At 59.6% G+C, this 41,282-nt stretch carries 37 protein-coding genes, 2 tRNA genes, 1 pseudogene and 1 riboswitch (1 of these 41 cut by a window edge); of the genes and pseudogenes, 17 read left to right on the forward strand and 23 right to left on the reverse strand.

The genetic code is table 11. The features are described 5' to 3' along the window. The 3 genes from qatC to V7714_RS17725 form a co-directional block, all read left to right on the forward strand. Window positions 1–1,151, forward strand: the 3' portion of a protein-coding gene (gene qatC, locus V7714_RS17715) for a Qat anti-phage system QueC-like protein QatC (protein ID WP_335710905.1). 112 nt of this gene lie to the left of the window's left edge; the window shows 1,151 of its 1,263 coding nt (coding positions 113–1,263); its start codon lies off the left edge, out of view; its stop codon occupies window positions 1,149–1,151. Then, a complete protein-coding gene (qatD, locus tag V7714_RS17720; protein ID WP_335710906.1) occupies window positions 1,151–1,888 on the forward strand; it encodes a Qat anti-phage system TatD family nuclease QatD in 738 nt (245 codons plus the stop codon). Before qatC ends, qatD begins: the two co-directional genes overlap by 1 nt. Before the next feature lie 80 nt (window positions 1,889–1,968). Then, window positions 1,969–2,247: a hypothetical protein gene (locus tag V7714_RS17725; RefSeq protein ID WP_335710907.1), complete on the forward strand. Its 279-nt coding sequence runs from the start codon at window positions 1,969–1,971 to the stop codon at window positions 2,245–2,247. A 333-nt stretch (window positions 2,248–2,580) separates the two neighbouring features. Here V7714_RS17725 and V7714_RS17730 read toward each other — a convergent pair whose 3' ends face one another. Beyond that, the gene (locus V7714_RS17730; RefSeq protein ID WP_335710908.1) at window positions 2,581–3,852 is read right to left on the reverse strand and encodes a hypothetical protein; all 1,272 of its coding nucleotides are present in this window, start codon (window positions 3,850–3,852) and stop codon (window positions 2,581–2,583) included. 463 nt (window positions 3,853–4,315) lie between these two features. Between V7714_RS17730 and V7714_RS17735 the strand changes: the two genes are divergently transcribed. The 5 genes and pseudogenes from V7714_RS17735 to V7714_RS17755 all read left to right on the forward strand — a co-directional run bounded on the left by V7714_RS17735 (window position 4,316) and on the right by V7714_RS17755 (window position 10,356). After that, window positions 4,316–5,236 (forward strand): hypothetical protein, encoded by a 921-nt coding sequence (locus V7714_RS17735; RefSeq protein WP_335710909.1) that lies wholly within the window; start codon window positions 4,316–4,318, stop codon window positions 5,234–5,236. Between the two features lie 207 nt (window positions 5,237–5,443). Continuing rightward, a complete protein-coding gene (locus tag V7714_RS17740; RefSeq protein ID WP_335710910.1) occupies window positions 5,444–5,953 on the forward strand; it encodes a hypothetical protein in 510 nt (169 codons plus the stop codon). Between the two features lie 158 nt (window positions 5,954–6,111). Then, the gene (locus V7714_RS17745) at window positions 6,112–7,134 is read left to right on the forward strand and encodes a hypothetical protein (RefSeq protein WP_335710911.1); all 1,023 of its coding nucleotides are present in this window, start codon (window positions 6,112–6,114) and stop codon (window positions 7,132–7,134) included. Window positions 7,135–8,223: 1,089 nt separating this feature from the next. Continuing rightward, window positions 8,224–9,489 (forward strand): annotated as a pseudogene (locus V7714_RS17750) (YifB family Mg chelatase-like AAA ATPase); the annotation flags it as partial. A 24-nt stretch (window positions 9,490–9,513) separates the two neighbouring features. Next, window positions 9,514–10,356, forward strand: a complete 843-nt coding sequence (locus V7714_RS17755; protein ID WP_335710912.1) for a class I SAM-dependent methyltransferase — start codon at window positions 9,514–9,516, stop codon at window positions 10,354–10,356. On the opposite strand, the gene V7714_RS17760 is transcribed toward V7714_RS17755, so the two are convergent. Then, window positions 10,353–10,985 carry a TetR/AcrR family transcriptional regulator gene (locus tag V7714_RS17760; RefSeq protein ID WP_335710913.1) on the reverse strand — a complete coding sequence of 211 codons (633 nt, stop codon included), beginning with the start codon at window positions 10,983–10,985 and terminating at the stop codon, window positions 10,353–10,355. The genes V7714_RS17755 and V7714_RS17760 overlap by 4 nt on opposite strands. A gap of 152 nt (window positions 10,986–11,137) precedes the next feature. Here V7714_RS17760 and V7714_RS17765 point away from each other — a divergent pair, with 152 nt between their 5' ends. Next, window positions 11,138–11,893 carry a MipA/OmpV family protein gene (locus V7714_RS17765; RefSeq protein ID WP_335710914.1) on the forward strand — a complete coding sequence of 252 codons (756 nt, stop codon included), beginning with the start codon at window positions 11,138–11,140 and terminating at the stop codon, window positions 11,891–11,893. A 26-nt stretch (window positions 11,894–11,919) separates the two neighbouring features. Here the strand turns inward: V7714_RS17765 and V7714_RS17770 are convergent, their stop codons facing one another. The 8 genes from V7714_RS17770 to V7714_RS17805 form a co-directional block, all read right to left on the reverse strand. Continuing rightward, on the reverse strand, window positions 11,920–12,363 hold the full coding sequence (locus V7714_RS17770) for a hypothetical protein (protein WP_335710915.1): 444 nt from the start codon (window positions 12,361–12,363) through the stop codon (window positions 11,920–11,922). Further along, complete coding sequence (locus tag V7714_RS17775; RefSeq protein WP_335710916.1) at window positions 12,357–12,938, reverse strand: peptidoglycan recognition protein family protein; 582 nt, start codon at window positions 12,936–12,938, stop codon at window positions 12,357–12,359. The genes V7714_RS17770 and V7714_RS17775 overlap by 7 nt, the downstream gene beginning before the upstream one ends. 152 nt (window positions 12,939–13,090) lie before the next feature. Further along, complete coding sequence (locus V7714_RS17780; RefSeq protein ID WP_335710917.1) at window positions 13,091–14,164, reverse strand: ferritin-like domain-containing protein; 1,074 nt, start codon at window positions 14,162–14,164, stop codon at window positions 13,091–13,093. 11 nt (window positions 14,165–14,175) lie between these two features. Continuing rightward, window positions 14,176–15,777 (reverse strand): GMC family oxidoreductase, encoded by a 1,602-nt coding sequence (locus V7714_RS17785; RefSeq protein WP_335710918.1) that lies wholly within the window; start codon window positions 15,775–15,777, stop codon window positions 14,176–14,178. Beyond that, window positions 15,767–16,246, reverse strand: coding sequence for a hypothetical protein (locus tag V7714_RS17790; RefSeq protein ID WP_335710919.1), 480 nt, complete (start codon window positions 16,244–16,246; stop codon window positions 15,767–15,769). The genes V7714_RS17785 and V7714_RS17790 overlap by 11 nt, the downstream gene beginning before the upstream one ends. Before the next feature lie 268 nt (window positions 16,247–16,514). Next, a complete protein-coding gene (locus tag V7714_RS17795; protein WP_335710920.1) occupies window positions 16,515–17,360 on the reverse strand; it encodes a S1/P1 nuclease in 846 nt (281 codons plus the stop codon). A 283-nt stretch (window positions 17,361–17,643) separates the two neighbouring features. After that, the gene (locus V7714_RS17800; protein WP_335710921.1) at window positions 17,644–18,243 is read right to left on the reverse strand and encodes a hypothetical protein; all 600 of its coding nucleotides are present in this window, start codon (window positions 18,241–18,243) and stop codon (window positions 17,644–17,646) included. A 166-nt stretch (window positions 18,244–18,409) separates the two neighbouring features. Next, window positions 18,410–19,003 carry an outer membrane beta-barrel protein gene (locus V7714_RS17805; protein ID WP_335710922.1) on the reverse strand — a complete coding sequence of 198 codons (594 nt, stop codon included), beginning with the start codon at window positions 19,001–19,003 and terminating at the stop codon, window positions 18,410–18,412. Between the two features lie 126 nt (window positions 19,004–19,129). Between V7714_RS17805 and V7714_RS17810 the strand changes: the two genes are divergently transcribed. The 4 genes from V7714_RS17810 to V7714_RS17825 all read left to right on the forward strand — a co-directional run bounded on the left by V7714_RS17810 (window position 19,130) and on the right by V7714_RS17825 (window position 22,367). After that, a tRNA-Gly gene (locus tag V7714_RS17810) sits at window positions 19,130–19,203 on the forward strand. A 196-nt stretch (window positions 19,204–19,399) separates the two neighbouring features. Then, window positions 19,400–20,686 carry an acetyl-CoA C-acetyltransferase gene (locus V7714_RS17815; protein ID WP_335710923.1) on the forward strand — a complete coding sequence of 429 codons (1,287 nt, stop codon included), beginning with the start codon at window positions 19,400–19,402 and terminating at the stop codon, window positions 20,684–20,686. Beyond that, the gene (locus V7714_RS17820) at window positions 20,683–21,321 is read left to right on the forward strand and encodes a ParA family protein (RefSeq protein WP_335710924.1); all 639 of its coding nucleotides are present in this window, start codon (window positions 20,683–20,685) and stop codon (window positions 21,319–21,321) included. Before V7714_RS17815 ends, V7714_RS17820 begins: the two co-directional genes overlap by 4 nt. Then, window positions 21,318–22,367 carry a CobW family GTP-binding protein gene (locus tag V7714_RS17825; protein WP_335710925.1) on the forward strand — a complete coding sequence of 350 codons (1,050 nt, stop codon included), beginning with the start codon at window positions 21,318–21,320 and terminating at the stop codon, window positions 22,365–22,367. The genes V7714_RS17820 and V7714_RS17825 overlap by 4 nt, the downstream gene beginning before the upstream one ends. A gap of 137 nt (window positions 22,368–22,504) precedes the next feature. On the opposite strand, the gene ribB is transcribed toward V7714_RS17825, so the two are convergent. From ribB to rpmH, 9 genes are all read right to left on the reverse strand, one after another. Further along, window positions 22,505–23,170 (reverse strand): 3,4-dihydroxy-2-butanone-4-phosphate synthase, encoded by a 666-nt coding sequence (gene ribB / locus V7714_RS17830; protein WP_335710926.1) that lies wholly within the window; start codon window positions 23,168–23,170, stop codon window positions 22,505–22,507. A 120-nt stretch (window positions 23,171–23,290) separates the two neighbouring features. Then, window positions 23,291–23,461: riboswitch (FMN riboswitch) on the reverse strand. Between the two features lie 263 nt (window positions 23,462–23,724). Then, window positions 23,725–25,107, reverse strand: a complete 1,383-nt coding sequence (locus V7714_RS17835; RefSeq protein WP_335710927.1) for an NAD(P)(+) transhydrogenase (Re/Si-specific) subunit beta — start codon at window positions 25,105–25,107, stop codon at window positions 23,725–23,727. Window positions 25,108–25,117: 10 nt separating this feature from the next. Further along, on the reverse strand, window positions 25,118–25,414 hold the full coding sequence (locus tag V7714_RS17840) for a proton-translocating transhydrogenase family protein (RefSeq protein ID WP_308446996.1): 297 nt from the start codon (window positions 25,412–25,414) through the stop codon (window positions 25,118–25,120). 115 nt (window positions 25,415–25,529) lie between these two features. Beyond that, complete coding sequence (locus V7714_RS17845; protein ID WP_335710928.1) at window positions 25,530–26,657, reverse strand: Re/Si-specific NAD(P)(+) transhydrogenase subunit alpha; 1,128 nt, start codon at window positions 26,655–26,657, stop codon at window positions 25,530–25,532. A 476-nt stretch (window positions 26,658–27,133) separates the two neighbouring features. After that, window positions 27,134–28,483: a tRNA uridine-5-carboxymethylaminomethyl(34) synthesis GTPase MnmE gene (mnmE, locus tag V7714_RS17850; protein WP_335710929.1), complete on the reverse strand. Its 1,350-nt coding sequence runs from the start codon at window positions 28,481–28,483 to the stop codon at window positions 27,134–27,136. Window positions 28,484–28,561: 78 nt separating this feature from the next. Further along, window positions 28,562–30,298 (reverse strand): membrane protein insertase YidC, encoded by a 1,737-nt coding sequence (gene yidC, locus V7714_RS17855; protein WP_335710930.1) that lies wholly within the window; start codon window positions 30,296–30,298, stop codon window positions 28,562–28,564. Between the two features lie 22 nt (window positions 30,299–30,320). Further along, on the reverse strand, window positions 30,321–30,530 hold the full coding sequence (yidD, locus tag V7714_RS17860; RefSeq protein WP_284195541.1) for a membrane protein insertion efficiency factor YidD: 210 nt from the start codon (window positions 30,528–30,530) through the stop codon (window positions 30,321–30,323). After that, window positions 30,515–30,868, reverse strand: coding sequence for a ribonuclease P protein component (gene rnpA, locus V7714_RS17865; RefSeq protein ID WP_442891408.1), 354 nt, complete (start codon window positions 30,866–30,868; stop codon window positions 30,515–30,517). Before rnpA ends, yidD begins: the two co-directional genes overlap by 16 nt. 9 nt (window positions 30,869–30,877) lie before the next feature. Further along, window positions 30,878–31,012 (reverse strand): 50S ribosomal protein L34, encoded by a 135-nt coding sequence (gene rpmH, locus V7714_RS17870; protein WP_072426848.1) that lies wholly within the window; start codon window positions 31,010–31,012, stop codon window positions 30,878–30,880. 253 nt (window positions 31,013–31,265) lie between these two features. On the opposite strand from rpmH, the gene dnaA reads away from it, so the two are divergent. The 4 genes from dnaA to V7714_RS17890 all read left to right on the forward strand — a co-directional run bounded on the left by dnaA (window position 31,266) and on the right by V7714_RS17890 (window position 37,096). Beyond that, entirely contained in the window at window positions 31,266–32,666 is a 1,401-nt protein-coding gene (gene dnaA / locus V7714_RS17875) for a chromosomal replication initiator protein DnaA (RefSeq protein ID WP_335710932.1), read from the forward strand. A gap of 203 nt (window positions 32,667–32,869) precedes the next feature. Further along, on the forward strand, window positions 32,870–33,976 hold the full coding sequence (gene dnaN, locus V7714_RS17880; RefSeq protein WP_335710933.1) for a DNA polymerase III subunit beta: 1,107 nt from the start codon (window positions 32,870–32,872) through the stop codon (window positions 33,974–33,976). 130 nt (window positions 33,977–34,106) lie between these two features. Next, entirely contained in the window at window positions 34,107–36,503 is a 2,397-nt protein-coding gene (gene gyrB / locus V7714_RS17885) for a DNA topoisomerase (ATP-hydrolyzing) subunit B (protein WP_335710934.1), read from the forward strand. Window positions 36,504–36,679: 176 nt separating this feature from the next. Continuing rightward, on the forward strand, window positions 36,680–37,096 hold the full coding sequence (locus tag V7714_RS17890; RefSeq protein ID WP_335710935.1) for a hypothetical protein: 417 nt from the start codon (window positions 36,680–36,682) through the stop codon (window positions 37,094–37,096). Between the two features lie 1,605 nt (window positions 37,097–38,701). On the opposite strand, the gene V7714_RS17895 is transcribed toward V7714_RS17890, so the two are convergent. The 4 genes from V7714_RS17895 to V7714_RS17910 all read right to left on the reverse strand — a co-directional run. Beyond that, the gene (locus V7714_RS17895) at window positions 38,702–39,043 is read right to left on the reverse strand and encodes a DUF5713 family protein (RefSeq protein WP_335710936.1); all 342 of its coding nucleotides are present in this window, start codon (window positions 39,041–39,043) and stop codon (window positions 38,702–38,704) included. A 39-nt stretch (window positions 39,044–39,082) separates the two neighbouring features. Then, window positions 39,083–40,438 (reverse strand): hypothetical protein, encoded by a 1,356-nt coding sequence (locus tag V7714_RS17900; RefSeq protein ID WP_335710937.1) that lies wholly within the window; start codon window positions 40,436–40,438, stop codon window positions 39,083–39,085. 77 nt (window positions 40,439–40,515) lie between these two features. After that, a tRNA-Glu gene (locus tag V7714_RS17905) sits at window positions 40,516–40,593 on the reverse strand. A gap of 45 nt (window positions 40,594–40,638) precedes the next feature. After that, a partial coding sequence (locus V7714_RS17910) for a hypothetical protein (RefSeq protein ID WP_335710938.1) occupies window positions 40,639–41,282 on the reverse strand: 644 nt, incomplete at its 5' end.

The raw sequence follows: 41,282 nt of genomic DNA on the forward strand, positions 1-41,282 counted from the left end.
AAGGATGGCGAGGTTCGTTGAAGCGGCGCGGGTTCGCCCCGAGCGCTCAGGTCTGGGACTTCGTTCAGTTCTGCCTAGCAGTTTGTGCAGCCGACTTGGCCTGTCTTCGAAGTACGAGTGCGGATGGCTGGACGCGAGTAGTTGAGCTCACTGTCGGCCTGCATGAGCCACTGCGCTGGCTGCCCTTCCAAGAAAAGCTTGAAGCACTTCTCAAGGTTCTCACTGGCGACTACTGGAAGCTCCATTTCGTAGCTGGCGGAGCAGCGCCACCGGATGGCAGGCCCGTCGCGACTGCGCACGACTGCGTGTCCCTGCTATCAGGCGGCCTCGATAGCCTCATCGGAGGGATAGACCTCGTTGCACAAGGGCGCCACCCGATGTTTGTGTCGCAGCTGGCACATGAGGACTCGCAGCGTCAGAGGAATTACGCAGCGCAGCTTGGCGGTGTGGGGTCTCACTGGCAGTGGAGTCATGGCATCAGCTTTAGCGGCCAGCGTGAGACTTCAACGCGCGCTCGGTCTCTGGCTTTTTACGCGTTCGCGGTGTTGGCTGCCTCGCGGGTCGCCAGCAATCCTGTCCAAGTGTTTGTTCCAGAGAATGGATTCATTTGCATCAATCCGCCTTTGGTGCCAGGACGCGTCTCTAGTTTGAGCACCCGGACCACGCACCCGCAGTTCATAGCAATGTTGCAGAGCGTGTTGAACGGATTAGATATGCCTGTTCGGCTTGAGCTTCCCTATCAGTTCAAAACCAAGGGCCAGATGCTCAACGAATGTCTCAACCAGCCTCTGCTTCAGCAGTTGGCAGCGGACTCCACGAGTTGCGGCCGTTTTCGCACCTACAACCGAAAGCACTGCGGCCGGTGTGTTCCTTGCATGATTCGCAAAGCCGCATTTATCGCCTGGGACCCTGCGCGCGATACAACCGAGTATGTACACCGCTCGTTGGCCGACGCGAACAAGGCTAGCGGACCTGACGACGCGATGGCTGCAGCCCTTGCCGTACTCACGGCCCGGCAGAAGGGCTTGGACCGATTCCTGGGGGCCTCTCTGGCATTTGCCGAGCCCGCTGCCAGGTTGGCATACAGAAACGTACTTGCTAATGGTCTGAATGAGCTTGAAACTTTGCTACAGAGGGATGGCGTACTGTGATGGATTTCCACTGCCACCTTGACCTCTATCCGAACGCTCGCGAGGTATTCAAGGAAGCTGCGCAAAAGAATGAATTCACATGGCTGGTGACTACCAGCCCAAAGGCCTTTGTTGCGACTGCGCGTGTGCTTACCGGCGCAGCGAATGTACTTGTCACCCCAGGACTTCATCCAGAGATTGCGCACGAGCGTGCTGGCGAGCTCGACCTTCTGTTGACGCAAATGGGCGATGTCGCAGCCGTTGGCGAAGTGGGCCTTGATGGCTCGTCTCGCTACCGCAAGAGCTACGATGTTCAACGCGGCGTATTTGAGGCCATCATTGAGCGTAGCTCGTCACTGGGCGGTCGAATACTCAGCATTCATTCACGCCAAGCTGTAAATGACGTATTAGCTGTTTTGGATCGCCATTCTGGATTTGGGACCGCAGTCATGCACTGGTTCACAGGGACTGTGAAGGAGTTGCGAGCAGCGGAAGAGCGAGGGTGCTGGTTCAGCATCGGGCCAGCAGCATTTGCATCGAGTAGTGGCCGGGGTTTGGCGGCGAAGCTACCGCTGCACTTTGTTGTTCCCGAAAGTGATGGACCGTTTGCGCAGGTGGATGGCAAACCAGTTCCACCCTGGAGCGCTGACCTCACCGCCTGGCACCTTGGACAAGCATGGGGTGTTTCCACGCAGGAAGCAGCAAATTTGCTGAGCGAAAACTCTCACCGTCTCTTGGCTTTAATGAAGCAGTGCTAATTTGCAGGGCTTTGTTGCATTGTTATGGCTCGCCGATTTTGACCGCCAACGAAGACGGGGTTGACCGAGAAGCGGTCAGAATGACTACTGAGAAGGATGGCAAGCTGGCTCTGGCCGGTTTGAACCGCTTGACCAAGGCTGAGCTTGAAGTGGCCGTCCGAGCCAAGATGAGGTCAAGCTACCTCTCCAGCCTGGATTGGCGGGATGTCCCTGCCAACGGCACATCCGCAGGCTACAAAGGCAGCTTCTTCAACATCATGTTGGAGTTCCCTCGTGAGGCTAGTGAGCCCGAGCGCGTGACGGTAGCCCTTGAGTACCAGCCTACAAGCAAAGTGCTTCGTGTTGTGACGATGACATAGCCCTTGCAAGCCCTCCGCCGTTGGAAGCAGAAGTTGGTGGTCTTCAGAGACGTCCTCACGATGGGTGTATACCTACCCTGTACCAACTTCAGCTTTGGGTCGGCAGCAGGCGTTAAGTCTTGCGCCTTGAGTTTCTGCTTTGGCCGAAGGCAGCCAGAATCGTTAATTTACCCCCGTAAACATGGCGATTCGTATCAGGTGGCAGAGCTGTATGCAATTGAGCGGTCAAGTGCTATGCAATTGGCTGGCTAAGTTCATGCAATTCCACAACAATCCTCTCACCTGTCGGCACAGCCATTATGGCCGTGCCAACAGGCAATTTACCGGCGAGTATTACGCCATCCGATTAATCTTGGATCCGATCTTGCTAAGCGCGGTCACCAGACGGTTTCTCGGTGCGCAATCGTTGTAGTGTACTGAGATCAGTTCAATCACGCTGCTGATGGCGTGTAGCTTCATCGCCTTGTCACTCAAAGAGCGAGGGGTATGACCAGAGTATGTCTTGCGGAACTGACCTTTAGGTACGTCCAAGTCCGGGTATTCCAGCCTCATCCATGATTCAAGCACATCCTGACACTGCCCGATCCATCGCTTTGCCACCTTCGGAAGCTGTGCGTTGTTCAAATCCGCTAGATGGGCACCGAGTTGAACATGCACTTCGTGCGGCAATGCCTGCGCTGGACGCCATAGGGATCTCACACCGGCGCGATATGCACCATAGGCGGCGGCGCCACGCCAAACGATGCCTTCTGGCCAAGGCGTCGGTCGAATCCGAACGGGCTTCCCGCTTGCTCGCTTAGCAGGGCTGATGAAATCGGAGCCGTAGTGCCCCGAGTCATACGCATATTGCTCGATTTTGAGCTTGGCAGATGCCTGCAGGAACACGCTCTGAAGATGTTTAAATAGCACCTCATCGGGGGTGAAGAGGTAGGGAGCGGAGTGACCCGAAGCCCATGGACCTTCCCAGTCAGGCTTGAGCATTTTCAAGCCTGCTTGTTCAACCCATTGTGCCCGCTCCGCTGTGATGTACTTTGGATTGGGCTCGTCCATGTATACCCATGCGCCACTCTCTGGGTGGCGCCAGATTGATGCACGCTCTCTTCCTGGCAACTCACCGAACATACTAAGTATCGCGTTCGTCTGTTTGGAGGCTTGCGCAGGCCGTAAATCCGTTTCCCACATGAACACGAGGGCACGGGCAGTCTCAAGCAGCACCTCCTGTGCCCTGTGTTGTTGCCCATGGATGTCCACGACCCGCTCAAGGTGATCGGGGGCATCAAGGCTGAACCTACTCAAATAGAGGTCATGCAGTAGCTCTCTCGGCCTACCCATTTGTTCCAACGTCATGGGCATCGGAATACATAACGTTTCACGGCCGGTACCAACGCCGGGGTCACGCCAGTACGCGGTGATGTAAAGAACTGGTGCAGTCGAGCTAAGGTGTTTCTGGGCGTGACGGTAGTTTTGGAAGCCAGACTGGCTGGCGGCTTCGTCCAGGGCTTGGGTATGCGTAATACCGCTGGCTTTGGCGATCGCTTTTGCTAGGCGTTTGATCCCGGCAATGGTCGAGGGAGATGTAGAGGAAAGGGGGACGATAGATTGCATGGGATCTCCAACCGCGCCGCTGCGTCGCCCGACTACCGCCGCCACGGTCAAAGGTCGCCATGGATAGAGAGGTTTGCTACGAGACAGTGCCGTTTCCAGCTTTTCAACGTCGGGCAGAAGGCGCCTGTCCATGCGCCAGTAGTGATGATATGGCAAATGGACGGGGTGTGCCACAATGACTTGCGCTATCAGGTGAGCGCTAAGGCTCGGAGAAACTGGCGCTTGGAAATCTATGCGACAAACAACCGCTCGTCAGCGCATCGTTTATTACCTCCCCAAAAAGGTTGTTTCCTAAAGGGTTTTCTGGATAATGAAGGCGGGGCCTTGTCCGCCTGAGTTTCGAGCGACTCAACCAAGACTGCTGTGCAAACGCCAACTTCTTCGTGCCAATTACCATGCGAGATCGCCTGGGCGTGGGTTACGTAAGCGCTCGAGTGACCTACGCTGACACAGGAGAAGTCGCATGTCTTTCGCTTTTTCAAATCTCGCTTATTCCGTTCGCCAGAGCAGCATAGCTGCTGGCGTACCGGTGTCGCTGAGCCATTCGCAACAGTTGATTGCCGCTGCACTTGGCTATCGAACCCTTGCTAGTTACCAAGCTGCGCAGACTGACGCTAAGGAATCCAGTGTCTTCACTGATATCCGTCATGTTGTGCTGGACGACGACGCTATTACGCTGCGAGCAAGTGAACTCAAAGTTATCCCTAACGTTCGCCAACTATGTGAATTCATTCAGTTAGCCTTTGATGAACGAGAGCCCCACATACGGGTTCATACCTCGCAATCCGACTTCGAGGACTATTTGCGGGAGATCGTAGACCAGGTAGTCATTGATAACGATGACGTGAACAGCGCAATGGCTAATGCTAACTACGATGGCATCGAAGGAGTCGACTTCGATTTCGAGGTCGAGTTTGAGCAACTGCCTGTTGGCGAGAGGCTAACAGCTGACCTGTCTGGGCGGATTGGTCTAGGCGTCGATACGGAGCGTCCCTACTCGGGCGATACCGTGAACTTTGACGGTATCTTGAGTATGGAGTGCCTAGGCTTTCGGTGCCTCGGATCGATAGAGTTCGAAGTCACAAGTGCTGAGCTTGATTACAATTGGGGTGACGACGATGACGAGGAACGCGTTCCACCCATTCGCAGTACGTCCCAAGCGTACGCAGAGCTGCTAGGTATCGAGTTGAGCGAGGTTGGTAACCTCGCTGATATTGAACCTGAGCCACTAGAAGGACATAGCGGTGAAATGATCTATGGTTTCATCCTAGATTTCACTGGATTTGCTTCGCCCCAAGTTGCGCAGAAAATTTTAAGGCGCCATTCATCGCTGCGTATCGAAGTCGGAGCTGACTTCTTTGAAGACATCCGTGATCACGACTAGCTCCGCTGCGAGCCCATCGAGGCGCATCACCATGAAGGTGATGCGCCTCTTTCAGCGCGTTCCCTAGTTGGAGATACTAGAATCGGATATAGTCGGCGTGATTACATACTTTTGCAGGTTGCATACCCTGCGCAGCATCATGTACGGTCATTTTCTGCAGCTCTTCGTGATCAATGGATATATCCCAGCATCCGTAAAAGGCGCCGTATGAGTTTCTCCCGTGTATTGCCTTTCCGCTATTTGGTGCTTCTGACCATTTCAATCAGTAGCATCATAGTTGCAGTATTCCTTCGTGGCTGCAGGGGAAATGCTTTCCGTGAAAAGGGCACCATATTGATGGGCTACAAATGGCGTGCTGCGGCTGAGCACTTCTTCTCTGGTCTCGGCGTACCTTTGTTCACCGGGTTCATATTTATTTTTAGCACTATCACGTTATGCTGCGCGAGCTACTGGATCTGCCAGCGGATAGGTAGACCACTCGCAAGGCATCCTAGTGAGATCATGACTTTGCAAGATTTAGGCAAAACTGTTGCCTGTTTTTCGATCGTCTACATTATTGCTGCATTTGTATGGGAACTAAGCCAGGCTAGTTCCAGAAACGGTACCGTTCAGCTTGAACAGCTATCAGCTGATCTCCTGGGCGCCCTATTTGCTTGGTGTCTCGCATCAACAGCGTATGGCCAACGAGAGCTTGTCAGTGATCGGAACACGCACTGAAGAACGCTCTTCTATTTAGCGGACTGTACGAGCGGCTAGTACAAGCAGTGATCTTGCGAGGCTCTGCCAAATTGAATTGAGACGCCAAACGCAGACCCGTTGCCGTGGCCTTCCTGGAAAAAATGAAGGTATACCTATTGAATTGAGTAGCCCAGCATATGCCCCTTGTTGCGATCGACAATGAAACCGGATTGCGTATCATCAGCGTTAGGTTTGATCAATCTGACTGGTTAGACCTCAAGGCCAAGAACGGCGAATCCCACCATATCCAGCATCCTTGCTGTCGTGCCCGCACTATCCTCAAGACTTCCGTATTGGGCACGAATTTCTTCGCCCACCGGCCGAACGAAGCTTGCTGGCGAGGTGGCCGGATTCCTGCTCACATGTTGTTCGCCAGGGCAATTATTGCAAGAGCGGTGATCGACGCAGGTTGGGAGGTCGACGTCGAATGCTACGGTCTTAACGCGGGCGATGTTAAGTGGGAAGTTGATGTTGTCGCCGAGTCTCCACATGGCGTGCCTGCGCAGAAGATAGCTTTCGTCATCGATGGTAAAGGCCTCTTCTATACCGCCGACGGTAAGGCGAGCGCGCTGCGGGAAGCCGGGTTTAGCGAGGTCGTATTCCTGACCTTCAACTCCCAGGTGCCTAACTTGCGACATAGCATCGTCGCCCACCTCGAGTTCCGGAAAGAAGAGCTAGCGATTTACGCCGAACTGCCGATCTTCCATTTCAAAGGGAAGTGGCGCCCGAATCATTCAGCAATCCAGCCACCATTGGATCTAGCGGTCTTCGCACAGAAGGTGCTCGCTGGTGAGGTGAAATGGCGGGTGCCTAACAATCTGCAACCACCGCACTGGTCATGCATACCTCTCGCGCAAGCACCTGTACCTACTAGGCAGTCGCCGCGCTCCGCAGTGCCCATGGCGTCACACAGTTCTTCCGGAGCGTCGCCGTTGTTCGAGGATGTTGAGCGCCGGAGTGACATGGCTGTGAGGGCACTTGCTAAGTACCGGGGTGTTTGGCCGCAGCAGGATTGGAGCGATTTGCTGTCAGCTGCACAGCGAGCGAGAAGTCAGGATGTGCCCATCGACACCTTCATCAGTGAGTATGCTGCGTCGAAGCGTCGCGATCGACAGACTTGCCTGCGCTTCCTTCGGGATTGCGGGCTCGTAGACAAATAGCAGATCAGACCCTGCAGCATCGGCATGCAGGCCTCTCAACAACGCCGTTTCATGTCGGTTGGCTTCAGTCAAATTTTTGGAAAGGCGACTCCTAGAGCGCTTTCTGAGGGATTTAATCTGTTGCTCATGACTAACTGCTTTCTAGGAGCGCTGCCATGCATGCAACGATGCAAATCCATTCTCTGAACATCACGATTGAGTTCCATGTAGACCGCGCGCAAGCGCCCATTCTTGTCCCCGGACCCATGGGGATGCAGTTCTTGCAGGAGGGTTCGAAGCGGTTGCCTTGCATCATATGTGCCCCAAGTGACATCCCGCTTGGCAGCTATACGATCAATGTATCACCAACGGAGATCTATCAAGTTTACCTGCGCTTGCCAAGGCAAGCCGGTGACTGCACATGGCAATACATCGGGGAGGCCTGGCGCTTGCCATAGGTCGCCTCTGGTCTGTACCACGCCGCCTGCCGCCCGGTTCGCCGGGCTGATGGCGCGGACTTCGATCCTCTTGGTTTGCAGAAGTGTTCCGAGTAGGACCAAAGCTCTCAAATCCACCGAGACTTTGGCACAATACGCGACGCCTTTAGCCAGCACGACACTGCGCAATTGCTCAGATCGCTTGCTACGAGGCAGCGCGCAGTGCTCCTGATACATGGTCCGAAGGTTGATGACGGCGGTATTGAATCGCCCCGACCTATGTGGCGGCTATTGGGTTTAAGTCAGCCTCGAGAACTTCTTCCAGTTACTGGATCGCCGCGCCGAAGCCTGCTACGGTCAAACAATCGGCGGTCTCGCTGACTCGGCTTATATTTTGAAGACGTGCCCCTAGTCATCAGGCGGCTAATGTTAGCGGTTGCGGGGAGAAATTCGAGCTTACGTTGCGCTCAACATCTCGCAAGCATGAGCGGTCGCAAATAATGAGGAAAATGAAGGGAAATTCCCTTGTCGATCAAGAATAGAAGGCTGAGCTGCTCACAAGGGCCAAATCCAGGCGCGCTGGATGGTCTGCGTAAAGGCTTGCTAGCTCGAGTTATTCTCCATGTCAGTCGCAATTAACATGGAAAGTCGCAAATATTTTGGAAATCGACACAAGGAAAGTGGCCGGTTCGACCTGCCCATTGCGCTGGGTATTTTGGCGGCCAGCGGGCAGATACCGGCAGACAAACTGGCTGAGTATGAGTTTGCCGGCGAACTGGCGCTAACGGGCGAGTTACGGCCGGTGCGCGGTGCACTGGCGATGTCGCTGGCGGCCAGCACGGCGGGGCGGCGTTTTGTGTTGCCGCAGGCCAATGCCGATGAAGCGGCTTTGATAGGTGATAGCACGGTGTTTGGCGCGGCCAGCCTGCTGGCCGTGTGCGCTCACCTGGGCGGCCATACCCTGCTGCCACGCCACCCTGTACCGGCCCATCTGCAGCTGGCGCACTATCCTGATCTCGCCGATGTCAAAGGCCAACAGCCCGCCAAGCGGGCTTTGGAGATTGCGGCGGCCGGGGGGCATTCGCTGCTGATGGTGGGGCCGCCTGGCACCGGCAAATCCATGCTGGCTTCACGCCTGCCTGGCCTCTTGCCACCCATGGACGAGGCCTCGGCGCTGGAAGCGGCGGCGCTGCAGTCGCTGGGGTCGCAGGGCTTCCAGGCAGAGCGGTTTGGTCAACGCCCTTACAGGGCACCGCACCATACGGCCTCGGCCGTGGCCCTGGTTGGCGGGGGGTCTGACCCTCGCCCTGGCGAGATTTCCCTGTCGCACAATGGCGTGTTGTTCCTGGATGAGCTGCCAGAGTTCGACCGCAAGGTGCTGGAGGTGCTGCGCGAGCCACTGGAAAACCGCCGTATTGTGATCTCCCGGGCCGCCCGGCAGGCGGAGTTCCCTGCTGCCTTTCAACTGGTCGCCGCTATGAACCCTTGCCCTTGTGGCTATCGGGGTCATCCATCCGGGCGTTGCCGCTGCACGCCAGACCAGGTGAGCCGTTATGCCGGCAAGCTGTCCGGCCCGTTCCTGGATCGTATCGACCTGATCATCGAAGTCCCCGCCGTCAGCCAATCGGAACTGAGCGCGCCAGCCGCTGGCGAGGACAGTGCGCGGGTGCGCGAGCGGGTTGGGCGGGCGCATGCGAGGCAGCACGCCCGCCAGGGTAGAGACAATGCCCGGCTGGGTAGCCGCGAGCTGGACGCCGTGGCCAAGCTCGATGGCGAAGGCCAGCAGTTGCTGAACCTGGCCATGCAAAGGCTGGATCTCTCCGCCCGCGCCTACCACCGCATACTGCGGGTGGCCCGCACCATTGCCGATCTGGCCGGCTGCGAGCTGATTGCGGCCGGCCACCTGGCCGAGGCGATCCAGTATCGCCGGGCCATCTAGGGGGTGACTGCCATGATTGACCCCATGCAAACCACCCTGCCTGCGCTCTCCCCCGAGCTGCTGGCCGCCGCCTTGGGCGCAGCCGCCGGGCAGGCGGTGCCGCTGTATCAGCCACGGATGTGGATACCGCAGTTCCCCGATTATCAGCAGGATGCCTGGTCGGTGCGGCAGGTGCCCATGCTGACCATGAAGGGTTACTGGGGCAGCCCCTACTTGGTCGCCAACACCACCATGCTGATGCGCCATGGCCGCGAGAGCTGGATGTCGGTGACACCGTCCGAGCTGGAAAGCCAGGAGCTGGGTTGCCGGCTGGCCCGGGGCCATACCGTGGTACTGGGTTTCGGCATGGGCATCGCGGCCTGCAACGCTGCGCTCAACCCAGCGGTGAGCAAGGTCACTGTCGTCGAATACGACCCGATTGTGCTTGATCTGGCGGAAACGGCCGGCATCATCGCCCAACTACCGGCCGATATTGCAGCCAAGATCACCCTGCTGCAGGGCGATGCCCACCACTGGCAACCAGACGAGGCGGTCGATACCCTGCTGGCCGATTACTGGTTCCCCTTCTATGACCCCGAGCGGCTGGCCGAGATGCGCGCTGTGCAAACACGTGTGGCGGCGAAGCAGGTGTTTTTCTGGGGGCAGGAGCTGAACCTGGCCTGGCTGATACACCAACGTCATGGCGAAGTCTGCGTGCTGGACGATGCTGCCCTGGCCGAGCTGATTACTACCGATACCGGCCTGCCCTTGCTATGGCCGCGTGGCGAAGACTACGGGACGGCCATCGTCGCCGCCGCTCGGCACTGGTTGCCCCTGGCCGTAAGGCAAGGCATGCGCTGGCCGTTGCCGACCAGAACCAGCGCTTAGTTGGGCGCATACCGGCACAGCATCATCTGCACCGCCTCCTCCAGCTGGTCGGCCAGATAACTTGCGTCCAGCGCCGGCAGGCCCAGTTGCAGCCGGATCAGTGATTCCCCCTGCAGCATGGCCAGAAACAGGTCGGCGGCCAGCCGTGGCTGGGGAATGCGCAGCACACCGGCGGCATCCACCTGCGCCAGGTATTGGGCCACCATGCTGATGGCCTTGTCTGGACCTTCCTGAAAAAACGCCATGCTGGCCTCGGGTTGTTGGCCCAGCGTGGCTTCCATCATGCGGAAATGCGCCCGCACGCTTTCGTGCCGCACCAGACCCAGAAACTGTCGGGCGATGCTGCGCAGGCTTTCGGCAGGCTGGCGCGGATCCAGCTGCTGGGTGGGCGCCTGCTCGAATGCGCCGTCGGTACGAGCGCCAACCACCGCCTCAAACAAGGCCTGCTTGGAGGGGAAGTAGCTGTAGATGGTCATCTTGGAGACGCCAGACGCTTGCGCGATGGCGTCCAGGCTGGCGCGTTCGTAGCCTTGGGCCAGGAAGTGCACGCGGGCGGCTTCGAGCAGGCGACGCATGCGTTCGGGGTCGCGCGGGCGGCCGCGCTGACGGCGTTCTGTGGTGTTTTTCATTTATTTACTTTACCGGATAGTAAATACTACTTGCATTGGTTTACTCGTCAGTATAAAAAATAGCGCCTGGCCGGCCAAGCACCGGCGCGGCACCCGCCTGCCCAAGCGGAATCCAAACCGAACGAGGCGAACTTCGCCTACAGGAGCTATTCATGCTGCGTACTACCCTGATTGCGGCGCTGCTTGCGCCTTTCCCGCTCACCACACTGGCCCAGACCGAACCCTGGTCTGTTGGCATAGGCGTGGGCGGAGGCCAGGCGATATACCACGATCAAGACAACAAGCCGATGCCAATGCCGTTGCTGCGCTACCGTGGTGAGCATGTGTTTGTGGAAGGCGACACCGTGGGCGTTACAGTATTCAACACGGCCAAACTGAGTGGGGCGCTGCTGCTGCGGAGCGAGATGCAGGAATTCAATCCTGCCGATGCCAAGCAGCTTGCCTTTGCCAGGCTGGAAAAGCGCCGCGCCAGTCCGCTGGCTGGGATGCAGCTCAGTTATCGGCCAGGGCAGTTCGATAGCCTGGCATTCACGGTCTATGGCGACATCAGCCAGCACCACCGCAGTGTGATCCCGGCGATAGGCTGGCAACACCGGTTTGCGGCATCGGGGCCGGATACCCAGTATTTCAGCAGCGCTGAACTGCGTTTCCATGGCAAGAAGTACAACCGCTATTACTACGGCATCAGCGCGGCCGAATCGGCCCGTAGCGGCTTGGCGGCCCATGCGCCTGCTGCCAGCGAGCAGTTTGAATACGCGCTGGGGGTCAACCACCGCATCAGCCCATCCTGGTCGCTGACCGCCATCGCCAGCGTGCGCAAAATCGGCCGCGAACTCGATGACAGCCCCATGGTGGCGCGTCGCCGGGTAGCCAGCCTGCTAGTGGGGGCCAGCTACCAGCTGGACTAACCACCCTCCACCACAGCAGGTTTCTGCTAGGGCTGCTTGAACGGCCGCGCGCGGCAAGCCGGGCAATAGAGGTAGACCGGCTCGCCTTCACCCAGGCGCACGCTGCCCTGGCGCAATTGGCTGATCTGCCATAGGCCTACCCGGCCGTCCTTGAAACGTACTTCGCCACTGGCATAGCAGGGCGACCAGTCCAACTGGTGCAGGGCGTCCTGCTTGTCGACCTCGCCCGCCTGGGTAAGAAACTGCCGAACTTGCCGCACGCTGAGCTTGAAGTCATCGCAGCGTACGGCGGGGTTGGTCTCCTGGGCGGATTTCATGCCGTTTTGCTGGATGATCACCTGCTTGATGGCGGGCAACCCGCTGGGGCAGAGCCGGGGTTCGAATTCGCTGCCGGCGCTGCAGCCATCATTGGCCTGGGCCAGGCTGGCGGCCAGCCCCAGCGCAGCGGCTATCCACCAGCGGCCTACCATGCGGCGGTACTCGCTTCGCTAGGGTTCTTGCGCGACACATCGGGGTGGCGGAACACCTCGGTCGTTGCAATGCCCAGCGTTTGCGACAATTCGGCCACCAGCCATTTCAGCGAGTCGTTCTGTGCCGCTGTCACCGCCACATAGCTGCCGTTGGCCTGGGCCTCGCCCACCAGCTCGATACCGATGGAATCCTGGTTGGCGGGAAAACGTGCCGGCGCCTGCTTGGCCATCTCGCGCTTGTTCTCGGCAGTGGGGGAGAACGTCTTGAGCGCCTTGATCTCGACCGGCGTACAGCGGTTCTCCAGCAAACAACGGGCTTTGAGCTTGCCCACATGCCAGGTCTGCTGGCTGAGCGAGGCGGTCTGGTAAATCGTGCCCTCTTTCTCAATCAGGAAGTGGGCGCCGTTGGCCGATGGGTTCTTGTAACTGCTCAGCGATGACTGGGCGGTGCTGCCACCGGTCTGATGCACGATGATCCCGCTCACCAGCTTCATCTGGCCGCGTTCGATACTGGTGGCGCGCGCGGCGTGTACGCGTGGATTGACCACCATGCCCTCCTTGTCGATCAACAGCATGATTTTCCTTATATTGGCTGAGGCACCTGGCACGGGGGTGGCAGGCAGCAAACTATGCATGTGTCATGGCCTGGCCGCAAGTGGTGCTTTTGCCGTTGGCCCACACCCAATCAGCCCCGGCAAGGCAGGGCTGGTTGGGCGACACACCTTGGCTACGCTTGCTGATACGGCGGTGCTATCCATTCGAAGCTGGGCGCACCATGGCTTGCCCCCGCAGTGTCGTCCAGGGGCAGGGTCATCATCTCCTGGGCAATGGGGGTCATGCCGTGCATGCCGTTGACGATGGCGTCGTACAGTACGGCGGGGTGGCCATTGAAGGCCTGTTCCAGCTGGCTCAGCATCAGGGAATACTGGCGGTTGAACTGCTGGTTGAGCGTAGCCAGGCGCGAGCCAGCGGCATAGTCGCCGTGGCGGGGATTGCGCTTGATGGGATACACAGCCTGGTAATCGACCGCAAAGGCCTCGCCCGTGGGCGGCTCATGCGGCTTGTCGCCGGGGCGGTAGCGGCGACCTAGGGCCACTTCGTTGAAGCGGAAGTAATGGGCGACTTCTTCTGCCTGGTCAAAGTAATGCTCGTCGCCATCAAAAATACTGTCGTCGCCCCCCTCCCCTTGCTTGATGATCACCTCCAGCGCCGCTTTGGCCTGGGCCAGGCTGGTGATGATGATGGGCTTGCCACCGCCGCCCCAGTAATACTGCTCGCTGATCTGCCGCCCAGGGTCGCCATTGAAGACGGCGGATTCCGGGTAGGCGGCGCAGAGGGCGTCCAGCGCGCCGATGATGCGCTGGTAGAACTCGCCCAGGGTGATACCGGGTACGCTGATCTTGGGCTGTGCCATCAGCCGCTGGGGTTGGCGGGCCAGGCTGGTGGGCAGCTCTATCTGCAAAAAGGTCTGGATGGCCTGGGGCGAGAAGGCCTCGAGGTTGATGTCGAACTCCCTGTCCTTGAAGCCATGGCCTTCAAACTCCAGCCGCAGGGGGTAGCTGGGCAGGGTGTCCTGGTTCAGGCAGATCTTGCCACCCAGGCTGGACATCAGGTTGCCCACCAGCACCATGTGCAGCATTTCTTCCATCATGACGCTGCGTATCAGGCCTGCCGCCACCCGGTTGGCCTCGCGCTTGATGCTGAGCAAGGCGGTTAGATAGGGCGGGATGGTTGAGAGCTCCAGCTCCATGGCGGTTTGCAGCAGTGGATAGAGCCGGGACTTATGTTGTTCCAGAGTCATGTTGGGCATCCTCAGGGCTGGCCGGTGGCATGGTTCAGGTGGTCGCCTAGGCGCAGGGCAAGCGCCGCCAGCGTCAGCGTGGGGTTGACCGCACCGGTAGAAGGAAAGGTGGCGTTGGAGCAGACATAGAGGTTGTCCACACCGTGTACCCGCATATGGCGGTCGGTCACGCCCTCGCTGTCGTCATCGCTCATCCGCAGGGTGCAGGCGGCATGGTCGGCCCGCCACGAGATGGTGGGCTTGGCATTCATGGTGGCGCCCATAGCCTCGAACAGTCGCTGCACATGGCCCTGGATCTCCTGCATGCGGGGGTCGAACCCAGCGGCCTGGCCAAAATCGACCAGGGTTTCCTGCATGCCCAGGTGGTTGAGCTTGTCGATATTGGCAATGCGGTTCTGTGGCTCGCTGAAAATCTCGACCATGCCATGCAGCTGTATCTGGCGCGGGCCGGCCACATAGCGGTCCATGTCCAAGCGGCTGACACCGGCCTGCATCTTGCTGAGCAGGTTGACGGTGGGCGAGCCGGGCGGGTTGATCAGGATGAACTTGCCCTTGGCCTGTTCGGCCGGGCTGTCGAAGTGACGCGAGCAGAGGGTGGGGAAGTTCATCTCTGGCTGCAGCTTGAGCGGATTGCCAGGCGCGCTGCCACTGAAGATGAAATAAGGATGGGTCACGATATTGCGGCCGACCAGATCGTGGTCGTTACCTATGCCTAGCTGCCAGTGATCGGAGCGCGAGCGCAGCAGCAGCTTGGTCGATTCCAGCGTACCGGCGGCCACGATGATGCGGTCGGCCTCCACCACCACCTGCTGGCCCGTCTCCCTGTCCAGGTAGACCACCCCGCCTGCCTGCTGCCGGCTACGCATGCTGATCTCCTGGACGATGCTGTTGAGCCGTATCTGCAGGCCCGGGAAGTTGCCCCAGTTCTGCATATCGTCGAGGAAGTTGTTGGCCGAGTAGCGGGCGCCGAAGGGGCAGTACTTGCAGGTGCCCGTGGTCTGGCAGGGGGCATGGCGCGAGGTGGTGTCGGTGATGCCATGGCGGGCGATGGGCAGGTGCGAATAAGCCATGCCCAGGGCGGCCATGGCCTCGGCGGCGGGCTGGTCTTCCAGGGTGTAGGGGAAAGCCGGGAAAGGGTAGTCGCAATGGCGCGGCACGGTGGGGTCGTTCGAATCGCCCGACACCCCGATGTAATGCTCGGCCTGGCTGTAGTAGGGCTCCAGGTCAGCATAGCTGATGGGCCAGTCCAGGCTGTGGCCGGTGTTGGTACGCAGGGCGAAGTCCTCGGGCTTGAGCCGGAACGACCAGCCACCCCAGTGTATGGTGGAGCCACCATAGGTCAGCGCGCGCGATCCATCCAGCGGTACGGCGGTCGTGCCGGCGCTCAGGTTCTCGCCAGGCTGGTCGCGGTCGGGGTAAGGCAGGTCGTAGTACTGGGTATAAGGCAGCTTGCCGGAGACGACATAGTCCTGCCAGATGGCGGCGTCCTGCATCTTGACCTTGCGGCCGGCCTCCAGCATCAGGATGCTGGCATTGGGGTTCTTGGCCAGCAGCCGCTGGGCCAGGGCGGCCGCAGCCACACCCGAACCGATAATCAGGGTTTCAACCTTCATGGTCGGCCTCCAGGGTGCGGTAGGGAGCGGCCTGGCCGGGGATATTGGCACCGCCGATAAAGCCGCAGTAGTTGATGGCGCCAAATGCCTTGAAGCCACCCAACGACAACTGCAGCGCCATGAATTCGTTGGCGACCTTCTGCCGGGTCACGGCCAGCGCCGTCTCGGGTGGGGCCTTGTTGGCATCGGTATCGGTAAACAGAAAGGCATAGGCCCCGTCCTCGCCATGCTGCTCTATCAGCCCCCGCAGGGTCGCGGCAGCAAACAGGTAGTAGTCGCGATAGACCGGCCGCAGGTTGATGCGGTTGAGCATGAAGCTATACAGCTGCGAGCGGAACGGCTCGGGGTCGGGCATGTTCTGCCAGTACTTGCCGATATGGCAGAACAACGCCCACATGGCGGCATAGGTGGCATCGTCCAGCGCGGGCAACTCGGCGCTGAGCGGATGCTTGGCGGGTGTCTGGTACATGAGCTTACTCCTGGCCAGTATGGATGGCGGTTAGCGCATGGGCGCCAAATCAACTCAAATCAATTCAAATGATGATGAGCACCTGTGAAGCACCCGCTACACACCATGCAACGTGGACTTGCGTCGCGGCGACGAGGGCGGGGGTATGGACTCAATCCGGGGAGCGCCGCGGGTTCAGACTGCTCCAACGTCCAGCACCAGGGTTCCCCTGGTGCCTGCCCAAGTCGTCACACCCATCCACGCGGTGTATGCATCACAGGCTCGACTATCAGGGGCGGGTGAACCCGGCGAACGCCTGGTTCAGCACATAGGCGATGCGCGCACCGCCACGGGCCAGTTGCAGCGGGATATCCTTGCCCGCCTGCTCCTGGTAGGCCGCGTCCAGCGTCACCTGGGTGCCTGCCGTATTGGCCGGGCACTGAAAACCGCCCAGGCCGCCGTAGACATCCTGGATGGCAAGCTGGTGTGCTTCCTGTATCCAGCTTTGCACGGTGCCGGACTGCCAACCCTTGATCTGGTCGCGATAGGCGGTCCGCAGTCCCTCGGCATAGCGCTGCTCGCTGCTGCCACGCAGGCTGGCCCGCACCAGGCCGGTATCCCAGGCCGCATGCAGGTTGGTATTGCGGCCATTCAGCAGTACCGATATCTGGTTGCCGCCGCGATCGTGGTTGTCGGCCGAGTGCAGGGGCTGGTGTATATCGCCCACCATATGCACGACCAACCGTAGAGCCAGTGTGCGGTCGTCCTTGGTGGCATCGCTGTCGGACAGCACCCGGTCAAAGCTGGCGATCTTGTTGGAAGCACAGTTGCCGTTGGGGCAGGTGTCCACACTGGGGTCCGGGCAGACCGGTACATCGTCGAAATGCCAAGCCGACGAGCCTGGAAACTGGTTGCCCAGGGTGGGCCGGTTCTGGTCCATCCACACGGCCGCTGCCGCCAGATCGTCCGAACCCAGGTAGTAGCGCACGGCGGCGCGGGCTTGTGGGGTAAGTAGTTCGTAGGCGACTAGGCCGGTGATGCGATGGCCTTCGGGGCCCCAGGCATGGGCAGTGAGCGGGAAGGTAAAGACAGACAGGCCAAGACTGACGGACAGCAGGGTACGTTGCACCTTCATGGCGCTTCCTCCTAGACGATGTTTTTTGGTATGGGGCTGCTTATGGACGCGCCCTAGTGTGTTTCTAGCAAAGTCCGGCCGGAACACAAGCGCAGCAGGCCCGCCTGGCGCCAGATACCCGATCTAGCTAAACGCTGGCAGCGGCTTGGCAGGGGCAGAAATGACAACGCCCCAGCGGAGGGCCGGGGCGTCGTTGTCATGCCTGCTGCTTGCGTCCTGGGCCAAGGGTGGCCTGGGGAGGTCAGCAGCACACGGAGGAGACAGGGCGTCTCCCCACGCTAGGTCAGAACATGAAGGTGCTGTTGATGCCGACGTGCGAGCCGTCCACCTTGTAATTGTTGCGGCTGTTCTCCAGCTCGTACTCTTCCTTCACATAGCGCAGGTTCAGCCCGATGGACGGCGTAAAGAAATAACCGGCCTCGATCACGGCACCGGTGGTGTCCTTGAAGTCGAGATCGAAGCCACTACCCACATCGTAGGAGTAGTTGGGGTTGAAGACGCGACGCAGGCCCAGGCCCACGCGGAACTTGTCGTTGATGTTGTAGAAGCCGATCAGTTCAACCGGGAAGCGGTTGAAGGTGGCGCTACCGTTCTTGGCGAACACGCCAGCAACCTGATAGTTACCGGTCAGCTGGGCCGAGAACGTGCTGTTCTGTGGCCGCCAGGTAATACCGGCGCCCATGTTGACATTGCCACCGGCACGGATGCTCTGGTCGTGGCCGTTGTCGAACTGGATCTGGTCTATCTTGTCGCCACCTGCAGTCAGGCCGGCGGTCATGGTGAAGCGCAGGGCCTTGTGGGGCACCGATACTTCGGCCATGGCACCCATGGCGGCGGAAATCAACAAGCCCTGCACTGCAAGGCGCATAAATGGACGGCGCATAACCGTACTCCCTTGTGTTTTTATGGAAAGCAGGCCGGGCACAGGGTTGCTGTGCCTAGCCTTTGGAAAAGCAATGGATGGAAATCGAAGCGATCAGGCGCCCTGCACTAAGAGCCTGTTCAAAGGGCGCACTAGACGGCTGGGCAAGGCCAGCCTGGGAACTAACTCAGAACAGCACGGCGCCGGTCACACCGACATGGTTGCCATCAAATTTGACGCCGTCGATCTCGTATTCCTCGGCGACATAGCGCAAGGTCAGCAGCAGGTCTGCTACCGGTTCCCAGCCCAGTTCGGCCACCAGGCCCGGCTTGCTATCCACATCAGTGCGCTGAAAGCCGTTGTTGTGGTCTATCGTGAACTTGGCCTTGGCGGCGTAACGCAGGCCACCACCGACATACAGATTGTTGTCGAAGTGATAGTGGCCCAGGAACTCAATCGGGTAGCGCTTGAAGTCTACCCGGCCATTCGTGGCGCTGGCATTGTCGGTGTGGTAGTTGGCCGTCAGCTGCAGCGACCAGGGGCTGTTCTCGCGGCGCCAGTAGGCACCCACGCCCAGGTTGACCTTGTCACCAGCACGGATGGAGGAATTGGAACCGTCGTTGTAGTTGGCGACGTAGATGGTATCGCCACCTGCCGTAATGCCGCCGGTCATCATCAGGCGCAGCGAAGGATGCGGTACGCGGGCGCCATCGGCCAGGGCAGTCAAGGGGGCGCTCAGCAGCAGGCCGGCACAGGCCAGCGTCAAACCACGGGTAATCATAGATTTCCTAGGCTTATCAGTAATTTTATAAAGGGCGACATTGTATCAATCTGGCAAAGAAAAGTCGGCCCCGCAAATTTAAATGCTTGCCCTGCTGTGGCATAGGCGCCTAGAATCTGCCCCGCTGCGGGCGTCGTATAATGGTAATACCCTAGCTTCCCAAGCTAGAGCCGTGGGTTCGATTCCCATCGCCCGCTCCAGATTCCAGGCCGTTTCCCGGCCACAGACAAGGCCAGCCGAACAGGTTGGCCTTGTTGCTTTCTGCCCTGTTGTAGCCCAAATTATTCATGTTGCATATATGCCATAGTCGTGGCGTAAGGCGGGCCATCACACCGCCAGCCTAGCAACTGCTTGGCACGCTACACTGTGATTTTTCCCGCTCTGGGCACACACATCATGACCGAACGCACACTGCGCCGCGTTGCCATCCTGGGCGGCAGCCGCATCCCCTTCTGCCGCTCCAATACCCAGTATCAGGATCTCTCCAACCTCGACATGCTGACCGCTGCCCTCAATGGCCTGGCGGATCGCTACCAGCTGGCCGGGTTGGAAATCGACGAGGTGGGGGCGGGTGCGGTGATATCGCATTCCAAGGACTGGAATCTGGCGCGTGAAGCGGTGCTGTCGAGCAAGCTGTCGCCGCTGACCACTGCCTACACTGTGCAGATGGCTTGCGGCACCAGCCTGCAGGCAGCCGTGCAACTGGGCGCCAAGATCGCCACAGGCCAGATAGACAGCGCCATCGCTGCTGGCACCGATACCACCTCGGACGCCCCTATCGTGTTTGGCGCCCGTTTTGCCAAGCGGCTGATCAAGCTGGCCAATGCCAAAAGCCTGGGTGAGCGCTTTGCGGCCTTCAAGGGCTTTCGACCGGGCGAGCTCAAGCCGGCGTCACCCAATGCCGGTGAGCCGCGCACCCGCATGTCCATGGGACAGCATTGCGAGATCATGGCCAAGCAATGGGGCATCAGCCGCGAGGCGCAGGACAGGCTGGCCTGGGAAAGCCACCAGAAAGGCGCCCGCGCCTTGGCCGAGGGGTTTTTCGACGACCTGATCGTGCCCTGTGCCGGGGTGAGCCGTGACAACCATCTGCGGCCCGACAGCACGCTGGAAAAACTGGCCTCCCTCAAGCCCGCCTTCGACAAGGAATCCGGCAAGGGCACGCTGACGGCGGGCAACAGTACGCCGCTGACCGATGGCGCCTCCAGCGTGCTGCTGGCGTCCGAGGACTGGGCTGCCAAGCGCGGCCTGCCGGTGCAGGCCTACCTGACGTTTGCCAAGACCGCCTCGGTTGACTTCGTGGCGGGTGAAGGCCTGCTGATGGCCCCCACCATCGCGGTGGCGCGCCTGCTGAAGGATGCCGGCCTGACGCTGCAGGACTTTGACTTCTATGAGATACACGAAGCCTTTGCCGCCCAGGTGCTATGCACCCTGCGCGCCTGGGAGTCGGACCAGTACTGCCGCGAGCGCCTGGGCCTACCTGGGGCGCTGGGCAGCATAGACCCGGCCAAACTCAATGTAAACGGCAGCTCGCTGGCCTTTGGTCACCCGTTTGCCGCCACCGGCGGACGGGTGCTGGCGACACTGGCCAAGCTGCTGCACCAGCGTGGCAGCGGCCGTGGGCTGATCTCCATCTGCACGGCGGGCGGCATGGGTATCGCCGCCATACTCGAGAAACCGTGACCTCCGCCATGCAGACCCTGCTGATCGCCAATCCCAAGGGCGGTGCCGGTAAATCCACCCTCGCCACCAACCTGGCCACTTACTACGCTTGGCGCGGTAAAACGGTGGCACTGGGCGACCTGGATAGGCAGCAGTCGTCGGCCCACTGGCTGGGCCTGCGCTCAGCCAGCTTCCCGGCCATTGCCCGGTGGGAAGGTGACGGGGACGAACTGGCTAAGCCACCCAAGGGAACCGAGATCGCCATACTGGATACCCCCGCCGGGCTGCGCGGCAAGCGGCTGGAGGCGGCACTCAAGTGCAGCGACCATATCCTGGTGCCGGTACAGCCTTCCAGTTTCGATATGTGGGCCAGCCAGGACTTCTTCGCCCGCCTGGCCGAGGAAAAGCAGGTGCGCAAAGGCAAGGTAAAGGTCGGTGTGGTGGGCATGCGGGTGAAGACCGGCACCCGTGCCAGCCAGCAGCTGGTCGATTTCCTGGCCCAGTTCGACCTGCCGGTGCTGAGCAGCCTGCGCGATACCCAGTACTATCTGCAGACCCTGCCCCGTGGCTTGGGCCTGTTTGACCTGCCCGCCCCCCGCGTGGCCCGTGATCTGGAACAATGGCAACCGATATTGGATTGGCTGGAACACCGATGAAGCAAAAAGTCCCGGTGAACGTGATCACCGGTTTTCTGGGCGTGGGCAAGACCACGGCCATACGGCGCCTGCTGGCCGACAAGCCACCACAGGAATACTGGGCTGTGCTGGTGAACGAGTTTGGCGAAGTCGGTATCGATGGCGCGGCCATCAGCGCGGCCAGCGACGAACTCAATGTGGTCGAGGTGCCTGGTGGCTGCATCTGCTGTACCACCAGCCCCATGCTGCGGGTCAGCCTGACCCGGCTGCTGCGTGATCGCCGCCCTGACCGGCTGATCATCGAACCCAGCGGCCTGGGACACCCGGCCGGCATCATTGATGTACTGCGTGATCCCTTTCTTGCCGCCGCGCTGGAAATCCGTGCCACCGTCACGCTGGTGGACCCACGCCAGCTGGACGATAGCCGCTACACCACCCACGAAACCTGGCGCGACCAGATCAGCCTGGCCGAAGTGCTGATCGCCAACAAATGCGACCGCGCCGACGCCGCCCAGGTGGATCGCTTCCTGGCCATGGCCCAGGCCATGTTCCCTCCCAAGCTGGCCGTCATCACCACCCGAGATGGCGTGTTCGACCAAGCGCTGCTGGACCTGGCAGCCGAGGTGCCGACATCTGGTCAAGCCACCGGCCCGGCGCTGGGCCATGCCATGTTTGCGCCGACACGCCGCAGCCAGCCCGCGCTATCGCACGATGCAGCGCCGCCGCAGGGTGTCAGCAGCAAGGACCATAGCGAGCCGGGGCAGACCAGCCGGGGCTGGGTGTGGCCGGCGGCGCAGCGCTTCTCGGCCGAGCGACTGGCCATGCTGTTCCAGCGCTTGCACGACCACGCCACCCTGGGCCTGCCGCCGCTCTCCCGCGCCAAGGGGGTATTTCATACCGATCACGGCTGGCTGCTGTTCAACTGGGTGGGGGGCGAAACCAGCGCCGTGGAAATCGCCTGGCGCCGGGATAGCCGGGCGGAACTGATCGCCCAGGCTGATAGTGCCGACTGGCAGCGGCTGGAGACAGCCCTGGCGGACTGTCTCCTGGCAGACACCGCTTCCTAGTGCGGTAAGCAAACCCCGCGTAGCAGCGCTTAGTTCGACCAGCTACGGTAGTGGCGGGCGTTCATCAGCAAAGCCGTTGCCTTGGCGGTTGCCGACCAACAGCGCCATGGCTAGCCAATCCAGGTCGTGGAAGGGGCTCATGCCGCCACCATCGCTTCCTGCTCGGCCGCTGCCAACCGGCCCTGCACGATGTCCTCCACATTGAGCACCACCAGGCCGTGTTGCTCGGCATACCGTATTACCTCATCACCGCGCAGCATCTCGCCATCGTCACGGGTCAGCTCGCACAGCAAGGCAGCCGGGCGCAGGCCCGCCATACTGGCCAGATCGACCGAGCCTTCGGTATGGCCCCGCCGTGCCAGTACGCCACCGGCCTGGGCGCGGATGGGGAACAGGTGGCCGGGGCTGACCAGAGCGGCCGGGTCGCCGCTCAAGGCGGCCAGGGTGGTGGTGATACGGTCGCGCGCCGATACCCCCGTGCTCACCCCCTCGCGCGCCTCGATCGAGACGGTAAAGGCGGTGCCGTAGCGACTGCCGCCGTTACGTACCGGCATGGCGGGCAGCGCTAGCTGCCTGAGCTGGGCATCGGGCAGGCAGAGACAGACGATGCCGCTGCAATCGCGTATCAACTGGGCCATCACCGGCACGGTGATCAACTCGGCTGCCACGATCAGGTCGGCCTCGTTCTCCCGGTTCTCGTCATCGCGCAACACCACGGGCTCGCCCCGGCGTAATGCGGCGAGGGCTGCGGCTAGGCGGCTTTGCGGGGTAGTGTGGGCAAAATAGTGCTGGAACAAACTCATAAAACGCTCCTTGTCGGATAGTGGCAAGTAAGCGTTCAGGGCGCAGCACAGCACCCAGGCTGTGCCCAGGTACTGGCCAATGGGAAGCGCGTGCCGCTGCCACGGGGGCAGGACACGACCTCTCGTCTTCTCTCATCCGGACTATGACCGTCGGCTCCGGCCTTGAACCGGATCTGCTGACCCTGCGCGCTTTTCCCCAAGGGGCAAAGACAGTGCAGGCGCTCGCGGGCTTGGTGTGATGGACTACACCCTACCGCCGGTGGGGAATTTCACCCCGCCCTGAAGACGCACCGCCCAGGTTGGGCGGCGCCAGCATGGTAGCAGGCTTACACGCAGAGCCGCTAGGCTCGCAGGGAATGCCATGAAGGGCGTTGTTGAGCAGCCCATTCGGCATGATCACCAGCGCCAGCGTAATATCGTTCTCGCGCTCCACGTGAAACCATTTGCCCCGGCACCGGGCTGTCCACCAAGACCTACGACACAGCGGGACAAAAAAACAGCCGCCTGGGCGGCGGCTGAAGCGTCTGTTACGGACGGTCTTTCGAAAGAGGCGGTCAGTGCGCGACCGCTTTAAGCATGTCTTCCACTACCTTCTTGGCATCGCCGAACACCATCATGGTCTTGTCAAGATAGAACAATTCATTGTCGAGTCCAGCATAACCTGCACTCATGGAGCGTTTCACCACGATCACCGTGCGGGCCTTGTGGGCTTCCAGTATGGGCATGCCATAAATGGGGCTCTGCTTGTCTTTCAAGGCGGCGGGGTTGACCACGTCGTTGGCACCTATCACCAGTACCACATCGGTGTTGGAGAAGTCTGAGTTGATCTCTTCCATCTCCTGCACCTGCTCGTAGGGCACTTCGGCTTCGGCCAGCAGCACATTCATATGGCCGGGCATGCGGCCTGCCACTGGGTGGATGGCATAGCGCACCTTCACGCCTTTTTCGGTCAGGGCGTTGGCGTATTCCTGCAGTGCATGCTGGGCACGCGATACCGCCAGGCCATAGCCGGGTACGATCACCACCGAGTCGGCATTGCTCATCATAAAGGCCGCATCGTCAGCGCTGCCCGACTTGTAGGCCTTTTGCACTGCATCGCCCGCCGCACCGGCCGCCTCATCCCCCCCCATGCCACCACCAAAGATCACGTTCACCAGCGAACGGTTCATGGCCTTGCACATGATGTAGCTGAGGATGGCGCCAGAGGACCCCACCAGCGAGCCGGCGATGATCAGCACCGAGTTGTTGAGGGTAAAGCCGATGCCGGCTGCCGCCCAGCCCGAGTAGCTGTTGAGCATGGACACCACCACCGGCATGTCGCCGCCGCCTATGGGGGCGATCAGGAAATAGCCGAGCACCACCGAGAAGGCCGTCATCACCCAGAAGGAAGTCAGCGACTCGGTAATGAAGTAGTGTCCGCCAAAGCCCAACATGCCCAGCGCCAGGCCGATCTGCACCGGCTTGACCCAGCCGCCCTTGAGCGGCTTGGCTGCCAGCTTGGCGCTGAGCTTGCCCCAGGCCACCACCGAGGCGGTGAAGGTGATGCCGCCGATAAAGCAGCCGATGAACAGCTCCACCCGTTGCACCGTGCTGTGGTGCTGGTCGCCGTTGTGTACGGCAGCCAAGGCGATCAGCACGGCGGCCAGGCCCACCAGCGAGTGCATCAGCGCCACGGTCTCGGGCATCTGCGTCATGGGCACGGTCTTGGCGCGATACAGGCCTACAGCCGCGCCGGCCACCATGGCCAGGATGATGAGCGCAAAGTTGGGGCTGGGGGCAATCACCAGGGTGACCAGCACGGCCAGGCCCATGCCCACCATGCCGTAGCGGTTGCCGGCGATGGCGCCGGTGGGGCTGGACAGGCCTTTCAGCGTGAGGATGAAGAGGACGGCGGCGACCAGATAGATCCAGTCTGCGTATTGCGCGATCAGGTTCATGGGGCTCGCCTCACTTCTTCTTTTTCTTGAACATTTCCAGCATCCGCGAAGTCACCGCGAAGCCGCCGAAAATATTCACACTGGCCAGAAAGACCGACACCGCACCCAGCACCGAAGTGAGGGTGATGGCCTGGCCACCGATATCGACCGTCTGCAGCACGGCCCCCACCACAATGATGGACGACAGGGCATTGGTCACTGCCATCAAGGGGGTATGCAAGGCGGGGGTGACGCTCCACACCACGTGATAACCGATGAAGATGGCCAGCACGAAAATGGTGAAGGTGGCCACAAAGGGGGTTTGCACCAGCTGCTCCACCGGCAGGCTGGCAGCCGCCTGGGCGGCCTGGGTCGCGGCGTGCGCGACGTTTTCTGTGCTACTCATGGAAAGCTCCCTGAATGCTGTGTCATCAAAGCGGGCTTCAGCCCTTGCCGAACAGGACGTCACCCGCATGGGTAACCAGGCTGGCGGCCACAATGTCGTCTTCGCGGTTCACCACATAGCCTTTTTCCTTGTCCAGGATCAGGCCGGCGAAGTTGAGCAGGTTGCGGGCATACAGGGCGGAGGCATCGGCTGCCACCAGGCCTGCCAGGTTGCCGTAGCCCACCAGCTTGACGCCGTTGTCGGTGGTGACCACCTCATTGAGCCGCGACAACGGGCAGTTGCCGCCGTTCTCCACGGCCAAGTCCACCAGCACCGCACCGTATTTCATGCCGGCCACCGTCTCGGGCTTGATCAGTACAGGCGCGGGGCGGCCCGGTATCAAGGCGGTGGTGATGACGATATCGGCATTGCGGGCATGTTTATCGACCAGGGCAGCCTGCCGCTGCTTGTAATCGTCCGACATCTCGCGGGCATAGCCGCCGGCCGTCTCGGCCTGCTTCTTTTCCTCTTCGTTCAAGGGCACTTCCACAAACTTGCCGCCCAGCGATTCCACCTGTTCCTTGGCGACCGGCCGCACATCAAAAGCCTCTACCACGGCACCCAGGCGCTTGGCCGTGGCGATGGCCTGCAGGCCCGCCACACCAGCACCCAGTATCAACACCCGCGCCGGCTTTACCGTACCGGCGGCGGTCATCATCATGGGGAAGAAACGGGGGTAGTACTCGGCTGCCAGCAGCACGGCCTTGTAGCCGGCGATATTGGCCTGCGACGACAGCACGTCCATGGCTTGCGCCCGGGTGGTGCGGGGCACCAGCTCCATGGCGTAGACATCGAGCTTGCGGGCGGCGTAATCGGCCAGCAGCGGGTTGCGGTAGGGGTCGCACAGGGCGATGACGGCAGCGCCGTCCTTCAATGCCGGCAACTCCTCTGCCGACGGCGCGCGGACCTTGAAGACCACGTCGGCCCCCGCTACCGTGGCCGCGTAATCGGCCGCGATGCTGGCACCCGCCTCGGCATAGGCCGTATCGGGGACGGCCGATGCCACGCCGGCGCCGCTTTGCACGGCAACGGCATGGCCCATGGCCACGTATTTCTTCACCGTCTCGGGGGTGGCCGCCACGCGGGTCTCGCGCAGGGCTGTTTCCCTGGGTATGGCTATTTTCATTGCTACACCTCGCCTTGTTTCATTTCCAAATCAAAGGCGTGCAACCCCGTGGGGTACGGCCTTGGATTTGGCAACGAAGCCCGCCTGCACGGGACAACCACCGCTGCCGCACCATTTGCCCCTAGGGCAGTACATGGCGCGGATACTCAATCGCGGATGGCAGCTGGGCTGCACCCGTCTCAATGTAGTTTGCGAACTGGCTTGCTGCAGCCCGATCATGCTGCGGGCTGTCGAACCCGGCTGGGTTCGGTGTCGCCGCGGATGGCGGCGAGGTGTAGGGGCCGGCGTATGGCCGACCCGGTCGCTTGCACACGGACGTGTCGTATCACGCCGCGCGTTTCAAACAAGCGTTTGAACGGTTGCCTTATTCAAGCACGGTTTTAGGGCATTGGGAAGATGTTGCAGCACACAATGGCAGATAGGCCACAGTGTGGTGGCGGTCTGGCATCAGCGCACCCTACCCTAGCACCCCAAGGTTACTTGCCTATGCAGAAGCGGCTGAATATCTCGCCCAGCAGGTCGTCGGCGCTGAATTCGCCGGTAATGCTGGCCAGGGCATTCTGGGCCAGGCGCAGTTCCTCGGCGAACAGTTCCACCTGCTGCCAGACCAGGGCTGCGGTTTCGAGATGGCTGGCGGCGCGGCGGATGGCATCGAGGTGGCGTTCGCGGGCTAGGAATACGCCGGCGTCGGTGCCGCCCCAGCCCACCATGTCCAGCAGGGTGCGCTTGAGTTCATCCAGGCCCAGGCCGGCCTTGGCCGACAGGCGCAGCACGGCATGGCCGTCTTCCTCGGCATGGCCCACCGCCTCGCCGGTCAGATCGACCTTGTTGAACACATGCACACGGGGCAGGCGCTCGGGCAGGCGACCCAGGATATCGCGATCGTGCTCGGTAATGCCCTCGCGGCTGTCTATCAGCAGCAGGGCCAGGTCGGCTTTCTCCACCGCTGCCCAGGTGCGGGCGATGCCTATCTGTTCCACCGTGTCGTCGGTCTGGCGCAGGCCGGCGGTGTCGATGATATGCATGGGCACGCCATCGAGTTGTATCAGCTCGCGCACGGTATCGCGGGTGGTGCCGGCAATATCGGTGACGATGGCCACATCCTCGCCGGCCAGGGCGTTCATCAGACTGGATTTGCCCACATTGGGCTGGCCTATCAACACCACATGCATGCCCTCGCGCAGCAGGCTGCCCTGGCGGGCGGTGCCGAACACCTTTTGCAGCTGGCCGTGCAGGCTGGCCAGCTTGCCACGGGCGTCGGCGGCCTCCAGAAAGTCGATGTCTTCCTCGGGGAAGTCCAGCGTGGCCTCTACCAGCATGCGCAGGTTGATCAACTGCTCCACCAGGGTGTGGATCTCACCGGAGAACGCCCCGGCCAGCGAGCGCAGGGCCGAGCGGGCAGCGGCTTCGGAGCCGGCGTCGATCAGGTCGGCTACACTTTCGGCCTGGGCCAGGTCCAGCTTGTCGTTGAGGAAGGCACGGCGGGTGAATTCGCCCGGCTCGGCCAGACGGGCGCCCAGTTCCAGGCAGCGGCGCAGCAGCATCTGCATCACCACCGGGCCACCGTGGCCTTGCAGCTCCAGCACATCTTCGCCGGTAAACGAATGCGGGCCGGGGAAGAACAGCGCCAGGCCCTGGTCTATCAGCTCGCCATCACTGCTGCGGAAATCCGCATAGTGGGCATGCCGCGGCTTGAGCGGCTTGCCGGCCAGGGTGAAGCCCAGTTCGGCCAGGCCGCTACCGGATATCCGTACCACGCCTACGCCTCCCCTACCAGGAGCGGTGGCGATGGCGGCGATGGTGTCGCGACGGGGGGGCTGGGTCATGATGGGCATCCTGATGGCACAAACAATTATGCCGCCCATGGGGCGGCATAATCGATCTTTCTCACAAGCTGGCCGGGCTTACTTGCCCTTGGCCTTGCTGGCCTTGGCCGGTTTGGCCGGCGTGGTCTTGACCGTGCTGTCCTCACGTTCGATCTTGCGGGTGATATACCACTGCTGACCGATGGAGAACACGTTGTTGATCACATAGTAGAGCACCAGACCGGCCGGGAACCAGATGAACATCACACCGAACACCACCGGCATGATCTTCATCATGCGATCCTGCATCGGGTCGCCGCTGGGCGGGTTGAAGCGGGTCTGTATCCACATGGTCAAAATCATCAGGATGGGCAGAACCCAGTACGGGTCAGCCACCGACAGATCATGTATCCACAGCATCCACGGCGCCTGGCGCAGTTCCACCACGGCCTGCAGCATGTAGAACAGACCCATGAAGATAGGCATCTGGATCAGGATGGGCAGGCAACCGGACAGCGGGTTGGCCTTCTCGCTCTTGTACAGCTCCATCACGGCCTGCTGGAACTTCATACGGTCGTCGCCGTATTGTTCCTTCAGCTTCTGCATGCGCGGGGCCAGCTTCTTCATCTTGGCCATGGAGCGGTACTGGGTCACGGCCAGCGGGTACAGGGCCAGCTTGATCAGCAGCGTGAACAGCACGATGGACCAACCCCAGTTGCCTATGCCGGGTATCTGCATACCACTGATGCTGGCACCGCCGTGTATCAGATCAAGCAGCGCGAACATGGGCTGGGCGATGATCTTGAAGATGCCGTAGTCCTTGACCAGATCCAGGCCCGGTGCAGCGGCTTGCAGGGCGCGGGTCTCCTGCGGGCCAGCATACAGCGGCACGCTGACGCGATAGTTGGCGCCGGCAGCGATGGTGGGCTGGTTCACCTGCACGGCCGATTGATACAGCTCGCCCGGCTTCTTGGTGACCTGCACGGTACAGGCCGACTTGGCGCACAGATTGTTGCCGCCATTGGGCGACATCAGCCAGGCACTGACAAAGTAATGCTGCACCATGGCCACCCAGCCATCGGCCGGCTTGGCCACGTATTCGGCCTTGTCCTTGTCGATATCGCTGAAGGTGACCTTCTGGAACTTCTTCTCTTCGGTGTAGACCGCCGGGCCGGTAAAGGCCGCGCCGCCGGTAAAGAAGCCGCCGGTACCACGCGGGTCCTTGCCGTCACGTACCAGGCTGTAATAAGCGCTCAGGTTGAGCGGGGCCTGGGTACCGTTGATGATTTCGTAGGCCACGTCGATCACATAGCTATCGCGCTTGAAGGTATAGATCTTGGCGACCTTGATACCGTTGACCTCGGGCGCATCCAGCCGTACCGACACGCTGTTCTGGCCAGGCTGCAGGCTGACGGCCGTATCCTTGCTGCTGAACAGAGTGCGATGGGTGGGCAGGTTGAGGCCATTGCTGATCAGGCCGGTGTGCGCCACATAGGTATGTTCCGGGCCTTCCTGGAACAGCACGAAGGGCACCTTGGCGTTGTCGTGCTGGCCGTGCTCAATCAGCGTGAGCTTGCGCAGGTCGCCGCCCATGGTGTCGATCTCGGCATCGAGCAGATCAGTCTTGACCTTGATGCGGCCGGCGCGGGTGAGCGCACCCTCTGCAGCGGCGGTGGCGGTACCCGTAGTTGCGGCAGCGGCGGGCGTACCAGTGGCGGCAGCCTGTTGCTGGGCAGCGATCTGGGCGGGCGTCGGCTTGGGTGCGAACCAGTGTTGCCAGCCGTACAGGATGGCAAAGGAAAGCACCACGAAAGCTATGAGACGTTTGGTATCCATGCTTGGAATCTCGTCGTGGGAATCAGGGCACGGGGTCGTGCCCGTGGCCACCCCAGGGGTGGCAGCGGCAAAGCCGGCGGATTGTAAGCCATCCACCCCGCGCCGCGCCATGGCGGTTTAGCGCCTGGATGGCGTACTCGGAGCAGTGCGGGGTATAGCGGCAACGCGGGCCGATGAGTGGCCGCAAGGTATAGCGGTAGGCGTAGATCAGCCCGATCAGGAGTCGCGACATGGCGCAAACCGATCGAACAGGCGCAACAAAGCTGCCCGAGCAGCCGGGGCTTCGCTACGGTGAAAGCTGCGTTTGGCACGCACAATCAGATCCAGTCCGGCCAGTTTGTCGGCTTCGCGTCTAAACAGCTCGCGCGCTGTGCGCTTGATGAAGTTGCGGCCTACCGCCCGGCGCTCGGTCTTTTTGGAGACCACCACGCCGAGCCGTGCCTTGCCCAGTTCATTGGGCTTGATCCAGACCTGGAAGAAGGCATTGGCCTGGATACGGCGCAAACTAAAAACGGATGAAAACTCATCCGTTTTTAACAGGCGTTGCTGCCTGGTGAAGCGTTGCGTCAAACGCTACGCTCAGACCGACAGGCTGTGACGGCCCTTGGCGCGGCGTGCGGCCAGCACGGCGCGACCACCACGGGTACGGCTGCGAACCAGGAAACCGTGGGTACGCTTGCGACGAATAACGGAAGGTTGGTAAGTACGTTTCATGGCAATGCCCCTGAGACTTGTTCGTGTCGTGTGAAGAAACGTGCGATTAGACGGAAAAAAGCCTTAGTTGTCAATACCCTTTATTTTCCACAGCCTGTGGATAAGCCTGTTGAAAATGACTAGAATACGTGGCCGATTAACCCTGTTGTCTGCCAAGACGACAGTGCAACGGCCACCCGCCCCTTAGGGGCAGCCGCACCGGTATGCCGTTTGCATAACCTATCGGCCGTGCCGCACGATTTCCAATAAAAACATGACCTTACCCGCCGAAGACTTTTGGCCGAGCTGTCTTGCCCGGTTCGCCGAAGAATTGTCTGCGCAGCAGTTCAACACGTGGATCAAGCCGCTGGCCTGCTCTGTGGAGAACGAGGCGGTGTCGCTGTACGCGCCCAACCAGTTCTCGCTTCAATTCGTCAAAGATCGCTTCCTCGTCCGTATCGAAAAATACGCCGCCGAATACTTTGGCGAGCTGGCCCACACGATAGAACTGACGGTAGGCAAGGCCCAGACCGCGCGCCCGGCCGCCGCCACGACCAGCAGCAACAGCGCCGGCCGCAACGAAACCGCAGCGCCCCAAGCCCAGGCCACCACCGCCAAGCCCACCCCGCTGCGGTCGCTGGCCATGGCCAACGAGACTACCCGTCTCAACCCCAATTTCACTTTCGAGACCCTGGTGACCGGTAAGGCCAACCAGCTGGCCCGTGCTGCCGCCATCCAGATAGGCGAAAACCCCGGCACGGCCTACAACCCCCTGTTTGTCTATGGTGGAGTGGGCCTGGGCAAGACTCACCTGATACAGGCCATCGGCAACTTGGTGCACCAGCACCGGCCCGACGCCAAGATCCGTTACATCCACGCCGAGCGCTATGTGGCCGACGTGGTACGGGCCTATCAGCATAAATCCTTCGACGAATTCAAGCGCTACTACCACTCGCTTGATCTGCTGCTGATCGATGATATCCAGTTCTTCTCGGGCAAGAACCGCACGCAGGAAGAGTTCTTCTATGCGTTCAACGCCCTGATCGAAGGCCATCGCCAGGTCATCATCACCTCGGATCGCTACCCCAAGGAGATCGAGGGCATAGAAGACCGGCTGATCTCGCGCTTTGGCTGGGGCCTGACCGTGGCCATCGAACCGCCCGAGCTGGAAATGCGGGTGGCGATTCTGCACAAGAAGGCCGAATCGGAAGGCTTCAAGCTGGAATCCAGCGTCTCCTTCTTTATCGCCAAGCATATCCGCTCCAATGTGCGCGAGCTGGAAGGCGCGCTCAAGCGGGTGCTGGCTTATTCGCGCTTCACCGGCGAGCAGATCACCCTGGAAGTCGCCAAGGAAGCCCTCAAGGACATCCTGGCCTCGGGCAACAAACTGATCTCGGTGGAGAACATCCAGAAGACGGTGGCCGACTTCTACAAGATCAAGGTGGCGGACATGCACTCCAAGAAGCGCACCCGCGATATCGCCCGCCCCCGCCAGATAGCCATGGCGCTGGCCAAGGACCTGACCCAGATGAGTCTGCCGGCCATAGGCGAAGCGTTTGGTGGCCGCGATCACACCACCGTGCTGCATGCCTGCAAGACCATTGCAGCGTTGCGCCAGGGCGACGCCACCATGAACCACGATTACAACGTTTTGGCGCAGATACTGCGCAACTGAACACAACGGGATAACAATGCATCAAATGTGGATAAGCTGGTGTACCGAGTTGAGGCAAAATTCGGGACACAATTCATACACAACAGCGTAGCAGAGCTGTCCACAAGGCAAAAAAGCGGCAAGTTGTTGAAAAGTAAGCGCAAGCAGACTTATCCACAGAAAACGGTCGCTCTTATTTATCTATCTTCAGGAACTACTCTATTATGTTGCTGATACAAGCAGAACGCGATTCCCTCCTCAAACCGCTGACTACCGTCACCGGCATCGTCGAACGTCGCCACACCCTGCCCATCCTGTCCAACGTGCTGATTGCCAAGCAAGACGGCCAGCTGACCTTCTTGGCAACTGACCTGGAAATCCAGATCACCACCCAGCACGCCAGCCAAGAAGGGGGTGACTTCCAGTTCACCGTATCAGCCAAGAAGTTCCAGGACATACTGCGAGCCATGCCGGATGGTTCTACTGTCAGCCTGGACCAGGATGACAGCCGCCTTACGGTGAAAGCTGGCAAGAGCCGCTTCAACCTGCAGACCCTGCCAGCACCGGATTTCCCCAAGCTCGCCATCGACACCAACGTCAAGAGCGTCATCAAGCTGCCGCAAAGCCAGCTCAAGCAGCTGATTGCGCGCGTGCAGTACGCCATGGCGCATCAGGACATCCGCTACTACCTCAACGGCCTGTTCATGCTGACCGAGGGCAACTCGTTCAAGCTGGTAGCCACCGACGGCCATCGCCTGGCGTTTGTCTCCAGCGATCTGGAAAACGCGGTCGAACGCAATGAAGTCATCCTGCCGCGCAAGACCATCGTGGAGCTGTACAAGCTGCTGGCCGATATCGACGACGATGTCACCATCGAGATTGCGCAGAACCAAGTGAAGTTTGCCTTTGGCAATATCGTCATCCACAGCAAGGTGGTGGACGGCAAGTTCCCCGACTACAACCGCGTGGTACCAACAGGCAACGACAAGCTGGTACCGCTGAACCGCGCCCAGTTGCTGGCATCACTGCAACGCGCCGCCATCCTCTCGAACGAGAAGTTCCGTGGTGTACGGCTGGTATTGAGCGACGGTACGCTCAAGATCATCTGCAACAACAGCGAGCAGGAAGAAGCCACCGAAGAGCTGGAGATCCCTTACCAGGGCGACCCCCTCGATATCGGTTTCAACATTGGCTACCTGCTTGATGTATTGACCAATCTGGACCACGAAGCCCTGGTATTTGCCTTTGGCGACCATGCCACCAGCAGTACCCTGGTGACCGTGCCGGAAGAGCCCAACTTCAAGTACGTTGTAATGCCCATGCGCATTTAAGTGCGCTTAGCATGGCCAAGCCGGCTATCATGGCCGGCTTTGGTGTTTTTATCAGTACAGCGGCAGGCCGCCGCAAACCGTAGCAAACACGGTTGCTGGCCACAGCCGATAGCGCCAGGTGGATAGGTAGATGAGCGATCAGGAATACGGTGCAGACAGTATCAAGATGTTGAAAGGCCTGGAGGCTGTACGTAAGCGCCCCGGCATGTACATTGGCGATACACAGGACGGTACAGGCTTGCATCACATGGTGTTCGAAGTGCTGGACAACGCCATTGACGAAGCTTTGGCAGGCCACTGCAACGACATCAAGGTCATCATCCACCCCGATAATTCCATCTCGGTGGAAGACAACGGCCGTGGCATACCCACCGCCGTCAAGGAAGACGACGAGTTCAAGCGCTCTGCTGCCGAAATCGTCATGACCGAGCTGCACGCCGGCGGCAAGTTCGACCAGAACAGCTACAAGGTATCGGGTGGTCTGCATGGTGTAGGCGTCTCGGTGGTCAACGCCTTGTCGGACTGGCTGCGCCTGACCATACGCCGCGACGGCAAGGTCCACAGCATGGAGTTCCGCCGGGGTGAACGGGTAGAACCGCTGAAGGAAGTCGGCAAGACCGAACATCGCGGTACCGAAGTCCACTTCCTGGCCAGCACCGAAACTTTTGGCAACGTCGAATTCCATTACGAGATCCTGGCCAAGCGCATCCGTGAGTTGAGCTTCCTCAACAACGGGGTGGGCATCGTGCTGATCGACCGCCGTAACGGCAAAGAGGAAAACTTCTCCTACTCCGGTGGCGTGAAGGGCTTTGTCGAATACATGAACCGCAACAAAACCGCCCTGCATCCCAAGGTCTTCTACGGCTTTGGCGAGAAGGACGGCATGAGCGTGGAAGTGGCCATGCAGTGGAACGATTCCTACCAGGAATCCGTCCAGTGCTTCACCAACAACATCCCCCAGCGCGACGGCGGCAGCCATATGACCGCACTGCGCCAGGTGATGACTCGCACGCTCAACACCTACATCGAAAAAAGCGAAGTCGCCAAGAAAGCCAAGATCGAAACGGCCGGCGACGATATGCGCGAAGGCCTGACCTGCGTATTGAGCGTCAAGCTGCCTGACCCCAAGTTCAGCAGCCAGACCAAGGACAAGCTGGTTTCCAGTGAAATCGGCCCAGTGGTGAACGAAGTCGTCGCCGATGCACTGAATGACTTCCTGCAGGAAAACCCACTCGACGCCAAAACCATTGTCGGCAAGATCATCGACGCTGCCCGCGCCCGTGATGCCGCCCGCCGTGCCCGCGAACTGACCCGCCGCAAAGGCGTGATGGACGGCCTGGGCCTGCCCGGCAAGCTGGCCGACTGCCAGGAAAAAGACCCCGCCCTGTCAGAAATCTACCTGGTGGAGGGTGATTCGGCCGGTGGATCAGCCAAGCAAGGCCGCGACCGCAAGTTCCAAGCCATCCTGCCGCTGCGCGGCAAGGTGCTGAACGTGGAACGCGCCCGCTTCGACAAGCTGATCTCGTCCGAACAGATCGCCACCCTGATCACCGCCCTGGGCTGCGGCATAGGCAAGGACGATTTCTCGCTGGAAAAACTGCGCTACCACCGCATCATCATCATGACCGATGCCGACGTGGACGGCGCCCACATCCGTACCCTGCTGCTGACCTTCCTCTACCGCCAGCTGCCCGAACTGGTAGAGCGCGGCTACATCTACATCGCCCAGCCACCGCTGTACAAGGTGAAGCACGGCAAGAACGAGCAATACCAGAAGGACGACCAGGAACTGAACCAGTACCTGCTCAAGCTGGCCCTGAGCGGCGCCCAGCTGATTCCCCGCAAGGAAGCCGACCCGCTGGAAGGCGCCGCACTGGACGCCATCGCCCGCCAATACCTGCTGGCCCAGGCCGTGATCGAGCGTGAAAAGCGTTTGATCGACCCCACCGTGCTCTACGCCCTGCTCAAATCGCCCGCGCTCGACATGAGCAGCGAAGCTGCCGCCACCGAATCGGCCAAGCAACTGATGGCCGCCATAGGTGACAGCGCCTTTGTGCTGGAACCGGTACACGACGACAAGAACGACGCCTTCATCCTGCGCCTCAAGAAAATCGTCCACGGCAATATCAGCATGCAGTACCTGGACCACGATTTCCTGCACTCCGGCGACTACCTGCAGCTACGCCGCACGGCAGACCTGCTGACCGGCCTGTTGGACGCCGACGCCGTGGTACGCCGTGGCGACCACGAAAAGCAGATCACCGAGTTTGGCGAAGCGCTGGAATGGCTGCTGAACGAAGTACGCCGCAATATGACCGTACAGCGCTACAAAGGCCTGGGCGAAATGAACCCAGACCAGCTGTGGGAAACCACCATGGACCCCACCGTGCGCCGCCTGATGAAGGTGCAGATAGAAGACGCCATGGCGGCGGACGATATCTTCACTACCCTGATGGGTGACAATGTGGAGCCGCGCAGGGCGTTTATTGAGCAGAATGCTTTGATTGCGCGGAATATTGATGTTTAAGTGCGGCTGTACCGTAACACGCTTAGCGCAAAGTTCGTGATACCGTTTCAGCAAAAGGGCAAATAGCTGTTTTTATTGGGCTAATTTTATTGCCAGCGCGCAGTGGCTGTTTATAGACTAGGCTAGTTATTTTATTAGCCTTTTCTTATCGGCGTAGCCGAAGAGGAGCTAATACATTGAGCTATGATCTGATGGTCTTTGCGTCGGAGGCTGCTCCGAAAGACAGAGAAGCGTTCTTGGCGTGGTACGACGAACAATCTGAGTGGGAGGAAGCACATTCCTACGATAACCCAGAAGTCTCAACGCCAGCGCTTCGAGCTTGGTTTCTGGAAATGATTCAGGCGTATCCTGCGATGAATGGGCCTTTTTCTTCGACCGACCAGCAAGAAGATGAAGTATCAGTCACGGATTACAGCGTCGGATGTTCAGTTATTTATTCGGCATTCCAATGGCCTCAGGCGGAACAAGCATATGTGGCTATGTTCAGCTTGGCAGGCAAGCATGGCGTTGGCTTCTTCAACGTGAGTTCTGATAAGGCGGAGGTCTGGCTGCCCGATGGCAAAGGTGGGTTGTCGCTGGCGCATTCTGACTGATGAAACACGGTGTTCTTGGCTTAAGAGAAGCTTGAACTAAGAAAGCCGTTCGAAGTACCTCCACTCGTAGGTACTACAGCGCCCAAGCTGGGGAGCTGTTGATAGGCAAGCCCAACGAAATTATGAATATAGGGATTACATTTCTGATGCCAGGAAGGATTGGCATCAAGCGATAGTGGTTTATTCCTAATAGACCTCATTTACGCACTAAATTTTAATCTAACACATTGCATACATCATGTTGATTACTTCATATAGAGTTCAATATAAGCAATCTGTCATTACGCATATCGTTGTACTGGCCTTAGGCGGTTTTATGCTATTTGATTCCCCTGCAGAGATGGTTATACTAGTTATCTCTACTGGGTTAATTTATATCTTAATTACATGTTTTAAAGAATGGGAATTAATCAAGACATTGCATTGGAGGCCGGAGGAAGATGAGCTTGAATACACGGTGAACCAGTGCTGGAATGGATATAGACGTGAACGATGGAAGATGCGATTCAGTAGTATTCGGGTCGTTACAATCTATCGGAGACGGCAATTTCTTGGTGATACCGAGCTCCATATGTCGCTCAAGGACGTACGTGGGCGGAAGAAGCGGATAAATCTGACGGGATTCCCCCATCCGGAGATCAAGGCGCTTGTCGATCAAATCAATATCGCAGTCCCGAATGTTATCCTACGTAGGATGAGTCTCCTTGACCATGACGCTTATCGCGGAACTGCATGAAGGAGAATGGAGTATTGTCCTACATGCCGAGCTGCTGAATAGTCTCCTGGGGTGGCGATATGATGGGCAACGCGTAGCGTTAGCGCTTTCTATTAATTTTTTAGGGGTTTAAAAAGATCAGTGCAGCAAGCCTAGCGTAATTGCTGTGTTGCAGGACGTTGATTCAGCTCCCCATATGCTAGACTAGCTTCCTATCGACATTTTACGAAATAACAGCAATGTCTCCTCTATTTCGCTATCCCATCGGAGGTGCAACGGATTTCTAGGTACTTAACCTGGAGATTCCAATGCAACAGAACTACCAACCTCCCCCGGCCTTTGAAGGCTGCTTCGGTTGCCTTGTAGCGCGCCCAAACCATACTTTCTTTCACTTGGCTAAGCCTGATCTGGCGAGCCTGGCACGGGAAGTGGCGTTTTGGACTGTGCATAATTGCATCAGCTATAACCCTTGCACTGTCATTCGTGCCTGGACACCGAGCGGTAAATCGCTGGATGTGCTTGCACTGGCAGCGTTTGGCAGGCGTTTGCGTAAACTCGAGAAGCGCCCTGCCTGTTGGCCAGTGTTTCGTCGTGGAGCCATACCTGGTACGGGAAAGAGTAGAGGCTGGTGCGGTTTTCGATATCCCAAAACTCAGGCTGAGCGGAAAGCGCATGCCCTCGTATTGCCTGAAGAAGGCGAACCGCCAGTACGAGCAGTGCGGCAGCCTAAACACCTGCCGCATGCTTGGGATGATGAACAACGCGCCAGCCAACGCTGCTGGAAGCGGTATCGGCGCCAACAGTACAGGGCTTAAGCAGGTGCGCTGGTTATGGCTTCGTGGCATGGTGCTCCCCATGCCACGTTGTTTACCCTGAGCTGCCTGAGCAGCTTACCAATCCCTAGTGGCAATCAGTTCCTCGACGTCTGCCTCAGCAAAACCATAGGCTTTTGCGATGTTCGCGAAGTCTTCGGCAATCGCTTCTCGTGCCGCTGTTTCGATTTCACTATCGCGTTCGTAGAACTCCTCTTGCAGGTCATTGAACTTGTCGGTGGCCGCATGCGTTAAGGCGTAGAGCTCGCTGAGGTTCGATGGTCTGCTTTTTTCAATCTCCCTGCATAGATCATTCAGTATGCTTTCGGCTTTCTTTACCAGATCAGCGGGAAAATACGTGTCACGATACATGTCTTTAAGAAATGCATAACTGGCCATAGTCGTATTGCTGAGGTTCATGAAATCTCCAAAGAAAGTGATGTGTAGCGCTGCGCTTGATCAACAGGGAGCCAAGGCCAGATTTGGGAAATTAAAACGCGGTTGCCAGCCTGAGGGCATAGATATCGCAGGATAGTAGGCAAGTTTTTGCTGCCCTTGCTCAATCATCGCTGCTTTTTCAAGCAGTTCCTTTGCTTTCGCATCGAATTGATTACCACGCAGCAGCAGGCCAAAGGCATATTCCCGATAGAGTTCGGCATCGACATTGACCAAATTTGTCAGCTTATCGTATAGCAAGGCAACGATATCGATGGGGAGGCGATAGTGGATATCTTGCTCCAAGGCCGCAACGATGTCGAAAGCGTCGTCGGCGCTGCGTGCTACTGCGCGCAGCCAGAAATCGTCACCCCCGTGGCTTAGCCAGGCCTCGGTATGCCGGCTTAACAGGCCTAGTGCTCGCTTTGGGCGTGGCTTGCTATGTTGGTGGATCCCGGGGTTTTGTTGATAGAAGAGTTTGACTAGTCCGTCTGGCACCCTTATCCCCGCCTTTGCCCAGGTTTGGGCTTCAAGCTTGAACTGCTGGTGTGCCTCGATCTCTTGATGGGTGGTGTTGCAGTAGGCCCTGACACGCGGCGGTTTACAAACCCCTGCGGCCTGATAAGCCATGGGCATTGCGCTGGCGTTGAAGGCATGTAGCTGCAGGCGCAAGGCAGTCGGTGTTTCAAATGCGATGCCGCAGCGGAGCAGGTCGGATAGGGCAAGCAGGTACTCAAGCCGAGTCCGTAAACGCTGCTTGGCAGATTCATCTATGTCATTGGGTGCCTGGGCTGCGTGCCGTGTACCAAACAGCTGATCAAAAAGCTCAAGCGTGGCCAGCGCCAATGCGCGGAAGTCCTCGATGTTGCGGGCGTTTGCAGCTGTTCCGCCGGCATGGGCGTGGCAGGCGGTCAACAAGGGTTTGTACAGTGTAGGGTCTTCAAACAGCAGCAAGGCAATATGCCAGCTTGCCGCGCCGTAGTAACCGTAGCTACCCATGTCATGCCGGTATAGATAGCGGCTGTCTGGCGTATTTAGCCTGGTGAGTATCTGAGGCAGGAATGCACGGTTCTTTTGCAAGCCTGCTAGCCAGGCCGCTGCAACAGGCCCCCTATCTGCCCAGGTGACCTGCTCAGCAAGTTGGGGCAGCAGGAATAGCGCCTCCAGATGTTCATCTACGTCGGTGCTTAACAAGTACCGTAATCGCAAGATGGCATAGGCCAGATCCGTGTATTGACCAAACCAGGCTTTAGAACCCATCAGGTCGTGCCGGGATGTAGGCGCGACATAGGTATTGATCAGGTCGTCCGGATTGAAGCGCGGTAGGGGATAGGATGTTTGTTCCAAGAGCCAAGTGTCATCAAGCTGTTGTACAGGCATCACCGCTGCTTATGGCAACACCCTTGCTGAGATTGATTGAGCAAAGGTGATGGATAGGGCGTTGTCGCAATATTGCATGGCCCTCGAAAGCAGGGCTCGAACCTGCGTCCAGCCGGTCCGAGAGCCGGCCGCTCTACCACTGAGCTATTTCGAGGGCGGGGTAACTTTCGCTGGTTCCTGGCTTGTCGTCAAGGGCGCTCCTAGGCTGGCTTGCCTGAGAACCAGCCCGCTCGCCGCATGGCCGCAGCCAGGGCGGGATGCCCTACTGCCACGCCATGCACCAGCTCGGGTGTCGGTGTGAAGGGGGCGGCCTGTCGTTGTCCTCCGGGGCTGGTCCAGCCTCGCGCAATAGGGTCGACTGCGTATTGAGCGCAGACCGATTCCACTTCATTGCGGGTACAGGTGGCTTGGCCGGAGAGTACATCCCACGGAGGGGGAAGTACCGACCAGATAACGGTATCCGGGTCCAGCGAGCCGCCGCTCAGGCGGTGCCAGGCAGCGACATCTGCCGCCATGAGCCGCATGACTTTACCAAGGCAAAGCTGGTTCACCATGTCTTCCATCCCCAATGCATAAGCCAGTGCCAGCCAACCTTGCCGCGCTGCGTTCCAGGCACCGGCAAGCGTGTTCCATGTGGTGGAGTCGTCACCGCGCTTGACGATCATGGTGTCGCGGTTGAAGTTGCTGCGCTGCCAAGTGAGACGCAGCAAGGTGGCGATTTCTTCTAGCTGCGCCAGATAGTCAGTGAATAGCAAAAGCTTGTCTGCGTCTGGCAAATGGGCGACAACGTCAAGATCAGGCATGACTTGCGCCACCGCCCGCCACCCACCTGCCTGCCGTTGCT

This window comes from Chitinimonas sp. JJ19, assembly GCF_036961565.1.
In the GTDB taxonomy this organism is placed as follows: domain Bacteria; phylum Pseudomonadota; class Gammaproteobacteria; order Burkholderiales; family Chitinimonadaceae; genus Chitinimonas.

Excerpts from the sequence above, each read along its gene's own strand:
- qatD (WP_335710906.1), top strand. The coding sequence starts at position 1,151 with ATGGATTTCCACTGCCACCTTGACCTCTATCCGAACGCTCGCGAGGTA.
- V7714_RS17725 (WP_335710907.1), top strand. The coding sequence starts at position 1,969 with ATGACTACTGAGAAGGATGGCAAGCTGGCTCTGGCCGGTTTGAACCGC.
- V7714_RS17730 (WP_335710908.1), bottom strand. The coding sequence starts at position 3,852 with ATGCAATCTATCGTCCCCCTTTCCTCTACATCTCCCTCGACCATTGCC.
- V7714_RS17735 (WP_335710909.1), top strand. The coding sequence starts at position 4,316 with ATGTCTTTCGCTTTTTCAAATCTCGCTTATTCCGTTCGCCAGAGCAGC.
- V7714_RS17740 (WP_335710910.1), top strand. The coding sequence starts at position 5,444 with ATGAGTTTCTCCCGTGTATTGCCTTTCCGCTATTTGGTGCTTCTGACC.
- V7714_RS17745 (WP_335710911.1), top strand. The coding sequence starts at position 6,112 with ATGCCCCTTGTTGCGATCGACAATGAAACCGGATTGCGTATCATCAGC.
- V7714_RS17755 (WP_335710912.1), top strand. The coding sequence starts at position 9,514 with ATGCAAACCACCCTGCCTGCGCTCTCCCCCGAGCTGCTGGCCGCCGCC.
- V7714_RS17760 (WP_335710913.1), bottom strand. The coding sequence starts at position 10,985 with ATGAAAAACACCACAGAACGCCGTCAGCGCGGCCGCCCGCGCGACCCC.
- V7714_RS17765 (WP_335710914.1), top strand. The coding sequence starts at position 11,138 with ATGCTGCGTACTACCCTGATTGCGGCGCTGCTTGCGCCTTTCCCGCTC.
- V7714_RS17770 (WP_335710915.1), bottom strand. The coding sequence starts at position 12,363 with ATGGTAGGCCGCTGGTGGATAGCCGCTGCGCTGGGGCTGGCCGCCAGC.
- V7714_RS17775 (WP_335710916.1), bottom strand. The coding sequence starts at position 12,938 with ATGCTGTTGATCGACAAGGAGGGCATGGTGGTCAATCCACGCGTACAC.
- V7714_RS17780 (WP_335710917.1), bottom strand. The coding sequence starts at position 14,164 with ATGACTCTGGAACAACATAAGTCCCGGCTCTATCCACTGCTGCAAACC.
- V7714_RS17785 (WP_335710918.1), bottom strand. The coding sequence starts at position 15,777 with ATGAAGGTTGAAACCCTGATTATCGGTTCGGGTGTGGCTGCGGCCGCC.
- V7714_RS17790 (WP_335710919.1), bottom strand. The coding sequence starts at position 16,246 with ATGTACCAGACACCCGCCAAGCATCCGCTCAGCGCCGAGTTGCCCGCG.
- V7714_RS17795 (WP_335710920.1), bottom strand. The coding sequence starts at position 17,360 with ATGAAGGTGCAACGTACCCTGCTGTCCGTCAGTCTTGGCCTGTCTGTC.
- V7714_RS17800 (WP_335710921.1), bottom strand. The coding sequence starts at position 18,243 with ATGCGCCGTCCATTTATGCGCCTTGCAGTGCAGGGCTTGTTGATTTCC.
- V7714_RS17805 (WP_335710922.1), bottom strand. The coding sequence starts at position 19,003 with ATGATTACCCGTGGTTTGACGCTGGCCTGTGCCGGCCTGCTGCTGAGC.
- V7714_RS17815 (WP_335710923.1), top strand. The coding sequence starts at position 19,400 with ATGACCGAACGCACACTGCGCCGCGTTGCCATCCTGGGCGGCAGCCGC.
- V7714_RS17825 (WP_335710925.1), top strand. The coding sequence starts at position 21,318 with ATGAAGCAAAAAGTCCCGGTGAACGTGATCACCGGTTTTCTGGGCGTG.
- ribB (WP_335710926.1), bottom strand. The coding sequence starts at position 23,170 with ATGAGTTTGTTCCAGCACTATTTTGCCCACACTACCCCGCAAAGCCGC.
- V7714_RS17835 (WP_335710927.1), bottom strand. The coding sequence starts at position 25,107 with ATGAACCTGATCGCGCAATACGCAGACTGGATCTATCTGGTCGCCGCC.
- V7714_RS17845 (WP_335710928.1), bottom strand. The coding sequence starts at position 26,657 with ATGAAAATAGCCATACCCAGGGAAACAGCCCTGCGCGAGACCCGCGTG.
- mnmE (WP_335710929.1), bottom strand. The coding sequence starts at position 28,483 with ATGACCCAGCCCCCCCGTCGCGACACCATCGCCGCCATCGCCACCGCT.
- yidC (WP_335710930.1), bottom strand. The coding sequence starts at position 30,298 with ATGGATACCAAACGTCTCATAGCTTTCGTGGTGCTTTCCTTTGCCATC.
- yidD (WP_284195541.1), bottom strand. The coding sequence starts at position 30,530 with ATGTCGCGACTCCTGATCGGGCTGATCTACGCCTACCGCTATACCTTG.
- rpmH (WP_072426848.1), bottom strand. The coding sequence starts at position 31,012 with ATGAAACGTACTTACCAACCTTCCGTTATTCGTCGCAAGCGTACCCAC.
- dnaA (WP_335710932.1), top strand. The coding sequence starts at position 31,266 with ATGACCTTACCCGCCGAAGACTTTTGGCCGAGCTGTCTTGCCCGGTTC.
- dnaN (WP_335710933.1), top strand. The coding sequence starts at position 32,870 with ATGTTGCTGATACAAGCAGAACGCGATTCCCTCCTCAAACCGCTGACT.
- gyrB (WP_335710934.1), top strand. The coding sequence starts at position 34,107 with ATGAGCGATCAGGAATACGGTGCAGACAGTATCAAGATGTTGAAAGGC.
- V7714_RS17895 (WP_335710936.1), bottom strand. The coding sequence starts at position 39,043 with ATGAACCTCAGCAATACGACTATGGCCAGTTATGCATTTCTTAAAGAC.
- V7714_RS17900 (WP_335710937.1), bottom strand. The coding sequence starts at position 40,438 with ATGCCTGTACAACAGCTTGATGACACTTGGCTCTTGGAACAAACATCC.